The organism is Streptomyces sp. CA189 (assembly GCF_056428985.1).
Window position 1 is genome coordinate 1 of record NZ_JBWJVM010000032.1, and the last position, 55,710, is coordinate 55,710.

At 68.7% G+C, this 55,710-nt stretch carries 61 protein-coding genes (1 of these 61 only partly in view); 5 read left to right on the top strand and 56 right to left on the bottom strand.

Annotation, left to right across the window (positions count from 1 at the left end):
• Nucleotides 1-76: 76 nt before the first annotated feature.
• The 4 genes from AC061S_RS23045 to AC061S_RS23060 all read right to left on the bottom strand — a co-directional run bounded on the left by AC061S_RS23045 (nt 77) and on the right by AC061S_RS23060 (nt 4,594).
• The gene (locus AC061S_RS23045) at nt 77-1,474 is read right to left on the bottom strand and encodes an NAD(P)H-hydrate dehydratase (RefSeq protein ID WP_478687848.1); all 1,398 of its coding nucleotides are present in this window, start codon (nt 1,472-1,474) and stop codon (nt 77-79) included.
• A gap of 35 nt (nt 1,475-1,509) precedes the next feature.
• A complete protein-coding gene (locus tag AC061S_RS23050) occupies nt 1,510-1,878 on the bottom strand; it encodes a holo-ACP synthase (RefSeq protein ID WP_478687849.1) in 369 nt (122 codons plus the stop codon).
• 78 nt (nt 1,879-1,956) lie between these two features.
• Nucleotides 1,957-3,807 carry a glutamine--fructose-6-phosphate transaminase (isomerizing) gene (glmS, locus tag AC061S_RS23055; RefSeq protein ID WP_478687850.1) on the bottom strand — a complete coding sequence of 617 codons (1,851 nt, stop codon included), beginning with the start codon at nt 3,805-3,807 and terminating at the stop codon, nt 1,957-1,959.
• A gap of 109 nt (nt 3,808-3,916) precedes the next feature.
• The gene (locus AC061S_RS23060) at nt 3,917-4,594 is read right to left on the bottom strand and encodes a hypothetical protein (RefSeq protein WP_478687851.1); all 678 of its coding nucleotides are present in this window, start codon (nt 4,592-4,594) and stop codon (nt 3,917-3,919) included.
• A gap of 255 nt (nt 4,595-4,849) precedes the next feature.
• Here AC061S_RS23060 and coaA point away from each other — a divergent pair, with 255 nt between their 5' ends.
• Together coaA and AC061S_RS23070 are read left to right on the top strand one after the other, a co-directional pair.
• Nucleotides 4,850-5,932, top strand: coding sequence for a type I pantothenate kinase (gene coaA, locus AC061S_RS23065; protein WP_478687852.1), 1,083 nt, complete (start codon nt 4,850-4,852; stop codon nt 5,930-5,932).
• A gap of 26 nt (nt 5,933-5,958) precedes the next feature.
• Nucleotides 5,959-6,909, top strand: a complete 951-nt coding sequence (locus AC061S_RS23070) for a DUF389 domain-containing protein (protein WP_478687853.1) — start codon at nt 5,959-5,961, stop codon at nt 6,907-6,909.
• Between the two features lie 93 nt (nt 6,910-7,002).
• Here the strand turns inward: AC061S_RS23070 and glmM are convergent, their stop codons facing one another.
• The 45 genes from glmM to rfbB form a co-directional block, all read right to left on the bottom strand.
• Nucleotides 7,003-8,361, bottom strand: a complete 1,359-nt coding sequence (gene glmM / locus AC061S_RS23075) for a phosphoglucosamine mutase (RefSeq protein ID WP_478687854.1) — start codon at nt 8,359-8,361, stop codon at nt 7,003-7,005.
• Nucleotides 8,362-8,493: 132 nt separating this feature from the next.
• A complete protein-coding gene (gene rpsI, locus AC061S_RS23080) occupies nt 8,494-9,012 on the bottom strand; it encodes a 30S ribosomal protein S9 (RefSeq protein ID WP_250751473.1) in 519 nt (172 codons plus the stop codon).
• A gap of 46 nt (nt 9,013-9,058) precedes the next feature.
• Nucleotides 9,059-9,502 (bottom strand): 50S ribosomal protein L13, encoded by a 444-nt coding sequence (rplM, locus tag AC061S_RS23085; protein ID WP_112447734.1) that lies wholly within the window; start codon nt 9,500-9,502, stop codon nt 9,059-9,061.
• A 234-nt stretch (nt 9,503-9,736) separates the two neighbouring features.
• A complete protein-coding gene (locus AC061S_RS23090; protein ID WP_478687855.1) occupies nt 9,737-10,996 on the bottom strand; it encodes a glycosyltransferase family 87 protein in 1,260 nt (419 codons plus the stop codon).
• 66 nt (nt 10,997-11,062) lie between these two features.
• Nucleotides 11,063-12,682: an ABC-F family ATP-binding cassette domain-containing protein gene (locus AC061S_RS23095; RefSeq protein WP_442813402.1), complete on the bottom strand. Its 1,620-nt coding sequence runs from the start codon at nt 12,680-12,682 to the stop codon at nt 11,063-11,065.
• Between the two features lie 59 nt (nt 12,683-12,741).
• On the bottom strand, nt 12,742-13,593 hold the full coding sequence (gene truA / locus AC061S_RS23100; protein ID WP_243333379.1) for a tRNA pseudouridine(38-40) synthase TruA: 852 nt from the start codon (nt 13,591-13,593) through the stop codon (nt 12,742-12,744).
• A 106-nt stretch (nt 13,594-13,699) separates the two neighbouring features.
• Entirely contained in the window at nt 13,700-14,164 is a 465-nt protein-coding gene (rplQ, locus tag AC061S_RS23105) for a 50S ribosomal protein L17 (protein ID WP_215023458.1), read from the bottom strand.
• 163 nt (nt 14,165-14,327) lie between these two features.
• The gene (locus tag AC061S_RS23110) at nt 14,328-15,350 is read right to left on the bottom strand and encodes a DNA-directed RNA polymerase subunit alpha (RefSeq protein ID WP_008739666.1); all 1,023 of its coding nucleotides are present in this window, start codon (nt 15,348-15,350) and stop codon (nt 14,328-14,330) included.
• Nucleotides 15,351-15,541: 191 nt separating this feature from the next.
• Nucleotides 15,542-15,946, bottom strand: coding sequence for a 30S ribosomal protein S11 (gene rpsK, locus AC061S_RS23115; RefSeq protein ID WP_006376016.1), 405 nt, complete (start codon nt 15,944-15,946; stop codon nt 15,542-15,544).
• A 54-nt stretch (nt 15,947-16,000) separates the two neighbouring features.
• Complete coding sequence (rpsM, locus tag AC061S_RS23120; protein ID WP_053682609.1) at nt 16,001-16,381, bottom strand: 30S ribosomal protein S13; 381 nt, start codon at nt 16,379-16,381, stop codon at nt 16,001-16,003.
• A gap of 200 nt (nt 16,382-16,581) precedes the next feature.
• A complete protein-coding gene (gene rpmJ, locus AC061S_RS23125; RefSeq protein ID WP_003956441.1) occupies nt 16,582-16,695 on the bottom strand; it encodes a 50S ribosomal protein L36 in 114 nt (37 codons plus the stop codon).
• A gap of 74 nt (nt 16,696-16,769) precedes the next feature.
• Complete coding sequence (infA, locus tag AC061S_RS23130) at nt 16,770-16,991, bottom strand: translation initiation factor IF-1 (protein ID WP_003956442.1); 222 nt, start codon at nt 16,989-16,991, stop codon at nt 16,770-16,772.
• A gap of 338 nt (nt 16,992-17,329) precedes the next feature.
• Complete coding sequence (gene map, locus AC061S_RS23135; protein WP_478687856.1) at nt 17,330-18,181, bottom strand: type I methionyl aminopeptidase; 852 nt, start codon at nt 18,179-18,181, stop codon at nt 17,330-17,332.
• Between the two features lie 90 nt (nt 18,182-18,271).
• Complete coding sequence (locus AC061S_RS23140) at nt 18,272-18,919, bottom strand: adenylate kinase (protein ID WP_478687857.1); 648 nt, start codon at nt 18,917-18,919, stop codon at nt 18,272-18,274.
• Nucleotides 18,919-20,235, bottom strand: a complete 1,317-nt coding sequence (gene secY / locus AC061S_RS23145; protein WP_478687858.1) for a preprotein translocase subunit SecY — start codon at nt 20,233-20,235, stop codon at nt 18,919-18,921. Before secY ends, AC061S_RS23140 begins: the two co-directional genes overlap by 1 nt.
• 186 nt (nt 20,236-20,421) lie before the next feature.
• Entirely contained in the window at nt 20,422-20,877 is a 456-nt protein-coding gene (rplO, locus tag AC061S_RS23150; RefSeq protein WP_243333371.1) for a 50S ribosomal protein L15, read from the bottom strand.
• Nucleotide 20,878: 1 nt separating this feature from the next.
• Nucleotides 20,879-21,061, bottom strand: a complete 183-nt coding sequence (gene rpmD, locus AC061S_RS23155) for a 50S ribosomal protein L30 (protein ID WP_112447741.1) — start codon at nt 21,059-21,061, stop codon at nt 20,879-20,881.
• Complete coding sequence (gene rpsE / locus AC061S_RS23160) at nt 21,061-21,663, bottom strand: 30S ribosomal protein S5 (protein WP_008739695.1); 603 nt, start codon at nt 21,661-21,663, stop codon at nt 21,061-21,063. The genes rpmD and rpsE overlap by 1 nt, the downstream gene beginning before the upstream one ends.
• Nucleotides 21,664-21,709: 46 nt before the next feature.
• Nucleotides 21,710-22,093 (bottom strand): 50S ribosomal protein L18, encoded by a 384-nt coding sequence (rplR, locus tag AC061S_RS23165; protein WP_030008471.1) that lies wholly within the window; start codon nt 22,091-22,093, stop codon nt 21,710-21,712.
• A gap of 2 nt (nt 22,094-22,095) precedes the next feature.
• Nucleotides 22,096-22,635, bottom strand: a complete 540-nt coding sequence (gene rplF / locus AC061S_RS23170; protein ID WP_243333369.1) for a 50S ribosomal protein L6 — start codon at nt 22,633-22,635, stop codon at nt 22,096-22,098.
• Between the two features lie 20 nt (nt 22,636-22,655).
• The gene (gene rpsH / locus AC061S_RS23175) at nt 22,656-23,054 is read right to left on the bottom strand and encodes a 30S ribosomal protein S8 (RefSeq protein WP_008739698.1); all 399 of its coding nucleotides are present in this window, start codon (nt 23,052-23,054) and stop codon (nt 22,656-22,658) included.
• A gap of 223 nt (nt 23,055-23,277) precedes the next feature.
• Nucleotides 23,278-23,463 carry a type Z 30S ribosomal protein S14 gene (locus AC061S_RS23180; RefSeq protein WP_003956452.1) on the bottom strand — a complete coding sequence of 62 codons (186 nt, stop codon included), beginning with the start codon at nt 23,461-23,463 and terminating at the stop codon, nt 23,278-23,280.
• A gap of 5 nt (nt 23,464-23,468) precedes the next feature.
• Complete coding sequence (rplE, locus tag AC061S_RS23185) at nt 23,469-24,020, bottom strand: 50S ribosomal protein L5 (protein ID WP_030388859.1); 552 nt, start codon at nt 24,018-24,020, stop codon at nt 23,469-23,471.
• Nucleotides 24,020-24,343 carry a 50S ribosomal protein L24 gene (gene rplX / locus AC061S_RS23190; RefSeq protein ID WP_215023444.1) on the bottom strand — a complete coding sequence of 108 codons (324 nt, stop codon included), beginning with the start codon at nt 24,341-24,343 and terminating at the stop codon, nt 24,020-24,022. Before rplX ends, rplE begins: the two co-directional genes overlap by 1 nt.
• A 2-nt stretch (nt 24,344-24,345) precedes the next feature.
• Nucleotides 24,346-24,714 carry a 50S ribosomal protein L14 gene (rplN, locus tag AC061S_RS23195; protein ID WP_003956455.1) on the bottom strand — a complete coding sequence of 123 codons (369 nt, stop codon included), beginning with the start codon at nt 24,712-24,714 and terminating at the stop codon, nt 24,346-24,348.
• A gap of 124 nt (nt 24,715-24,838) precedes the next feature.
• Nucleotides 24,839-25,120: a 30S ribosomal protein S17 gene (gene rpsQ, locus AC061S_RS23200; RefSeq protein ID WP_243333368.1), complete on the bottom strand. Its 282-nt coding sequence runs from the start codon at nt 25,118-25,120 to the stop codon at nt 24,839-24,841.
• Complete coding sequence (gene rpmC, locus AC061S_RS23205) at nt 25,120-25,344, bottom strand: 50S ribosomal protein L29 (protein ID WP_008739703.1); 225 nt, start codon at nt 25,342-25,344, stop codon at nt 25,120-25,122. Before rpmC ends, rpsQ begins: the two co-directional genes overlap by 1 nt.
• Nucleotides 25,344-25,763, bottom strand: coding sequence for a 50S ribosomal protein L16 (rplP, locus tag AC061S_RS23210; RefSeq protein ID WP_030026326.1), 420 nt, complete (start codon nt 25,761-25,763; stop codon nt 25,344-25,346). Before rplP ends, rpmC begins: the two co-directional genes overlap by 1 nt.
• 5 nt (nt 25,764-25,768) lie before the next feature.
• Nucleotides 25,769-26,611, bottom strand: coding sequence for a 30S ribosomal protein S3 (gene rpsC, locus AC061S_RS23215; protein ID WP_112447746.1), 843 nt, complete (start codon nt 26,609-26,611; stop codon nt 25,769-25,771).
• Nucleotides 26,611-26,958 carry a 50S ribosomal protein L22 gene (gene rplV / locus AC061S_RS23220; RefSeq protein WP_007265904.1) on the bottom strand — a complete coding sequence of 116 codons (348 nt, stop codon included), beginning with the start codon at nt 26,956-26,958 and terminating at the stop codon, nt 26,611-26,613. Before rplV ends, rpsC begins: the two co-directional genes overlap by 1 nt.
• Nucleotides 26,959-27,001: 43 nt before the next feature.
• Nucleotides 27,002-27,283 (bottom strand): 30S ribosomal protein S19, encoded by a 282-nt coding sequence (gene rpsS / locus AC061S_RS23225; protein WP_023539342.1) that lies wholly within the window; start codon nt 27,281-27,283, stop codon nt 27,002-27,004.
• A gap of 12 nt (nt 27,284-27,295) precedes the next feature.
• The gene (gene rplB / locus AC061S_RS23230; RefSeq protein ID WP_112447748.1) at nt 27,296-28,132 is read right to left on the bottom strand and encodes a 50S ribosomal protein L2; all 837 of its coding nucleotides are present in this window, start codon (nt 28,130-28,132) and stop codon (nt 27,296-27,298) included.
• Nucleotides 28,133-28,171: 39 nt separating this feature from the next.
• Nucleotides 28,172-28,495 carry a 50S ribosomal protein L23 gene (gene rplW, locus AC061S_RS23235; RefSeq protein ID WP_030154694.1) on the bottom strand — a complete coding sequence of 108 codons (324 nt, stop codon included), beginning with the start codon at nt 28,493-28,495 and terminating at the stop codon, nt 28,172-28,174.
• The gene (gene rplD, locus AC061S_RS23240) at nt 28,495-29,145 is read right to left on the bottom strand and encodes a 50S ribosomal protein L4 (RefSeq protein WP_030008466.1); all 651 of its coding nucleotides are present in this window, start codon (nt 29,143-29,145) and stop codon (nt 28,495-28,497) included. Before rplD ends, rplW begins: the two co-directional genes overlap by 1 nt.
• A 4-nt stretch (nt 29,146-29,149) precedes the next feature.
• A complete protein-coding gene (gene rplC, locus AC061S_RS23245; protein ID WP_112447750.1) occupies nt 29,150-29,794 on the bottom strand; it encodes a 50S ribosomal protein L3 in 645 nt (214 codons plus the stop codon).
• A gap of 14 nt (nt 29,795-29,808) precedes the next feature.
• Nucleotides 29,809-30,117 (bottom strand): 30S ribosomal protein S10, encoded by a 309-nt coding sequence (gene rpsJ / locus AC061S_RS23250; protein ID WP_003948644.1) that lies wholly within the window; start codon nt 30,115-30,117, stop codon nt 29,809-29,811.
• Nucleotides 30,118-30,583: 466 nt separating this feature from the next.
• Nucleotides 30,584-31,717 carry a hypothetical protein gene (locus AC061S_RS23255; protein WP_478687859.1) on the bottom strand — a complete coding sequence of 378 codons (1,134 nt, stop codon included), beginning with the start codon at nt 31,715-31,717 and terminating at the stop codon, nt 30,584-30,586.
• A gap of 36 nt (nt 31,718-31,753) precedes the next feature.
• Entirely contained in the window at nt 31,754-34,372 is a 2,619-nt protein-coding gene (locus AC061S_RS23260; RefSeq protein ID WP_478687860.1) for an N-acetylmuramoyl-L-alanine amidase, read from the bottom strand.
• Between the two features lie 211 nt (nt 34,373-34,583).
• Complete coding sequence (locus AC061S_RS23265; protein ID WP_478687861.1) at nt 34,584-36,398, bottom strand: hypothetical protein; 1,815 nt, start codon at nt 36,396-36,398, stop codon at nt 34,584-34,586.
• Between the two features lie 39 nt (nt 36,399-36,437).
• Entirely contained in the window at nt 36,438-37,337 is a 900-nt protein-coding gene (locus AC061S_RS23270; protein WP_478687862.1) for a glycosyltransferase family 2 protein, read from the bottom strand.
• 8 nt (nt 37,338-37,345) lie between these two features.
• The gene (locus AC061S_RS23275; protein ID WP_478687863.1) at nt 37,346-37,801 is read right to left on the bottom strand and encodes a DUF2304 family protein; all 456 of its coding nucleotides are present in this window, start codon (nt 37,799-37,801) and stop codon (nt 37,346-37,348) included.
• A complete protein-coding gene (locus tag AC061S_RS23280; protein WP_478687864.1) occupies nt 37,798-38,487 on the bottom strand; it encodes a glycosyltransferase family 2 protein in 690 nt (229 codons plus the stop codon). Before AC061S_RS23280 ends, AC061S_RS23275 begins: the two co-directional genes overlap by 4 nt.
• Before the next feature lie 68 nt (nt 38,488-38,555).
• Nucleotides 38,556-39,887 carry a lipopolysaccharide biosynthesis protein gene (locus AC061S_RS23285; RefSeq protein ID WP_478687865.1) on the bottom strand — a complete coding sequence of 444 codons (1,332 nt, stop codon included), beginning with the start codon at nt 39,885-39,887 and terminating at the stop codon, nt 38,556-38,558.
• Nucleotides 39,884-40,753 carry a dTDP-4-dehydrorhamnose reductase gene (rfbD, locus tag AC061S_RS23290; RefSeq protein ID WP_478687900.1) on the bottom strand — a complete coding sequence of 290 codons (870 nt, stop codon included), beginning with the start codon at nt 40,751-40,753 and terminating at the stop codon, nt 39,884-39,886. Before rfbD ends, AC061S_RS23285 begins: the two co-directional genes overlap by 4 nt.
• Nucleotides 40,754-40,815: 62 nt before the next feature.
• Nucleotides 40,816-41,793: a dTDP-glucose 4,6-dehydratase gene (gene rfbB, locus AC061S_RS23295; protein WP_478687866.1), complete on the bottom strand. Its 978-nt coding sequence runs from the start codon at nt 41,791-41,793 to the stop codon at nt 40,816-40,818.
• Nucleotides 41,794-41,897: 104 nt separating this feature from the next.
• On the opposite strand from rfbB, the gene rfbA reads away from it, so the two are divergent.
• Nucleotides 41,898-42,773: a glucose-1-phosphate thymidylyltransferase RfbA gene (gene rfbA / locus AC061S_RS23300; protein ID WP_478687867.1), complete on the top strand. Its 876-nt coding sequence runs from the start codon at nt 41,898-41,900 to the stop codon at nt 42,771-42,773.
• Entirely contained in the window at nt 42,770-43,369 is a 600-nt protein-coding gene (gene rfbC, locus AC061S_RS23305; RefSeq protein ID WP_478687868.1) for a dTDP-4-dehydrorhamnose 3,5-epimerase, read from the top strand. The genes rfbA and rfbC overlap by 4 nt, the downstream gene beginning before the upstream one ends.
• A 209-nt stretch (nt 43,370-43,578) precedes the next feature.
• Here the strand turns inward: rfbC and tuf are convergent, their stop codons facing one another.
• The 6 genes from tuf to AC061S_RS23335 all read right to left on the bottom strand — a co-directional run bounded on the left by tuf (nt 43,579) and on the right by AC061S_RS23335 (nt 48,880).
• Nucleotides 43,579-44,772, bottom strand: coding sequence for an elongation factor Tu (tuf, locus tag AC061S_RS23310; RefSeq protein WP_478687869.1), 1,194 nt, complete (start codon nt 44,770-44,772; stop codon nt 43,579-43,581).
• A gap of 148 nt (nt 44,773-44,920) precedes the next feature.
• Entirely contained in the window at nt 44,921-47,050 is a 2,130-nt protein-coding gene (gene fusA / locus AC061S_RS23315) for an elongation factor G (protein WP_478687870.1), read from the bottom strand.
• A gap of 39 nt (nt 47,051-47,089) precedes the next feature.
• Complete coding sequence (gene rpsG, locus AC061S_RS23320; RefSeq protein ID WP_267751584.1) at nt 47,090-47,560, bottom strand: 30S ribosomal protein S7; 471 nt, start codon at nt 47,558-47,560, stop codon at nt 47,090-47,092.
• A gap of 3 nt (nt 47,561-47,563) precedes the next feature.
• On the bottom strand, nt 47,564-47,935 hold the full coding sequence (gene rpsL, locus AC061S_RS23325; RefSeq protein ID WP_007265893.1) for a 30S ribosomal protein S12: 372 nt from the start codon (nt 47,933-47,935) through the stop codon (nt 47,564-47,566).
• Nucleotides 47,936-48,260: 325 nt separating this feature from the next.
• On the bottom strand, nt 48,261-48,668 hold the full coding sequence (locus AC061S_RS23330; protein ID WP_478687871.1) for an ankyrin repeat domain-containing protein: 408 nt from the start codon (nt 48,666-48,668) through the stop codon (nt 48,261-48,263).
• Between the two features lie 5 nt (nt 48,669-48,673).
• A complete protein-coding gene (locus tag AC061S_RS23335) occupies nt 48,674-48,880 on the bottom strand; it encodes an ankyrin repeat domain-containing protein (RefSeq protein WP_478687872.1) in 207 nt (68 codons plus the stop codon).
• A 340-nt stretch (nt 48,881-49,220) separates the two neighbouring features.
• Between AC061S_RS23335 and AC061S_RS23340 the strand changes: the two genes are divergently transcribed.
• Complete coding sequence (locus tag AC061S_RS23340) at nt 49,221-51,689, top strand: YfhO family protein (RefSeq protein WP_478687873.1); 2,469 nt, start codon at nt 49,221-49,223, stop codon at nt 51,687-51,689.
• Between the two features lie 144 nt (nt 51,690-51,833).
• On the opposite strand, the gene AC061S_RS23345 is transcribed toward AC061S_RS23340, so the two are convergent.
• Nucleotides 51,834-55,710, bottom strand: the 3' portion of a protein-coding gene (locus tag AC061S_RS23345; RefSeq protein WP_478687874.1) for a DNA-directed RNA polymerase subunit beta'. The gene runs 23 nt beyond the window's last position; only the last 3,877 of its 3,900 coding nucleotides appear in the window; its start codon lies beyond the right edge, outside the window; it ends in the stop codon at nt 51,834-51,836.

Here is a 55,710-nt window from a genome sequence, read left to right on the forward strand (position 1 = left end):
GTCAAAATCCCGTCGTCGCCCGAAGGGCGGCCACGCGGCGTCTGGTGCGTGGCAGACGGGATTTTGACGACAGGCCCTAGCGGCGAGCGACCTCGCGCCAGGCCCGGGGCAGGGCTTCGGCCACCTGGTGGGCCAGGAGGGGGCCGCCGGTCAGACGGGCCGCCAGGCCGTGGAGGTACGCCGCCACGGACGCGGCGTCCACGGCCGGCAGGCCTGCCGCCAGCAGGGACCCGGCCAGCCCGGACAGCACGTCCCCGCTCCCGGCGGTGGCCAGCCACGGAGTCCCGGTCGGGTTGACCCGGACGGGGCCGGGCCCGCCCGGGGCGATCAGGGTCGTCGACCCCTTCAGCAGGGCCACCGCCCCGTACCGCTCCGCGAGCCCCCGCGCGGCCGCCAGCCGCCCCGCCTCGACCGTCTCCCGCGCGACCCCCAGCAGCGCCGCCGCCTCCCCCGCGTGCGGGGTCAGCAGGGTCGGGGCCGCCCGGGCCCGCAGCTCCCCGGGGTCCAGCCCGCGCAGCCCGTCCGCGTCCACGAGCACCGGCACCGGCTGCGACAGCGCCTCCCGCACCTCCGGGCCGCCCTCGTCGCCCAGCCCGGGCCCGACCACCCACGCATGCACCCGGCCGGTCCCGATCAGCGTCTCCGGGTACCGGGCCAGTACGGCGTCCGCGACCGCGGGCGGCCCCACGTAGCGCACCGCGCCCGCGCCGCCCCGCAGCGCCCCCGCCACCGCGAGCACCGCCGCACCCGGGTAGCGCGCGGACCCGGCGACGATCCCGAGCACGCCGCGCCGGTACTTGTCGCTCGACGCCGTCGGCTCCGGCAGCAGCTCCGCCACGTCGGCGTGCTGCAGGGCCTGCATCTCCGGCGTCCCGAAGTCCAGCCCGATGTCCACCAGGTGCAGGACGCCCGCGCGCGAGGCCCCCGGGTCGATCAGCAGCCCCGGCTTGTACGCCCCGAAGGTCACCGTCACGTCCGCCGTCACCGCCGCTCCGGCCACCTCCCCGGTGTCCGCGTCCACCCCGCTCGGGAGGTCCACCGCGACCACCACCGCGCCCGCCGGGATCCGCTCCACCAGCGCGGCCGCGGCCGGCCGCAGCGCACCCCGGCCGCCGATGCCGACCAGCCCGTCGAGCACCAGGTCGGCCCGGGCCGGCGGCTCCGAGGCGAGGCGGCCGCCGGCGGCCCGCAGCGCGGCCAGTCCGCCCGCGTGCACCCGGGCCGGATCCATCGCGACGGCCGTCACCCCGGCCCCGCGCCGGGCCAGCCGGGCGCCCGCGTAGAGGGTGTCGCCGCCGTTGTCCCCCGGGCCGACCATCAGCAGCACGCGGGACCCGTACACGCGGGGCAGCAGCCGGACGCAGACGGCGGCCAGTCCGGCCGCCGCCCGCTGCATCAGGGTGCCTTCGGGCAGCCGGGCCATCAGCTCGCGCTCGGCGGCCCGTACGGTCTCCACGCTGTAAGCAGTACGCATGCCACCAGCCTGCCCGAAGGAGGCCCGGAGACGGCCTATCCCTCGGCGATCACCACGGCGGAGGCGATGCCCGCGTCGTGGCTGAGCGAGATGTGCCAGGACTTCACGCCCAGCGCCAGCGCACGCGCCTCCACCGTGCCCGACACCCGCAGGCGCGGCTGCCCGGTCTCCTCGACGTACACCTCGGCGTCGGTCCACAGCAGCCCGCCGGGCGCACCGAGCGCCTTGGCCAGCGCCTCCTTGGCCGCGAACCGGGCGGCGAGCGAGGCGGTTCCGCGCCGCTCGCCGCTCGGCAGGGTCAGCTCGGAGTCGAGGAACAGCCGCTCCGCCAGGCTCGGCGTGCGCTCCAGCGCCGCGCCGAACCGCTCGATCTCCGCCACGTCGATTCCGACGCCGATAATCACAACAACAGCTCCAACTGGGCCACTACTCCACGGTCACCACTGTGCTCGATGGTCGGCGACCCGCTCCGTTCGCTGCGCTCACTCCACAGTCACCGACTTGGCGAGGTTACGCGGCTGGTCCACCTCGTTGCCGCGCGCCGTCGCCAGCTCGCACGCGAACACCTGGAGCGGCACGGTGGCCACCAGCGGCTGGAGCAGGGTCGGGGTGGCCGGGATGCGGATGAGGTGGTCGGCGTACGGGACCACCGCCTCGTCCCCCTCCTCGGCGATCACGATGGTCCGCGCCCCGCGCGCCCGGATCTCCTGGATGTTGGACACGATCTTGTCGTGCAGCACCGAGCGCCCGCGCGGCGACGGTACGACGACCACGACCGGCAGGTCCTTCTCGATCAGCGCGATCGGCCCGTGCTTGAGCTCGCCCGCCGCGAAGCCCTCGGCGTGCATGTACGCCAGCTCCTTGAGCTTGAGCGCGCCCTCCAGCGCGACCGGGTAGCCGACGTGCCTCCCCAGGAACAGCACGGTGTTCTTGTCGGCGAGCGACCGCGCCAGCTCCCGCACCGGCTCCATGGTCCCCAGTACGGTGTCCACCGCCGCGGCGATGTCCGACAACTCCCGGATCACGGACCGGATCTCGTCGCCCCACTTCGTGCCGCGGACCTGCCCGAGGTAGAGGGCCACGAGGTAGCAGGCCACGAGCTGCGTCAGGAACGCCTTGGTCGAAGCGACGGCCACCTCGGGTCCGGCGTGCGTGTACAGCACGGCGTCCGACTCGCGCGGGATCGTCGAGCCGTTCGTATTGCAGACGGCCAGCACCTTGGCCCCCTGCTCGCGCGCGTGGCGCAGCGCCATGAGGGTGTCCATCGTCTCGCCGGACTGCGAGATCGCGATCACCAGCGTCCGCTGGTCCAGGATCGGGTCGCGGTAGCGGAACTCGCTGGCCAGCTCCGTCTCGCACGGGATGCGGGTCCAGTGCTCGATGGCCAGCTTCGCAATCATGCCCGCGTGGTACGCCGTACCGCACGCCACGATCACGACCTTGTCGACCTCGCGCAGCACCGAGTCGGGGATGCGCACCTCGTCGAGGGTCAGCAGGCCGTTCGCGTCGATCCGGCCCAGGAGGGTGTCGGCGACGGCCTTCGGCTGCTCGGCGATCTCCTTGAGCATGAAGTAGTCGTAGCCCCCCTTCTCGGCCGCCGAGGCGTCCCAGTCCACGTGGTACGCCCGCACGCTCGCGGCCGTACCGTCGAAGTTGGTCACCGTGACTCCGTCGCGGCGGAGCTCTACGACCTGGTCCTGCCCCAGCTCGATCGCGGACCGGGTGTGGGCGATGAAGGCGGCCACGTCGGAGGCGAGGAAGTTCTCGCCCTCTCCGACACCCACCACGAGCGGTGAGTTCCGGCGCGCGCCGACCACCACGTCCGGCTGGTCCGCGTGCACGGCGACCAGCGTGAAGGCCCCGTCCAGCAGCCGGCACACCCTGCGCATCGCCTCCGCCAGGTCCCCGCCCGCGTCCTCGAACCGCTCGGCCAGCAGGTGCGCCACGACCTCGGTGTCCGTCTCGGACTCCAGCCGGTGCCCGCGCTCGGCGAGCTCGGCCCGCAGCGCGGCGAAGTTCTCGATGATCCCGTTGTGCACGACGGCCACGCGCCCCGAATTGTCGAGGTGCGGGTGGGCGTTGACGTCGGTGGGCCCCCCATGGGTGGCCCACCGGGTGTGTCCGAGCCCCGTGGAACCGGCCGGCAGCGGGTGCCCGACCAGCTCCTTCTCCAGATTGACCAGCTTGCCGGCCTTCTTGACGGCGGCGAGTTCCCCGTCGGCGAGCACGGCGACACCCGCCGAGTCGTAGCCGCGGTACTCGAGCCGCTTGAGTCCGGCAATGACCACATCGAGCGCCGACTGCGCTCCCACGTAACCCACGATTCCGCACATAAGCCGCAGGGTACGCCGTAGTTGGCTCCCTGCCCGGTACCTGAACAAGACGAAAACCCCGCCCCGGGCGCATTCGCCGGGGCGGGGTGGACGCACGGTCTGACGGGCTTCAGCCCAGCTTCTCGATCTGCGCGTCGACGACGGGCTTCGCCTGCTCGACGGTGCCGCTGTCGCTCGCCGTCGAAAAGGCGGCCACCGTGTCGCCCTTGCGCACGAACACCAGGGCCGGCAACGTGTCGCCGCCGGTGTCAGCCTCGAAGGTGAGCGCCAGAGCCTCGTCACCGGCCGCGGCATACGCACCGGAGGTGACCTTGGTGATCTGAAGGGTGTCGCCGAAGTGGCCGGCGAGGTAGCCGCCGGCGCACTTCTGACCCGCGGTCCTCACGGCGCCGAAGACCTCCTCCGCCCCCTTGCCCGCGTACGAGGCGAGGGTGACGCCCGTGGCCGCGGAGCGCGTGGGGGCATCCACCGAGGTGCGCGCGGCCCCGGTGGGCGTACCGAGCGGAGCGGAGGTCAGCAGCTGGGCGAGCACCTTGCACTCGGGCTTGTCGCTGGTGCTCGTGTCGCCGCCGCCCGGTCCGGTGAGGCTGTGGTCCGAGAAGGTGTAGTCCGGCAGGTCCCCCTGGTTCACCAGGAGCCCGGCCACCGCCGCGTCCGCCTTCCCCGCGGCCGCCGAAGCGGACGGCTTCGCGTCACCCTTCCCGGAGCCGCCGCAGGCGGTGGCGAGCAGCGCCAGGGACACGGCCGAGGCGGACAGGACGGTACGACGGACGAATGCGTTGCGCATGGTGATGTTTCCCCCCACAGGAAAGGTCTACGAAAACGGCAGCGCGAGCTGCGGTGATCGACACCGTACGGGCCGCCGACCCGACCCCCGGCACCGGCATTATTCGCGCACCACTCATCGTGATACCTACGAGACCGCAAGGCCCTCCAATCGAGACCGCCCGCCGTACAACCCGCCCGGCTCGGGACATAGGACCCCACTCCACGTGACCGACCACACCACCCACGGCGGCCCGTCACCCGTGACAATGGCCGTGTGATCTCTTCGCCGCCACGAAGCACGCCGGACCGCGCAACGGAGCGCCCCGACGGATCGGAGGACCCCACGCAGGCCCAGCAGGCCCAGCACCCCGAGCACGCCGCGCACCCCACGCGCCGCCGGGGCCACGAGGCCTCCCCCTACGTAGACCTCACCCGTGCCGAGTGGAGCGCCCTGCGCGAGCGCACCCCGCTCCCGCTGACCGCCGACGAGGTCGAGCGGCTGCGCGGACTGGGCGATGTCATCGACCTCGACGAGGTCCGCGACGTCTACCTGCCGCTCTCCCGCCTGCTGAACCTGTACGTCGGCGCCACCAGCAACCTGCGCGGCACCCTCAACACCTTCCTCGGCGACGCCGGCAACGGCCACGGCGCCCAGCAGGGCACCCCCTTCGTCATAGGGGTCGCCGGCTCCGTGGCCGTGGGCAAGTCCACCGTGGCCCGCCTCCTCCAGGCCCTCCTGGCCCGCTGGCCGGAGCACCCGCGCGTGGAGCTGGTCACCACCGACGGGTTCCTGTACCCGATGAAGGAGCTCGAACGGCGCGGCCTGACGGCCCGCAAGGGCTTCCCCGAGTCCTACGACCGCCGCGCGCTGACCCGCTTCGTCGCCGACATCAAGGCGGGCAAGGACGAGGTCACGGCCCCGGTCTACTCGCACCTGATCTACGACATCGTCCCCGACGAGCGGCTCGTCGTACGCCGCCCCGACATCCTGATCGTCGAGGGGCTCAACGTCCTGCAGCCCGCCATGCCCGGCAAGGACGGCCGCACCCGGGTCGGCCTCGCCGACTACTTCGACTTCAGCGTGTACGTGGACGCCCGCCCCGAGGACATCGAGCGCTGGTACCTCAACCGGTTCCGCAAGCTGCGCGAGACCGCGTTCCAGAACCCCTTCTCCTACTTCCGCAAGTACACCCAGGTCTCCGAGGAGGAGGCCCTGGAGTACGCGCAGACGATGTGGCGGACCATCAACAAGCCCAACCTCCTGGAGAACGTGGCCCCGACCCGCGGCCGCGCCACCCTCGTCGTCCGCAAGGGACCGGACCACAAGGTGCAGAAGCTGAGTCTGCGCAAGCTCTGAGCGCCGCAGGAAGCTAGGGTGCGGCCATGCTGCATCTACGGATGATCATTCCGTCGGACCGGACCGACGCCGTGGTCAAGATCGTCGAAAGGACGGTCGGCACCACCCATCTGGCCGTGCTGCCCGGCGCCGCCCGCATCCCGGAGGGCGACATCGTGCTGTGCGACGTCGCGCGCGAGGCCGGCGACGAGCTCCTGAACGAGCTCCGGGAGCTCCGCATCGACAAGGACGGCTCGATCGCGGTCGAGAACATCGACCTCTCCCTCTCGGACCGCGCCGACCGGGCCGAGGACGAGGCCCCGGGCGAGGCCGCCGACGCCGTCCTGTGGGAGCAGTTGAGCGAGGCGACCCACGAGGAGTCCACCCTCACCATCACCTACAGCGCCTTCATGATCGTCGCGACGATGATCGCGGCCTGCGGCGTGGTCCTCGACAACGCCATCCTCATCGTGGGCGCGATGGCCGTCGGCCCGGAGTTCGGACCGCTCGCCGGAGTCTGCACCGCCCTGGTGCAGCGCGCCCCCAAGCTGGCCGTCCGCTCGCTGATCGCCCTGCTGGTGGGCTTCGCCGCCGCGATGATCGCGACCACCGTCTTCAGCCTGGTCATGGACGCGCTCGGCCTGTTCCACCACGACATGCTGGACAAGCCCCGCCCCAACACCAGCTTCATCTGGCAGCCGGACCTGTTCTCGTTCGTCGTGGCCGTGCTCGCCGGCATCGCCGGGGTGCTCTCCCTGACCTCGGCGAAGTCCGGCGCGCTGGTCGGCGTCGCGATCTCGGTGACCACGGTCCCGGCGGCCGCCAACGCGGCCGTGGCGCTCAGCTACGGGGAGTTCGGCCAGATGTCGGGCTCCGTCCAGCAGCTCCTGCTGAACCTCTTCGGCATCATGCTGGCCGGCGTCCTGACCCTGCTCGCCCAGAAGCTCCTGTGGCACACCCAGCGCAACCACTGGCGGCGTACGCCGTCCAAGGCCTGAGCCCCGGCAACGCCGGAAACCCCGCCAACGACAGCGGCCCCGCGCTACGAGGCTTCGTAGCGCGGGGCCGCTGTCGTCACGGGAGGGCGGGCTCTAGCCGAGCGCCGACTTCACGACGTCCGCGAGGCGCCCCGCGACCGAGCGGGCCTGCTCGATGTCGGCGGCCTCCACCATCACCCGTACGAGGGGCTCGGTGCCCGACGAACGCAGCAGTACGCGCCCGGTCGTGCCGAGCTCCCGCTCCGCGTCGGCGACGGCCGCGGCCAGCTCGGCCGAGGTGGTGACCCGCGACTTGTCCACGTCCGGGACGTTGACCAGCACCTGCGGCAGCCGCGTCATGACCCCGGTCAGCTCGGCCAGCGTCCTGCCGGTGGCCGCGATGCGGGCCGCCAGCATGAGGCCGGTCAGGGTGCCGTCGCCGGTGGTGGCGTGGTCGAGGATGATCACGTGGCCGGACTGCTCGCCGCCCAGCGCGTACCCGTGCTCCTTCATCGACTCCAGGACGTACCGGTCGCCGACGCCCGTCTGCACGACGTTGATGCCCTCGGACTCCATGGCCAGCTTGAAGCCCAGGTTGGACATCACGGTGGCGACGACGGTGTCCTCGCGCAGGTGCCCGGACTCGCGCATCGCCAGCGCCAGCACCGCGAGGATCTGGTCCCCGTCGACCTCCTCGCCGTTCGCGTCCACGGCGAGGCAGCGGTCGGCGTCCCCGTCGTGCGCGATGCCCAGGTCGGCACCGTGCTCGACGACGGCCTGCTTCAGCAGACCGAGGTGGGTGGAGCCGCAGCCGTCGTTGATGTTCAGGCCGTCGGGCTCGGCACCGATGGTGACGATCTCCGCGCCGGCCCGGGTGAAGGCCTCGGGCGAGACGTAGGCGGCCGCGCCGTGCGCCTCGTCCAGGACGACCTTGAGGCCGTCGAGACGGTTGGGCAGCACGCCCATGAGGTGGGCGACGTACTTGTCGAAGCCCTCGGTGTAGTCGGAGACGCGGCCCACGCCGGCGCCCGTCGGGCGGTCCCAGGGAGCACCCGTGCGGTGGTCCTCGTAGACCGACTCGATCCGGTCCTCCAGCTCGTCGGCGAGCTTGTGACCGCCGCGCGCGAAGAACTTGATGCCGTTGTCGGGCATGGCGTTGTGGCTGGCCGAGAGCATGACGCCGAGGTCGGCGCCCAGCGCACCGGTGAGATACGCCACCGCCGGGGTGGGCAGCACACCGACGCGCAGGACGTCCACGCCCGCGCTCGCGAGGCCCGCGACGACTGCGGCCTCCAGGAACTCGCCCGAGGCCCGGGGGTCCCGGCCCACCACGGCGGTGGCCCGGTGGCCAGCGAAGGTGCCGGCCTCGGCCAGTACGTGCGCGGCCGCCACGGAGAGGCCGAGCGCGAGCTCGGCCGTCAGATCCGCGTTGGCGACGCCCCGTACACCGTCCGTCCCGAAGAGTCGTCCCACTGTTGTCCTCCCGAGTTCACACTTCGCTATGAGCAGTTGTGCCAATTATTTGCCGCTATTGGCGGTAAACGAACCGCCCCGGCAGCACACAGAGTGCTGCCGGGGCGGAATCGTGCTGAACAGCGGGCGAGATTAACGCTTGCTGTACTGCGGAGCCTTACGGGCCTTCTTGAGACCGGCCTTCTTGCGCTCGACCGCACGGTCGTCGCGGGAGAGGAAGCCGGCCTTCTTCAGCGCCGGGCGGTTGTTGTCCACGTCCGCCTCGTTCAGCGCACGGGCCACACCGAGGCGCAGGGCGCCGGCCTGGCCGGACACGCCGCCACCCGAGATGCGGGCGATGACGTCGTAGCGGTTGTCGAGCTCGAGCAGCTTGAACGGCTCGTTGACTTCCTGCTGGTGCACCTTGTTGGGGAAGTAGTCCTCAAGGGTGCGACCGTTGATCTTCCACTTGCCGGTGCCCGGAACGATCCGGACGCGGGCGATGGCGTTCTTGCGACGGCCCAGGCCGGCGGCCGGCTGGGGGTCGCCGAAGCGGCCGGCAAGGGACTCGGACGTGTAGTCACCCTCGACTACGTCCGCGGTCTCGGTGGTGTATTCCTCGACGTTGCCCTCGAACTCTTCGACGACAGTCTCGGCGGTGGTCTCGGCCACGATGCTCCTCAGAAGTTTCTTGTCTTAGGGGGTGTGGTGGCCGGAACTACTGCGCGACCTGGGTGATCTCGAACGGCACCGGCTGCTGAGCAGCGTGGGGGTGCACATCGCCCGAGTAGACCTTCAGCTTCGAGAGCATCTGACGGCCCAGGGTGTTCTTGGGGATCATGCCCTTGATGGCCTTCTCGACGGCCTTCTCCGGGTTGTTCGCCAGGAGGTCGTCGTAGCGGACCGAACGCAGACCGCCCGGGAAACCGGAGTGGCGGTACGCCATCTTCTGGGTCGCCTTGTTGCCGGACAGGTGAACCTTGTCGGCGTTGATGATGATGACAAAGTCGCCCATGTCCATGTGGGGGGCGTAAGTCGGCTTGTGCTTACCCCGCAGGAGGGTAGCGGCCTGGGTCGCCAGACGGCCGAGGACAACGTCCTGGGCGTCGATGACGTGCCACTGGCGCGAGATGTCGCCGGGCTTGGGGCTGAACGTACGCACGCGTATGCCTTCGCTTCTTCAGTGGTGGGTCATCCCCGGGGGGTGAGCCCGAGGGACGGGTCCTGACATGGGTCACCACGGACGATCACGACAGCCCTGGTTCACATCGGAGACGCAACCCGTGTGTACCGCTGGTCATCGGCCCGGTGGACCGGCGTAAGGCGAATTCACGTGAGAATGAGCAAGCCAATACGCATAACGAACCAGCAGGGTACCCCTGAAGACCTGGAAGGGTCAAAACGCGGTCCGCGAACCCGTTTCGACGGGGGTCGCGGCGCACTCCGGTTCGGTCCTGGGTGGGGACCCCGTAGTTCGTACAGGTTCCACAGTAACCCGGATCGGGCGCAGTGCTCGACGCGCCAGCAGTCCGGCGAGTGCGCACAGGGTCACCATGTCCCGGAATGCCCGCCTCTTGGCCTCGAACTCCGAGGGCCACGGAATGCCCGCCGTCTGGGGCACCAGGGCCACCCAGAACCAAGGGGAGCGCGGCATCGAGCCCGCCCGCACCCCCGACGCCAGCAGCAGCGGGAGCACCACGATCAGGTAGTGGTCGAAAGAGGGCCGCGACACCAGGAACGCGGCGAGCATCACCATGCAGGCCGTCTCCACCAGCCTCAGCTCGCCCGCGTCGCCGTCCGCCTCGACCGGCCTGCGCCACCGCCGCCAGGTCGCCCACAGCCCGCACGCGGCCCCCGCGAAGGCCAGCGTCACCGCCAGCGGCGCGGGCACCCCCAGCCGCGGCAGCGCCGCGATCGGCGAGGCGTCCCAGGGCAGCGCGTAGGAATCCTGGCCCTGCAGCAGGAAGGGCAGGGTCTTGGTGAAGAACAGCGTCGGGTGCGGCATCATCAGCGCCCCCGCCAGCGACAGGCCCACCGGCACCCCCACCGCCAGGGCCAGCCCCCGCCACTGCCGTGCGAGCAGGAAGAGGAGCCCGATCGGCACCAGCATCGGCTTGCACGCGATGGCGAGGCCCACCACCAGCCCGGCCGCGGCCCAGTGCTTGCGGTGCGCCAGCAGCAGCGCCACCGGCAGGGCGGCGGCCGAGATGGCCGTCCAGTTCCCGATCAGCACGAGGTTGATGTACGGCTTGTAGGCCAGCGCGAACAGCGCGAAACCGCCGACCGCGAACCGCGAGCGCACCGGTACGGAGAACAGCCGCAGCGAGGCCCACCAGCCGAGGCCGACGAGCCCCGTCATCCCCAGCGGCAGCACGCAGCGCAGCAGCGGCGCCGGCAGCAGGGCCTCGGGAATCGCCATGATCACGGCGCTGGGCAGATAGAGGAACCGCTTGTCCTCGTACGGGGACACCCCCGCGAGCAGGGCGTCGGCGGCCTTGACCACGAAGGCGTTGTCCGAGCCCCAGTTCACCCGCAGGCTCGCCGAGACCGCCACCGACAGCAGGATCACCAGGCCCACGAACCGCCAGGACCGGGGCGCCGGCCGCAGCAGCCAGGCCACCCCCCGGTCCCAGGAGGACGGGCTGTCCCACTTCATGACCCAGACACTCGGCCGCAGCCCCACAACGAAGTCCCCTCGACCCAAGCCGGGGGCGGTCTCCCCCTAGCGCTTCCGCTCGACCCTACGTTCGTCCCAGACGGGCTCCGTAGTCTCCCGTACAACACCGTCTGAACCGAAGACCAGGTAACGGTCAAATGTGCGGGCGAACCACCGGTCGTGCGTGACGCACAACACAGTGCCGTCGTACGCCTCCAGCCCGTCCTGCAGTGCTTCCGCCGATTCCAGGTCCAGGTTGTCCGTCGGCTCGTCCAGGAGCAGCGCCGTCGTACCCGCGAGCTCCAGCAGCAGGATCTGGAAACGCGCCTGCTGGCCGCCCGAGAGCCTCTCGAAGGGCTGCTCGCCCTGGCGCTCCAGCTCGTAGCGGCGCAGGGCGCCCATCGCCTGGCCGAGCGGCTTGGCCGCCTCCGTCCACAGGATGTCGACGAGCGTGCGGCCGAACAGCTCGGGGTGGGCGTGGGTCTGCGCGAAGTGGCCGGGGACCACGCGGGCGCCGAGCTTCCACGTACCCGTGTGCTTGACGTCCTCCCCCGCCATCAGGCGCAGGAAGTGGGACTTCCCGGAGCCGTTCGAGCCCAGGACCGCGACCCGCTCACCGTAGAACACCTCCAGGGAGAAGGGCTTCATCAGCCCGGTGAGCTCCAGGTTCTCGACGGTGAGCGCGCGCACGCCCGTACGGCCGCCCTTGAGCCGCATCTTGATGTCCTGCTCGCGCGGCGGCTCGGGCGGCGGACCGGCCTCCTCGAACTTCTTGAAGCGGGTCTGCATCGCGTGGTACCGCGAGGCCATGTCCGGGCTGATCGCGGCCTGGCCGCGCAGTCGCAGCACCAGGGCCTTCAGCCGGGCGTGCTCCTCGTCCCAGCGCCGCTTGAGCTCCTCGAAGCGCGCGAAGCGCTCCTTGCGGGCGGCGTGGAACGTGCCGAAGCCCTCGCCATGCACCCAGACGTCGGAGCCGTTCGGGCTCGCCTCCAGGCTGATGATCTTCTCGGCGGCCTGGGTCAGCAGCTCCCGGTCATGGCTGACGAAGAGCACCGTCTTGCGGGTGGCCGCCAGCTGCTCCTCTAGCCACCGCTTGCCCGGGACGTCCAGGTAGTTGTCCGGCTCGTCGAGCAGAAGCACCTCGTCCGGCCCGCGCAGCAGCGCCTCCAGGACCAGCCGCTTCTGCTCACCGCCCGAGAGCGTGCGCACCTCGCGGAACTGCGCCGAGTCGTACGGGATCGCCAGCGCGGCCATCGTGCAGACGTCCCACAGCGTCTCCGCCTCGTACCCCTGCACGTCGGCCCAGTCGCTCAACGCCTGCGCGTAGGCCATCTGGGCGGGCTCGTCGTCCACCGTAAGGATCAGCTGCTCGGCCCGGTCCACCGCCTTCGCGGCCTCCCGGATCCGCGGCTGGGCCACCGAGACCAGCAGGTCCCGTACGGTCGTCTCGTCGCGGACCGAGCCCACGAACTGCGACATCACGCCCAGCCCGCCGCTCACGGTGACCGAGCCGCCGTGCGGCTGGAGCTCACCGGAGATCATCTTCAGCAGCGTGGTCTTGCCGGCCCCGTTCGCCCCGACCAGGGCGACGACCGACCCCTCCCCCACCCGGAAGGAGACGTCGGGGAGCAGGACCCGCCCGTCGGGAAGGTAGTACTCCAGGTGGCTGGCTTCGAGATGTCCCATGCCGGGCATTGTCCAGGTCCGGCCCCGATCCGCCCAAACGAGTTAGCGGGACGCGGGAACTAGCAGCAGCCGGCTCCCGGCAGCGTCCGCAGGTTCCGCGCTTCCTTGCTGCGGGCGGCCAGCAGCTCGTCGGCCGGGTAGCCGACCTCCTCCAGGGTCAGCCCGTGCGGCTTGACCACGTGCACCGAGGAATCCCGTACGGCCGCGGCCAGCACCTTCCCGGGCCAGTCGGTCGTCCGGTGGCCGTCGCCGACGTGCAGCAGGGCCCCGACCAGCGAGCGGACCATGTTGTGGCAGAAGGCGTCGGCGCGGACGGTCGCGGTGATGATGCCCTCCGCGTCCCGCTCCCAGCTGAGCTGCTGGAGCGTACGGATCGTCGTGGCCCCCTCGCGCTTCTTGCAGTACGCGGCGAAGTCGTGCTCGCCGACCAGCGCGGCGGCGGCCTCGTTCATGGCGTCCACGTCGAGCGGCCACTGGTACCAGAGCACGTGCCCGCGGCGCAGCGGGTCCACCCCGGCCTGGTGGTCGCCCACGCGGTAGGCGTAGCGGCGCCAGATCGCGGAGAACCGCGCGTTGAAGCCGGCGGGGGCCTCGGCGGCCTTCCACACCCGTACGTCGTGCGGCAGCCGCCCGGCGAGGCGGCGCAGCAGCTTGTCCTGGTGCTCGGCCCACACCTCGTCCCGTACGTCGAACTGCGCGACCTGCCCGCGGGCGTGCACGCCCGCGTCGGTCCGGCCGGCCACGGTCAGCTCCACCGGGTCGGGCAGCCGCATCACGGTCTGCAGGGCCGACTCCAGCTCGCCCTGGACGGTCCGCAGCACGCGCTGCTTCGCCCAGCCGGAGAAGTCCTTGCCGTCGTAGCTCAGGTCCAGCCTGACCCGGACGTGTCCGGGCTCCACCTCGTCACTCACGTGACAGATCCTCTCTCAGCTGCATCTTTTGCACGAAAGCAGAACGGGCCCGCCCCGGTGAGGGGGCGGGCCCGTTCAGAGCCGTTCAGCGTGATCCCGGAAGGGATCAGGCCTCCTTGGTCTCCTCGGCGGCGGGAGCCTCAGCGGCCTCCGCCTCCTTCACGGCGCGCTTGGTGGCAGCCTCGGCCTCACCAGTGGCCTGCTGGGCGACCGTAAGGGCCTCGACCAGCTCGATCACGGCCATCGGGGCGTTGTCGCCACGACGGTTGCCGATCTTGGTGATGCGCGTGTAACCACCGGGGCGGTTCTCGTAGCGCGGGGCGATCTCGGTGAACAGCGTGTGCACGATGCTCTTGTCCGTGATCGTCTGCAGCACCAGGCGACGGTTGTGGATGTCGCCCTTCTTGGCCTTGGTCACCAGACGCTCGGCGTAGGGACGCAGGCGACGGGCCTTGGCCTCGGTGGTGGTGATGCGGCCGTGCTCGAAGAGCGCCTTCGCGAGGTTCGCGAGGAGGTGCTTCTCGTGCGCGGCGCTGCCGCCCAGACGGGCACCCTTTGCGGGACGCGGCATGGTCATACTCCTTCATATCTGCACCGGCCGTGTCAGGTACCGGTGTCAGTTCCCCCGCGGCGGATGCCGCGGGAAAGTGTCACTAGGGCCCTACGGGCCCGGGTCAAATCAAGCCCGGCCGGCGTTTGAGGCCAAAGACCTCAGCCGCCGGCGACGGGAAGAATCAGTACTGCTCGGTCTCGACGAAACCCGCGTCCGCGTCGTCGTCGGCGCCGAACGCGTCGGCGGCGGCGGTCGGGTCGAATCCGGGCGGGCTGTCCTTGAGGGCCAGGCCCATGCCGGCCAGCTTCGCCTTGACCTCGTCGATCGACTTCGCACCGAAGTTGCGGATGTCGAGCAGGTCGGCCTCGGAGCGGGCGACGAGCTCACCCACGGAGTGGATGCCCTCGCGCTTGAGGCAGTTGTACGACCGAACGGTGAGCTCGAGCTCCTCGATCGGCAGGGCGAGATCAGCGGCCAGGGCCGCGTCCGTCGGCGAGGGGCCCATGTCGATGCCCTCGGCGTCGATGTTGAGCTCGCGGGCCAGACCGAACAGCTCGACCAGGGTCTTACCGGCGGACGCCATGGCGTCGCGCGGGCGCATGGCCTGCTTGGTCTCGACGTCGACGATCAGCTTGTCGAAGTCGGTGCGCTGCTCGACTCGGGTCGCCTCGACCTTGTAGGTGACCTTGAGGACCGGGCTGTAGATGGAGTCGATCGGGATGCGACCGATCTCCTGGCCCAGCTGCTTGTTCTGGACGGCGGAGACGTAGCCGCGACCGCGCTCGACGGTCAGCTCCATCTCCAGCTTGCCCTTGCCGTTGAGCGTGGCGAGGACCAGGTCCGGGTTGTGCACCTCGACACCGGCCGGGGGCGCGATGTCGGCAGCGGTGACCAGGCCGGGACCCTGCTTGCGCAGGTACATCACGACCGGCTCGTCGTGCTCCGAGGAGACGACCAGCTGCTTGATGTTGAGGATGATGTCGGTGACGTCTTCCTTGACACCCGGCACGGTGGTGAACTCGTGCAGGACGCCGTCCACGCGGATGCTGGTGACAGCGGCACCCGGGATCGACGACAGAAGCGTGCGACGGAGCGAGTTGCCGAGGGTGTAGCCGAAGCCCGGCTCGAGCGGCTCGATCACGAACCGCGAGCGGTACTCGTCGACGACCTCTTCGGTCAGCGAGGGGCGCTGAGCGATAAGCATGTGGATTCCTTCATTCGTGGACGCCCACTATTTGACGCCCGACGGAACGCAGCACGGGGCTACGAACTACAAGGGTACGGGCGGTACGTCCCCCGCGAGGGGTTCGTACCGCCCGGACACTCAAAGACGCACAGGTGCGAAGCCTGAGCGCGCTTCGTCATACGCGGCGGCGCGGATCGCGCCGCCCCGGATCAGACGCGGCGACGCTTGGGCGGACGGCAGCCGTTGTGCGGGGTGGGGGTGACGTCCTGGATCGAGCCGACCTCCAGGCCAGTGGCCTGCAGGGAGCGGATCGCGGTCTCACGGCCGGAGCCGGGACCCTTGACGAAGACGTCGACCTTGCGCATGCCGTGCTCCTGCGCGCGACGGGCGGCCGACTCGGCGGCCATCTGCGCGGCGAAGGGGGTGGACTTGCGCGAGCCCTTGAAGCCGACGTGGCCGGCGGAGGCCCAGGAGATCACGTTGCCCGCGGGGTCCGTGATCGAAACGATGGTGTTGTTGAACGTGCTCTTGATGTGGGCGTGCCCATGAGCGACGTTCTTCTTTTCCTTGCGGCGCACCTTCTTGGCAGCGCCCTGACGACCCTTGGGGGGCATCTAAATCTCCTACGGGAGGTGGTCGGTCCTACAGCGCAAGACCGCTGAACAGGACTACTTCTTGCCCGGCTTCTTCTTACCGGCGATCGCGCGACGCGGACCCTTGCGGGTACGGGCGTTCGTGCTGGTGCGCTGACCGTGCACGGGCAGGCCACGACGGTGGCGAACACCCTGGTAGCACTGGATCTCGACCTTGCGGCGGATGTCGGCCTGGATCTCGCGGCGGAGGTCACCCTCGGTGCGGAGGTTGGCGTCCACGTACTCGCGGATCTTGACCAGGTCCTCTTCGGCCAGGTCACGAACGCGGGTGTCGGGGTTCACACCGGTGGCCGCAAGGATTTCCTTGGACCGGGTGCGACCGACACCGAAGACGTAGGTAAGTGCGATCTCCACACGCTTTTCGCGCGGGATGTCAACACCGGAAACGCGTGCCATTCAATGGCTCCTGTGTGTTCGGGGGTCTTCCGCAGAACCGAACCCCGACCGCCGACCACACCTGCTGGGTGGTGGTACGCCCGGGTCCCCGGCCCCCGCCGGAGGTGCCGCCGGTCCTGGTCAGGACTGGGCGGGTTCTGCGTATGTACGTTTTCTTACGTCGCGCGAAGAACTGCGTAGTGCAGGTCGGTCGGCGTGCGTCAGCCCTGGCGCTGCTTGTGGCGCAGGTTGTCGCAGATGACCATGACCCGACCGTGACGGCGGATCACCTTGCACTTGTCGCAGATCTTCTTGACGCTCGGCTTGACCTTCATGTTGGTGAGGTTCTCCGGGTCAGTGCCACCACCCGCGTCGGGACAGGACGTCCGGACGGGAGTGAAGACAAGATCTACTTGTATCGGTAGACGATCCGGCCACGCGTCAGGTCGTACGGAGAGAGCTCCACGACGACCCGGTCATCAGGGAGGATGCGGATGTAGTGCATGCGCATCTTGCCGCTGATGTGCGCGAGGACCTTGTGACCGTTCTGGAGTTCCACCTTGAACATCGCGTTCGGGAGGGACTCGATCACGGTGCCCTCGATTTCGATGGCACCTTGCTTCTTGGCCACGCTTCGCCTTTCGAATCGGCTACCTTGATCAGCTCCCCGCCTTCGCATGAGGACATGCGGGTGCAAAGGAGCCGACGAGTCAGTCTACGTCAGGGCCCACTGAAAGACGAATCCGGAAAGTGTGCCCTACAGGATAGATCATCAATCCTGGTCATACCGGTTGACCCAGCTGGGCCGACCCGGCTCAGCCCAGCGGGTCCGGCGCCGTCGTCACGCCGGCCCCTCCTTCTCCCCGCCCCGCTCGCGGGCTCGGCGCTGACGCGCCTCACATGCTTCGCGCGGCTGCGCCGGACTCCGTCCGTCGAGCCCGGTGCCGGAGCCCCCCGGACCCATTCGGCTCAGCCCAGCGGGTCGGGCGCCGTCGTCACGCCGTACTCCGCCAGCTTCGCCTTGCCGCAGTCCGGGGAGGTGAGGACGATCGGTCCCTCCTCGGTCAGGGCGATGGAGTGCTCCCAGTGCGAGGACCAGGTGCCGTCCGTGGTGATGACCGTCCAATCGTCCGCCAGGACCTCCGTCTGGGCGGTGCCCAGGGAGACCATCGGCTCGATCGCCAGGCACAGGCCCGGGACGAGCTTGATGCCCTTGCCCCGCTTGCGCGAGACGTAGTTCAGCAGGTGGGGGTCCATGTGCATCTCGGAACCGATGCCGTGGCCGCCGTAGTCCTCGATGATCCCGAACTTGCCGAGGCTGTGCTCGCCCGTGGTCGGACGCGGCTGCCGCTTGATGTAGGTCTCGATCGCCTTGGAGATGTCCACGAGGCGGTTGCCGAGCTTCATGGCGGCGATCCCGGCCCACATGGACTCCTCGGTCACCCGGGAGAGCTCCACGAGCTCAGGGGCGTGTCCAGAGCCCACGAAGGCGGTGTACGCGGCATCGCCGTGCCAGCCGTCGACGATCGCGCCGGCGTCGATCGAGATGATGTCGCCGTCCTTGAGGACCGTCGTGTCGTCGGGGATGCCGTGGACCACGACCTCGTTCACCGAGGTGCAGATGGTCGCGGGGAACCCGCCGTACCCGAGGAAGTTCGACTTGGCGCCGGCGTCCGCGATGACCTTGCGGGCCACCATGTCCAGATCCCGTGTCGTGGCGCCCGGCACGGCCGCCTCACGGGTCGCCGCGTGGATCGCAGCGACGACCAGCCCCGCCTCACGCATCTTCGCGATCTGCTCGGGGGTCTTGATCTGGACCATGACGTACCTGCCACCTTCGGATTCGGGTGCTTCAACAGTACGGCCGCGGCGTCCTGGGGACACCGCGGCCGTGGCTGCACTACGGGGGAACTACTTCTTCAGGGCGTCCATCGCGCGCTGCGTGACGTCCTGGACCTCGCCCAGAGCGGGGATCGTCGACACGAGGCCCTGGGCCTTGTAGTAGTCGATGATCGGCTCGGTCTGGGTGTGGTAGACCTCCAGCCGGTTGCGCACGGCTTCCTCGGTCTGGTCGTCGCGCACGTACAGCTCGCCGCCGTCGATGTCGCAGACGCCCTCGACCTTCGACGGGCGGTAGGCCACGTGGAAGATGTGCGAGCTGTCCAGGCGGCAGGTGCGCCGGCCGGCGAGACGCTTGACGACCTCGTCCTCCTCGACCTCCAGGTCGAGGACGGCGTCGAGGTTCATGCCCTCGGTCTTCAGCATCTCGTCGAGGGCTTCCGCCTGCGAGACGTTGCGCGGGAAACCGTCGAGCAGGAAGCCGCCCGCGGCGTCCGGCTGCTCCATGCGGTCCTTGGCCATGTCGATGGTGATCTCGTCCGGGACGAGGTCGCCCGCGTCCATGAACGCCTTCGCACGCCGGCCGAGCTCGGTGCCCTGGCTGATGTTGGCCCGGAACAGGTCGCCCGTGGAGATGTGCGGGATCGACAAGGTCTTGGCAAGGACAGTCGCCTGCGTTCCCTTGCCCGCACCGGGCGGGCCGACGAGGACGATTCGCATCAGCGGAGGAACCCTTCGTAATTACGCTGCTGGAGCTGGCTCTCGATCTGCTTCACGGTTTCCAGACCCACACCCACGATGATCAGGATGCTCGTCCCGCCGAACGGGAAGTTCTGGTTCGCTCCGAAGCCGGCCAACGCCATCGTCGGCACAAGAGCGATCAGCCCCAGGTACAGCGACCCCGGCCACGTGATCCGGTTGAGTACGTAGCTCAGGTACTCGGCGGTGGGCCGACCGGCGCGGATGCCCGGAATGAACCCACCATACTTCTTCATGTTGTCTGCAACTTCCTCGGGGTTGAACGAGATCGCCACGTAGAAGAACGCGAAGAAAACGATCAGGAGGAAGTACGTGGCGATGTAGTACGGGTGGTCGCCCTTGACGAAGTGCTTCTGGATCCAGGTGGCCCAGCCGGCGGTGGAACCGCTGAACTGCACGACCAGTGCCGGGATGTAGAGCAGCGACGAGGCGAAGATGACGGGGATGATGCCCGCCTGGTTCACCTTGAGCGGGATGTAGGTCGAGGTACCGCCGTAGGCGCGGCGGCCGATCATGCGCTTCGCGTACTGGACCGGAATCCGCCGCTGCGCCTGCTCGACGAAGACCACCAGGCCCACCATCGCGAGGCCGACCAGCATGACCACGCCGAACTCGACCCAGCCGTCCGCGATCTTGCCCTGCTCCTTGATGGCCCACAGGGAGCCGATGAAGCCAGCGGCGATCGAGATGAACATCAGGATCGACATGCCGTTGCCGATGCCGCGGTCGGTGATGAGCTCACCGAGCCACATGACGACACAGGTACCGGCGGTCATGGTGAGCACCATGACGACGGTGGTGAAGATCGACCGGTTCGGAACGATCTGGCTGGCCACCGAGCAGTTCTGGAAGAGGGCGCCGCTGCGGGCGGTGGCGACGAGGCCGGTGCCCTGCAGGATCGCCAGCGCGACCGTCAGATAGCGCGTGTACTGAGTGATCTTCGACGTGCCGGCCTGGCCCTCTTTCTTGAGGGTCTCCAGCTTCGGGATGACCACGGTCAGCAGCTGCAAGATGATGCTCGCCGTGATGTACGGCATGATGCCGAGCGCGAAGATCGTGATCTGCAGCAGCGCACCGCCACTGAACATGTTGACCAGCCCGAAGAGCCCGCCGTTCTGGCCGGACGCCTGTTCAACACAGATCTGGACGTTCGTATAGCTCACACCGGGCACGGGAACGTGGGACCCGAGCCGGAACAGCACGATGATGCCGAGCGTGAAGAGCAGTTTCTTGCGCAGGTCGGGCGTCTTGAACGCCCGGGCGAACGCGGTTAGCACGGTGCCTCCTGCGACCCCCGCGCTACTGCGTCAGAGGTGACGGTCTGAGGGATCGACGAATGTGTACAAGCAAAGGTGCAGGCCACCTTACCGGCGTCTGCACCTCCCATGGAACGACCAACCGGGGATGCCCCATATGTGAGGCATCCCCGGTCGGGTTTCTAGCTATTTGTCACTGAGGTCGTCTTAGACGAGCTCGGTCACAGAGCCACCAGCGGCGGCAATCTTCTCCTTGGCGGAGCCGGAAACGGCGTCAACCGAAACCTGCAGCGCCACGGAGATCTCGCCCTGGCCCAGGACCTTGACGAGGCTGTTCTTGCGAACCGCGCCCTTGGCGACCAGGTCGGCCACCGTGACTTCTCCACCCTCGGGGTAGAGAGCGCCGAGCTTGTCCAGGTTCACGACCTGGAACTCGGTGCGGAACGGGTTCTTGAAGCCCTTGAGCTTCGGCAGACGCATGTGGAGGGGCATCTGCCCACCCTCGAAGCGCTGCGGGATCTGGTAACGGGCCTTCTGGCCCTTCGTACCACGACCGGCCGTCTTACCCTTCGACGCCTCACCACGACCGACACGGGTCTTCGCGGTCTTGGCGCCGGGGGCGGGACGGAGGTTGTGGGCCTTCAGCGGGCTGCTCTCAGCCATGTTAGTCAACCTCCTCAACCGTCACGAGGTGGCGGACGGTGTGAACCATTCCGCGGAACTCGGGGCGGTCCTCCTTGACGACGACGTCGTTCAGGCGCTTGAGCCCGAGCGAACGCAGCGTGTCGCGGTGGTTCTGCTTGCTGCCGATGTACGACTTGATCTGCGTGACCTTGAGGCGAGCCATTACGCACCCGCCCCAGCACGTGCACGGAGCAGAGCCGCGGGGGCGACGTCCTCGAGGGGCAGACCACGGCGAGCCGCGATCTCCTCGGGACGCTGCAGGCCCTTGAGGGCCGCCACGGTCGCGTGCACGATGTTGATCGCGTTGGAAGAACCAAGCGACTTCGACAGGATGTCGTGAACGCCGGCGCACTCCAGAACGGCGCGCACCGGGCCACCGGCGATAACACCGGTACCGGGGGCGGCCGGCTTCAGCAGCACGACGCCCGCGGCACGCTCACCCGTGATCGGGTGAGGAATGGTGCCCTGGATGCGCGGAACCTTGAAGAAGGACTTCTTGGCTTCCTCGACACCCTTGGCAATGGCCGCGGGAACTTCCTTGGCCTTGCCGTAACCGACACCTACAGTGCCGTCACCGTCGCCCACCACGACCAGCGCGGTGAAGCTGAAGCGGCGACCACCCTTGACAACCTTGGCGACGCGGTTGATCGCGACAACGCGCTCAACGTAAGCGGTCTTCTCGGCGGCAGGGCCACCGTCGCGACCCTTCCGGTCCCGCCGCTCGCCGCCACCGGCACCGCTTCCGCGGCGCTGGGGTCCAGCCATTGGATTACCTCTCTCTGTTACGTCCGTGAGTCCCGGAAAACGGGGCTTAGAACTTCAGCCCGGCTTCGCGGGCGGCGTCAGCCAGAGCGGCAATGCGCCCGGCGTATCGGTTGCCACCGCGGTCGAACACGACGGTCTCGACACCCGCGGCCTTGGCACGCTCGGCGACGAGTGCGCCGACGGCCTGGGCCTGCGAGCTCTTGTCGCCTTCGCCACCACGGATCGAAGCGTCCAGGGTCGACGCCGACGCCAGGGTGTGACCCTGGAGGTCGTCGATGACCTGAGCAACGATGTTGCGGTTGGAACGCGTCACGACGAGGCGCGGACGCTCCGCCGTACCCGAGACGTTCTTGCGGATGCGGATGTGGCGGCGGGCCTTGGCGGCACGCTTGTACGCGTCGCCCTTGGCGATCTTTACACCGTATGCCATGGCTACTTACCAGCCTTTCCGACCTTGCGGCGGATGACTTCGCCGGCGTACTTGACACCCTTGGCCTTGTACGGGTCGGGCTTCCGCAGCTTGCGGATGTTGGCGGCGACCTCGCCGACCTTCTGCTTGTCGATGCCCTCGACCGAGAACTTGGTGGGCGACTCGACCTTGAAGGAGATGCCCTCGGGCGCCTCGATCAGGATCGGGTGGCTGTAGCCAAGCTGGAACTCCAGGTTGGAGCCCTTCGCGGCGACGCGGTAACCGACACCGCTGATCTCAAGAGCCTTGACGTAACCCGTGGTCACGCCGGTGATCATGTTCGCCACCAGCGTGCGGGACAGGCCGTGCAGGGCCTTGTTCTGACGCTCGTCGTTGGGGCGGGTGACGTTCAGAACGCCGTCCTCACCCTTGACGATCTCGATCGGCGCCTTGACGGTGAGCGCGAGGGAACCCTTGGGGCCCTTCACAGCCACAGCCTGGCCGTCGATGGTGACGTCCACACCGGCGGGAACCTGGATGGGGAGCTTGCCGATTCGCGACATTGCTTTTCCTCCGTTCCCGACTACCAGACGTAGGCGAGGACTTCCCCACCTACGCCCTTCTTGCCTGCCTGCTGGCCGGTGAGCAGACCGTGGGACGTGGAGATGATCGCCACGCCCAGGCCGCCGAGCACCTTCGGCAGGTTGGTGGACTTTGCGTACACACGCAGACCGGGCTTCGAGATCCGCTTGATGCCCGCAATGGAGCGCTCGCGGTTCGGGCCGAACTTCAGCTCGAGGACGAGGTTCTTGCCGACCTCGGCGTCCTCGACCTTCCAGCCGGTGATGAAACCCTCCTGCTTGAGGATTTCTGCGATGTGCGACTTGATCTTGCTGTGCGGCATCACGACGGAGTCGTGGTACGCCGAGTTAGCGTTACGCAGACGCGTGAGCATGTCTGCGATCGGGTCAGTCATGGTCATGAAGTGGCCTTCGGCCTCTCTCGCCGGGGTTTCCTGTATGCGCCATCCCTCTCCCCACTCAGTGGCGGGACGGGTGCGGTGCGGGGACCTACGGCGTAGTAAGTCGTTATGGGCGGCGGACGCCCAACCACACAAGCCTAAGGCATGCGCGGCCGGGCATCCGCCGACCAGATGCTTACCGAGAGTGCCTGGTACTCCTCAAGTCCTTGCGGACGAGAGGGAATTACCAGGAGCTCTTGGTCACGCCCGGCAGCTCGCCACGGTGAGCCATCTCACGAAGGCAGACGCGGCACAGGCCGAACTTGCGGTACACGGAGTGGGGGCGACCGCAGCGCTGGCAGCGGGTGTACGCACGCACACCGAACTTGGGCTTGCGGGCAGCCTTCGCGATGAGAGCCTTCTTCGCCATCTCGCTTACGCCTCCTTGAAGGGGAAGCCGAGGTGACGAAGGAGGGCGCGGCCCTCATCGTCGTTGGTCGCCGTGGTGACCACGGTGATGTCCATACCCCGGGTACGGTCGATCTTGTCCTGGTCGATCTCGTGGAACATGACCTGCTCCGTGAGACCGAAGGTGTAGTTGCCACGGCCGTCGAACTGCTTCGGCGACAGACCACGGAAGTCACGGATACGCGGCAGCGCGAGCGACAGCGTACGGTCCAGGAACTCCCACATGCGGTCACCACGGAGGGTGACGTGGCAGCCGATCGGCTGACCCTCGCGCAGCTTGAACTGCGCGATGGACTTGCGGGCCTTCGTGACGGCCGGCTTCTGACCGGTGATCGTCGTCAGGTCCTTGATGGCGCCGTCGATCAGCTTGGAGTCGCGGGCGGCGTCGCCCACACCCATGTTGACCACGATCTTCACGAGGCCGGGAATCTGCATGACGTTCTCGTAGGAGAACTCTTCACGCAGCTTGCCCGCGATGTCCTCGCGGTACTTCGTCTTGAGACGCGGAGTGGTAGCCATCAGATGTCCTCACCCGTCCGCTTGGCAACGCGGATCTTGTTGCCCTCGTCATCGAAGCGGAAACCGACGCGGGTAACGACCTTCTGGCCGTCCTTCTCCACAACCAGCTGAACGTTGCTGACGTGGATCGGCGCCTCGGTGATCACGATGCCACCGGTCTGCGAGCCACCAGCGGTCTGGCCGGCCTTGGTGTGCTTCTTGACCCGGTTGACACCCTCGACGAGGACACGGTTCTCAGTAGGGATGGCCAGAATGACCTTGCCCTGCTTGCCCTTGTCCTTACCGGTGATGACCTGAACCAGGTCGCCCTTCTTGATCTTCATGCTTACAGCACCTCCGGCGCGAGCGAGATGATCTTCATGAACTTCTTCTCGCGCAGCTCACGGCCCACCGGGCCGAAGATACGGGTGCCGCGAGGGTCGCCGTCGTTCTTCAGAATGACGGCGGCGTTCTCGTCGAAGCGGATGTACGAGCCGTCCTGGCGGCGGCGTTCCTTCACGGTGCGAACGATGACCGCCTTGACGACGTCACCCTTCTTCACGTTGCCACCGGGGATCGCGTCCTTGACGGTGGCAACGATGACGTCACCGATGCCCGCGTAGCGGCGACCGGAACCACCGAGAACACGGATGCAAAGGATCTCCTTGGCACCAGTGTTGTCGGCGACACGCAGTCGCGACTCCTGCTGGATCACGTCTATCTCCTGTTTGTCTGCCGGTTCCCGGCGGGGGCATCACTCCGAAGAGCTACCGCCCCCACCGAGCCTGGCGGAACGAACCTGAGGGGCCCCTGGGCTTGATGCCCAGGGCCTCAGATAATTACTTGGCCTTCTCGAGGATCTCGACGATGCGCCAGCGCTTGCTCGCCGACAGCGGACGCGTCTCCATGATGAGGACGCGGTCGCCGACGCCGGCAGCGTTCTGCTCGTCGTGCGCCTTGAGCTTGTTCGTACGGCGGATGACCTTGCCGTACAGAGCGTGCTTCACGCGGTCCTCGACAGCGACGACGACGGTCTTGTCCATCTTGTCGCTGACGACAAGACCCTCACGGGTCTTGCGGAAGCCGCGGTCAGTCGTCTCAGTCACGTTCTTCTCGCTCATCAGGCGCTCTCCACCGTCTCGATACCGAGCTCACGCTCGTGCATCAGGGTGTAGATGCGAGCGATGTCCTTACGGACGGACTTGAGCCGGCCGTTGTTCTCCAGCTGACCCGTGGCCGCCTGGAAGCGCAGCTTGAACAGCTCTTCCTTGGCCTCGCGCAGCTTGCCAACGAGCTCCTCGTTACCGAGCTCACGCAGCTCGGACGCCTTGGTTCCCGTCGCCATCACGACTCACCTGCCTCGCGCCGAACAATCCGGCACTTCATCGGAAGCTTGTGAGCAGCGCGGGTGAGCGCCTCACGAGCAATCTTCTCGTTCGGGTAGGACAGCTCGAACATGACCCGGCCCGGGTGCACGTTCGCGATCCACCACTCGGGAGAACCCTTACCGGAACCCATGCGGGTCTCGGCAGGCTTCTTCGTCAGGGGACGGTCCGGGTAGATGTTGATCCAGACCTTGCCGCCACGCTTGATGTGGCGGGTCATCGCGATACGAGCCGCCTCGATCTGGCGGTTCGTCACGTAGGCGGGGGTAAGCGCCTGGATGCCGTACTCGCCGAACGAGACCTCAGTACCGCCCTTGGCCATACCGCGGCGCTTCGGGTGGTGCTGCTTGCGGTGCTTGACCCTACGAGGGATCAGCATGTCGGTCAGGCCTCCGTTCCGGTGCTCTCAGCCGGAGCGGCGGCGGGAGCGTCGGCCTTGGGGGCCTCGGCACCAGCAGCCTGCTGCGGCTTGCGGCCACCACGGCCGCCGCGCTCGCCACCACGGCCACCACGGCCGGCGGGACGGTCGCCAGCGCCGGCGGCACCACGGGCCGGGCGGTTACCCGCACGGGCCGCAGCGTTCTCGGCGCGAACCTCGGCGATGTTCTTGACGTCGCCCTTGTAGATCCAGACCTTCACACCGATACGGCCGAAGGTGGTCTTGGCCTCGAAGAAGCCGTAGTCCACGTTCGCGCGGAGGGTGTGCAGCGGCACACGGCCTTCGCGGTAGAACTCGGAGCGGGACATCTCGGCGCCGCCGAGGCGACCGCCACACTGGATCTTGATGCCCTTGGCGCCGGCCTTCATCGTGCCCTGCATGCTCTTACGCATGGCGCGACGGAAGGAGACGCGGGAGGAGAGCTGCTCGGCAACGGCCTGCGCGACGAGCTGAGCGTCGACCTCGGGGTTCTTGACCTCGAGGATGTTCAGCTGCACCTGCTTGCCCGTGAGCTTCTCGAGGTCGCCGCGGATGCGGTCGGCCTCGGCGCCACGGCGGCCGATGACGATGCCCGGACGAGCGGTGTGGATGTCCACACGCACGCGGTCACGGGTGCGCTCGATCTCAACCTTCGAGATGCCGGCGCGCTCCATGCCGGACGTCATCATCCTGCGGATGGCGACGTCTTCCTTGACGTAGTCCTTGTACAGCTTGTCGGCGTACCAACGCGACTTGAAGTCGGTGGTGATGCCGAGCCGGAACCCGTGCGGGTTTACCTTCTGGCCCATTACCGGGAACCTTCCTTGCTGCTGACGACCACGGTGATGTGGCTGGTCCGCTTGCGGATCCGGTAGGCACGGCCCTGGGCACGCGGACGGAACCGCTTCAGGGTCGGGCCCTCGTCCACGTACGCCTCGCTGATGACCAGCGTGGAGGCGTCCGGGTGGTTGTAGTTGTGTGCGGCGTTGGCAATGGCGCTGTCGAGCACCTTGCCAACCGGCACGCTCGCGGCCTGCGGGGCGAAACGCAGGACCGCCTGAGCCTCCGTGGCATCCATGCCACGGATAAGGTCCACCACTCGGCGGGCCTTCATGGGCGTGACGCGGATGTACCGCGCCTGGGCCCTGGCTTCCATGGTTGTCCCTTCGGTGTAAGTCATAGTCGTAACCACCCCGCCTTTAGCGGCGCTTCGACTTCCGGTCGTCCTTGACGTGGCCGCGGAAGGTGCGAGTCGGCGAGAACTCGCCGAGCTTGTGGCCGACCATCGACTCGGTGACGAACACCGGGACGTGGATCTTGCCGTTGTGCACCGCGATGGTGTGACCCAGCATGGCCGGGATGATCATCGAGCGACGGGACCAGGTCTTGATGACGTTCTTGGTACCGGCTTCGTTCTGTACGTCCACCTTCTTGATGAGGTGTCCGTCGACGAAGGGTCCCTTCTTGAGACTGCGCGGCATCTAAACCCGCTCCTAGCGCTTCTTGTTCGTCTTGCGGCGGCGGACGATGTACTTGCTCGAAGCCTTCTTCGGCGAGCGAGTACGACCCTCCTTCTGACCCCACGGGGAGACCGGGTGACGACCACCGGAGGTCTTACCCTCACCACCACCGTGCGGGTGGTCGACCGGGTTCATCGCGACACCGCGGACGGAGGGGCGAACGCCCTTCCAGCGCATGCGGCCGGCCTTGCCCCAGTTGATGTTCGACTGCTCGGCGTTGCCGACCTCACCGACGGTCGCGCGGCAGCGCGCGTCGACGAGACGGATTTCACCGGACGGCATACGAAGGTGGGCCATGGTGCCCTCCTTCGCCAGCAGCTGCACGGAGGCACCAGCGGAGCGGGCGAACTTGGCGCCGCCACCGGGACGGAGCTCGATCGCGTGGATCGTGGTACCGACCGGGATGTTGCGGAGTGCCAGGTTGTTGCCGGGCTTGATGTCGGCCGTGGGGCCGTTCTCAATCCGGTCGCCCTGCTTCAGGTTCTTCGGCGCAATGATGTAGCGCTTCTCACCGTCGGCGTAGTGCAGGAGCGCGATGCGCGCAGTGCGGTTGGGGTCGTACTCGATGTGCGCGACCTTGGCCGGCACGCCGTCCTTGTCGTGACGACGGAAGTCGATCACACGGTAGGCGCGCTTGTGGCCGCCACCCTGGTGTCGAACCGTGATCCGACCGGTGTTGTTACGGCCGCCCTTGCTGTGCAGGGGGCGGACCAGCGACTTCTCCGGCGTGGACCGCGTGATCTCGACAAAGTCGGCGACGCTGGAGCCACGACGGCCCGGGGTCGTCGGCTTGTACTTGCGGATACCCATTTCTCAGTCCTCGTCCGATTCCGGACGACTAGACCTCCGTTAGGAGGCCTGGCCGCCGAAGATGTCGATTCGGTCGCCCTCAGCGAGGGTCACGATGGCGCGCTTGGTGTCAGCGCGCTTGCCGAAACCGGTCTTGGTGCGCTTGCGCTTACCCTGACGGTTGATCGTGTTGACCCCGGTGACCTTGACCCCGAAGACCGCCTCGACGGCCTGCTTGATCTGAGTCTTGTTGGAGCCGGGCGCGACGATGAACGTGTACTTGTTCTCGTCCAGCAGCGCGTAGCTCTTCTCCGAGACAACCGGCTTGATCAGCAGGTCGCGCGGGTCAGTGAAGGTCTTGCTGGTAACGGTCGCCTCAGACATCAGGCGTCGCTCCCTTCGGTCTCATCGGCCTTGGGGCCAGACACGAAGGACTCGAAAGCGGCCTGAGTGAAGACCACGTCGTCAGAGACGATCACGTCGTACGTGTTCAGCTGGCCCGGCTCCAGGATGTGCACCTGGGGCAGGTTGCGGGCGGACAGCCACGCAGCCTCGTCGGCGCGCTCGACGACCAGGAGCAGGTTCTTGCGCTCCGAGATCTTGCCGAACAGCGTCTTGGCGGCCTTCGTGGAGGCGGCACCCTCGACCACGCCGGTGACGACGTGGATGCGGGAGTGACGCGCACGGTCCGAGAGGGCACCGCGGAGGGCGGCGGCCTTCATCTTCTTCGGGGTCCGCTGCGAGTAGTCACGCGGCTGAGGGCCGTGGACGACGCCACCGCCGACGAACTGCGGAGCGCGGGTGGAACCCTGGCGAGCGCGGCCGGTGCCCTTCTGGCGGTACGGCTTGCGGCCACCACCACGGACTTCGCCACGACGCTTGGTCTTGTGCGTGCCCTGACGGGCAGCAGCCAGCTGAGCGACAACGACCTGGTGGATCAGCGGAACGCTGGTCTTCGCGTCGAAGATCTCCGCGGGGAGCTCGACGGTACCGGCCTTGTCGCCTGCCGGCGAAAGGATGTCAATGGTGCTCATTACCTCAAGCCCCCTTGGCCGCGGTACGGACCAGGACGAGGCCGCCGTTCGGACCGGGGACCGCGCCCTTGATGAGGAGCAGACCCTTCTCCGCGTCAACCGCGTGGATGGTCAGGTTCTGGGTGGTGACGCGCTCGTTGCCCATACGACCGGCCATGCGCATGCCCTTGAAGACACGCCCAGGGGTGGCGCAGCCACCGATCGAACCGGGGGAGCGGTGCTTGCGCTGGACGCCGTGCCCGGCGCCGAGGCCCTTGAAGTTGTGACGCTTCATGACACCGGCGAAGCCCTTGCCCTTGCTGTTGCCCGTGACGTCAACCTTGACGCCGGACTCGAACACGGCAGCCGTGATCTCCTGGCCGAGCGTGTACTCGCTGGCGTCGGAGGTACGGAGCTCCACCAGGTGGCGGCGGGGGGTGACGTCGGCCTTGGCGAAGTGACCCTTGAGGGGCTTGTTCACCTTGCGCGGGTCGATCTCGCCGAAGGCGATCTGGACCGACTCGTAGCCATCGATCTCGTTCTTACGGACCTGGGTAACAACGCAGGGCCCGGCCTTGACCACGGTCACCGGGACGACACGGTTGTTCTCGTCCCAGACCTGGGTCATGCCGAGCTTCTCGCCCAGGACGCCCTTGATCTGCTTTGCCATCTTCTCCGTGCCTCTCAGAGCTTGATCTCGATGTCAACGCCGGCCGGAAGGTCCAGGCGCATCAGCGAGTCAACGGTCTTGGGCGTCGGGTCGAGGATGTCGATCAGGCGCTTGTGAGTGCGCATCTCGAAGTGCTCGCGCGAGTCCTTGTACTTGTGCGGCGACTTGATGACGCAGTACACGTTCTTCTCAGTGGGCAGCGGCACCGGGCCCGCGACCGACGCACCAGTGCGCGTCACCGTCTCGACGATCTTCTTCGCCGACGAATCGATGACCTCGTGGTCGTAGGCCTTGAGCCGGATGCGGATCTTCTGTCCCGCCATGGCTACTCCGTAGTCCTGTCTGTTGTGGAAACGCTCTGGTCCTCGGCCGGCTGCGGATCACTCCACCGCTCTCCTCCGACCCACGCGGTCGGGCGTGTCGCGCTCCCTCTACAGAAAATTCCCATACGGAAATTCCCTCGTCCAAGGGGGCGCGGTCCCAAGACCGCAGATCGGGGGCAAACACCCACCGAGTACCTGGCAGGCACCGTGCTGACGCTTCCCAGAAGATTCCCGTACGTCCGCCCCATTGCTGCCCCGAGAGGCAGGTAAGGCGACGAGTACTGTGGGACTTGCTTCCGGTCCTCCCGGCGGGAGGCGCGCAGCATCGGCACACGGCCGAGCAACTTGAGTAGTCTGCCATACGAGACGCGTATGGCGCCAATCGGGCCGAAGAGAATACCCCGCCACGCTGAGTGGTCAAACTGCACCGCGCTGCGGGGGTCCAGGTCTCTTCGCCGCCGTCCGCTCAGGAACGCGAAATCGTGCCGCAGCCCTGCCGGCGCTCGGGTTCCAGGCCGTTGCTGCGGTCGTACGGGTCCACCGGAGTGCCGGAGGGCGTGGGCCCGCTGGGGGCGTCCTCGTCGAAGACGGGGTGCAGGAATCCGTCGTGGACGTCACATGCGCTGTTGGCCAGGTCGACGTCGACGCTTTCGAGCCAGAGCTTGCCCTCGGTCGCCTGCCACCTGCGCGGGTCGGTGATGGAGAAGGTGATCTCGCGCCGCACGATGGAGCGCTCGACCTGGTCCGCGCCCGGCTTCGCCTTCACGAACGGGTACACGAACGTGTAGTCGATCAGCACCTTGGCCTTGCCGGCCTCCTCGGCGGGCTCCACCCACATCCGGCCGCGGACCTTGACCACGTCGCCCGCGGGTTTCAGCTCGGCCGGGCTGGTCCGGGTGAAGACGTTCAGCGGGTCGTTCTCCTCGCTCGGCGAGGCCAGGGCCTGCTCCAGGCGGCTGGGGCCCTCCTTCAGCTTGGGATCGAGCAGGGCCAGCGCCGCCGCGGGGCGCTCCCCGCGCAGGGTCGCCGGGTCCAGGTTGGCCGTGATCAGGAACTGCTTGACCTTCTCCAGCGCGTCGGCGACCTGCTCCTTGCTCATGCCGCCGACGGCCCGGGCCTCCGGGACCTCGATGCCGGCCGCCCCGTCGGCCCACTGGAGGGCCGGGGAGCCCCGGAAGGGGTCCGCGAGCGTCGGCCGGTCCGGATCCACCGAGGTGGGCGGGGCGCTCGGGCGCGCCGTCTCGGCCGACAGCTGCTGCCGGGCCTTCGCGTCCTGCGCGTCCTTCCCGGTGACCTTGTCGATGACCAGCTCCGGCCGGACGGCGATCAGCGCGAGGGCGGCGACGAAGGCGACGGCCAGCGCGGCCTTGAGCCGGCGCCCGCCCCTCCCCCGCTCCCGCGCGGCGACACCGGCCCGCCAGGCGGGCGGCCCGCCGGGTCCGCGCCGGGCCTCCTCCTCACGCAGCCGCGCGGTCACCATGCGCGCCCGCGCGGACGGCTCCTTCGGCGCCTCCCCCGTCCCCGCCTCGGCCTGCGCGAGGAACCGCGCCCACTCCTCGTCGGAGACGGCCGGGCCGCCCTCGTCGTCCTTCTTCCCCATGTCCCCGCCCCCCGCCCCCGTCGGTGAACCCACGGATCACTTCGTGAAGTAGCCGGTGATGTCCGCGATCAGGTCGACCGCGCCGTCGTTGTTGTAGAAGCTGACCTTGCCGTCCACGACCGGGACGACCACCAGGTTCGGGATCGTCTGGCCCCGGGTGAAGTTCAGGTTCGACGCACTGGAGCGGATCGTGCCGCTCGGGTACACGGAGACGTAGCTCGCCGCCGTCGGGTTCGTCGCGGTCACGTTCAGGACGACCGCGGTGACGCCCGTCGCCGGGATCCCCGCCGTACCCGCCACCGGCAGGGTCACCACACCCTGCGCGCCCACCTTCGCCTTCGCCACGCCCAGACCGTCGCGCGTGTCCATCAGCCGCTTCGGGCCGATGTTGACGTGCGTCGAGCCCTCGCCGGCCGAGGTGAAGTAGCCGGTGATGTCCGCGATCAGGTCGACCGTGCCGTCGTTGTTGTAGAAGCTGACCTTGCCGTCCACGACCGGGACGACCACCAGGTTCGGGATCGTCTGACCGCGGGTGAAGTTCAGGTTCGAGGCAGTGGAGCGGGTCGTGCCGCTCGGGTACACGGAGACATAGCTCGCCGCCGTCGGGTTCGTCGCGGTCACGTTCAGGACCACGGCGGTGACGCCTGCGGCCGGGATCCCCTCCGTACCCGCCACCGGGAGCGTCACCACGCCCTGCGCGCCCACCTTCGCCTTCGCCACACCGATGCCGGCGCGCGTGTCCATCAGCCGCTTCGGGCCGATGTTCACCTGGGCCGAGCCCCCGTCCGCCCTCGCGAAGTAGCCGGTGACGTCCGCGATCAGGTCGACCGCGCCGTCGTTGTTGTAGAAGCTGACCTTCCCGTCCACCACCGGGACGACCACCAGGTTCGGGATCGTCTGGCCGGGCGTGACGTTCAGGTTCGAGGCGCTGGAGCGGGTCGTGCCGCTCGGGTACACGGAGACGTAGCTCGCCGCCGTGGGGTTGGTCGCCGTCACGTTCAGGACGACCGCGGTGACGCCTTCGGCCGGGATGCCCGCCTTACCCGCCACCGGCAGGGTCACCACACCCTGCGCGCCCACCTTCGCCTTCGCCACGCCCAGCCCCTCGCGCGTGTCCATCAGCCGCGTCGGCGGGACCGGCACGAACGTGGCGGACTTCGGTACGGGGACCTCCGCGACGACGGTGACCGGCAGGCTCGTGGAGACCTTGCCGTTCAGTGCGGTCGCCTTGACCTGGACCGTGTGGGTGCCGGTGGTCAGCACCGTGTTCGCCGTACGGGCCGTGCCCTCGGTGGTCACGGCCGGCGCTCCGTCCACCAGGAGCTCGAAGGAGCGCAGCAGGCCGTTCGCCGTACTGGTGCTCCAGTCGACCTTCAGGGGTCCGGCGGACTTGAGGCTCACGCCCGGCCCGGGGACCGTGCCGTTCACCGTGGCGATCTTCAGCTGCGCCGCCGGACCGCCGGTCCGGATCGCGGCGAGCTGGTCGTAGAGTCCGCCGCCCGGGCAGATGGTGTTGAAGCCGTCCCGGTGGCCCGAGAGGGTCTTGAACGGGTACGCCTGGCCCCCGGTGAACGAAGTGCCGCTGTAGTTCTTCGAATTGGTGCCGGCCACCAGCGTGGTCGTACCGTTCAGGTCGCCGTCGTACTGGCCGAGCTTGTAGGCCGCGATCTGGGAGATCGAGTCCAGAGCGGCCGCCGAGGCCCCGGCGGTCTGGTGGTCGCCGAGGACGGCGATGCCCATCGACTCGGTGTTCCAGCCGTAGGTGTGCGCGCCCTGGACCGGCTGGTCGATGCCGCCCAGGCGGCCCTCGAAGAGGGTGCCGCACTTGTCGACCAGGAAGTTGTAGCCGATGTCGCGCCACTTCTCGACGGACACGTGGTACTCGTGGATGCCCCGCACGATGGCCGCGGACTGCGAGCAGTCGTACGGTTGCGCGCTCGCCGTGTGGTGGACGAAGGCGGCCTTGATCCTGCCGCCGGGGAGGTAGCCGGGGCCCTCGTCGTTCAGGCCCTCGTTGGCCTCCCACTCGGCCCGGGTGAGCACCTTGGGCAGCGGGGCGGTGGAGACCGGTCCGGGCGGCAGCGCCTCGGTGGCGAAGGCGACCGGTTCGGCGGGCAGCTCGCCCTTCTTCGTGGAAGCGCCGGCGGTGCCGGGGTCCACCAGGTTGAGGGTCAGGCCGGCGGGCAGGGCCGCGCCGCCCTTCACGCGCACCTCGGCGCCGTTCGAGGGGCCGACCCACACCGGCTCGGTGGCGCCGGGCGCGCCGGGGCGCTTGCCGTCGAGGCCGGGCTGCACCGGGTCCAGGGCGATCCACTGGGACCACTTCCCGGTCTCCGAGCTGCGGGAACGGGCCTCGATGGCGCCGTTGACCTTGGCCTCGGGGTCCGTCCAGGTCACGCCGAGGAGACCGAAGAGGTCCGTCTCCTGCTGGGCGAGTACGGCCTCGCCGGTGCCCTTGGTCTTCAGCCCCAGCCGGTCGACCCCGGCCTTCGCCTTACCCGGCTGCCCGGCCGCGGCGCTGTAGGGCTTCGCCTTGCCCGGCGCCTCCCCCGCCGCCTTGGCGTCGGGGGCATCCGGTCCGGATCCGCCCGCCACCCCCTGGAAGCCGAGCACCGCCGCCACACCGAATGCGGTGGCCAGCGCGGTACCGCGCACGCGACCCAGTCTCACGTTGTCCCCAACCCCTGTTCCGAGCACCTCAGGCAACCCACCTGACCGCCCGGATGCTACTGGCAGGCGGATGGAGGGAGTCCGGCGGGGGCCGGTCCGGTGAAACACGGACCCCGGCCCGCCGTGAGGGGCGGACCGGGGTCGGGGTCTCCGTGCCGAAGGGCTGCGGGCGGCCTGCGGGCGGCCTGCGGGGGCCTCAGCGGTGGCGCCAGAGCACCCAATCGTGCGTCTCGTTCACCTTGGCCACGTACCAGCCCTGGGGAGCGTTCGGCCAGGAGTCCTGCGGCTTGGCGTCCTTCGAGGTCAGCGGCAGTACGGCGGCGTCCGCCAGGGCCGGCGGCCGGTCGCCCTGCTCCAGGTCCCTCGTCCAGACCCGGCCCTCGTAGACCTCGTACGCCTGGGCCATGCGCAGGCCCCAGTCGACGCCCTCGTCCATCACCAGGTTCTCGCCCGGCTTGAGCTCCGCGGACTGGGTGAAGCCGGTGGCCAGGTACTTGCGGGTCTTGCGGTGCGGCTCGGCCACGTTCGAGGTGACCGTGGTGGTCGCGTACGTGGCGAACAGGGCCAGCGACACCGCGACGGCCCACACCACCCGGCGTCCGCCGGCCAGCCGGAACATCACGCAGGCGGCGAGCACCAGCAGGGCTCCGGCGAGGGTCCGCCACATGTGCAGCTTCGTCCACTCCGAGGCCAGGAACAGGGCGTCGGGCATGGCCCACGGGATGATCCAGCGCGCGTAGAGGCCCTTGCCGACCACCATGATCACGAACTCGGCGGTGACCACGGTGAACACCACCGCGCTCAGCACCAGCCGCAGCAGGGCTCCGGTCCGCGCGCGCCACAGCGCGGCGACGCCGACCACGAAGAACGCCGGCACGAGGACGGCCAGGTACCGGGCGTAGACCCAGTTGTCGATCCGCTTGTCACCGGGCAGTCCGGCCGCCGCCGCGAGCGCGATCCCGCACAGCAGGGCGACCATGGCGAAGGAGACCACCCGCGAGGCCCGGGTGAAGCGGGGGCTGAACACCGCGAACACGCACAGGGCGAGGGCGATCGCGCCGAAGCCCCAGGAGGAGACCGAGAAGTACCAGAGCTGGCCGATCGAACGGGTCACCGTGCGGCGCAGCAGCTCGGGCTCCACGAGGTTGTCCAGGACCTGCGTGCCGACCGAGCTCGGCGGGGTGTCCTTGAACTGCGCCTCCAGCCAGGTGGCGAGGAGCTTGGCGCCCAGGACGGAGATGGCCAGGCCGCCCCAGGCGGCGAGCGTGGAGCGCAGCGGCGCCCACCTGAAGACCAGGGCGCCCAGGAACACCGCCGCCGTGATGGCCACGACCACGCCGCCGCGGTCGTGCACGGCCATGGAGTAGCCGGCCAGCAGCCCGGCCCCCGCCCCGTACCAGGTGCGGCGGCGCGGGTCGCCCTCGCTCAGCCAGCCGTGCAGGGTGATCAGCCAGCCGAGGAGGACCACCGGGAGCACGGTGTCGGACATCGCGAACTCGGAGTAGAAAACCACGGGCGGCATCAGCGCGGCCGCCGTGGCGATCAGGAACGAGAGCCCCCTGGGCAGGTCGAGCCTGCGCAGGGCCACGTAGGCCAGGGGGAAGACGAGCGCGTTGAGCAGCGTGTTGATGCCCATGACGAGCTGGTACGCGGTGACCGGGTCGTTCGCGATCCGCAGGGCCGGGGAGAGCAGCAGTGGATAGCCGCCGGGGATGACCGAGCCGACCGGCATCTCGGTCGTCGGGCGCCCCGCGAGCACCCGGGCCAGGACGAGGTACGAGGGCTCGTCCGCGTGGACCGAGGGGTAGCTGTTGCCCCACACCAGGGAGAGCCGGAACAGGACCTGCGTCAGGTATCCGGCGACCAGCGCCGCGGGCCAGAACCACCGCCGGCGGAGGGCGGAGTCCCGCAGGGCGAGCAGCCGCTCGGTCCCGGCGGGCTTGCCGCTCCGTTCAGGGGCGGACGCGTCCCTCGCTCCGGCCGCGTCCATCGTTTCGGTTCCCGACTGCACCCCTGGCACTTCCTGTTCTGGTTGGACTGCCGGTCAGGCTCAGCTCTGCCCGGAGGTGAAGGCGTGCCGGGCCAGGTTCTTCGCACCCTCACGGTTCCCGCGGCGCAGCGCCCCGGGGAGCATCGTGATGGCGTGGAAGCGGGAGGCACTGTGGATGCGGGCGGCGCGGGCGGCCTTGGGCCAGCCGCGGGCCTCCATCCGGTCGGCGACCGCCTCGAAGTAGCGGGCCTGCTCGGTGAAGCGGGTGCCGGTGAAGGCCTGGACCGAGGACTCGCTGACGGCGTGCCGGCGGTACTGGAAGACGGTGGCCGAGGCGTCGATCACCATCGCCTCACCCAGTTCGAGCAGGTCGACGACGAGCGCGAGGTCCTGGACCACCGAGTACTCGGACTGGAAGTTCACCTTGCGCAGGGCTTCACCGCGCCAGGCGATGGACGGGAAGTACAGCCAGTTCCCGCGCAGCACGCTGACGGCCAGTTCCTCGCCCGCCATCGTGCGGTGGCCCTTGACCTGCGGGGCGTAGAGCCTGCGCTTGACGTTGTCGGCGAGACCGGCGGTGACCGTGCCCTCGCCGTCGATGACCTCGACGCCGGGCTGGATCATGCCGATGCCCGGCTGGGCCTCGGCCAGGCCCCGTACGGTCTTCAGGTAGTGCGGGTGGAGCACGTCGTCACAGCCCATGATGACGACGTAGTCGGCCTCGGAGAGGCGCACGCACTTCTTGAAGTTCTCGTTGATGCCGAGGTTCTGCTCGTTGCGGGTGTAGTGGACCCGCTCGTCGCCGAGCTCCGCGAACCAGCCCGGTACGTCCGGCTCCTTGCCGTCGTCGATGACGACGAGCCGGAAGTCCGGGTCGGTCTGCGCCAGGATGCTGCGGACCGCGTCCTGCATCAGCTTGACGTCCCCGTAGTAGGGGAGCATGAAGTCGAAGGTCGCCACGATGGTCCTCAGGCCTTTACGGAGTCTGCGGGCTCGGTCTGCACGACGGGCTCTGCCGGGGCGGCCGGCGCCGCGGGCTCGACCGGGGCGGGCGGGCGGACGGCGTCCGGGCCGAGGCGCTCGTCGTTGTGGCGCGCGCCCTCGCTGAGGGCCACCGTCCGGGCCAGGTCGGTGATCTTCTTCTCGAGCGAGCGGAAGCGCAGGAAGGTGTTGAGCGTGAGGAAGCCCATGGCCAGGACCATCACGTACAGCACCAGGTCGGTGCCGCGGCCGACGCCCAGCTGGTGGGCCAGCCAGGTCACGTCGGTGGGCCGCAGGACGGCGTACACGTTGACGAGGACGAACACCGAGAAGGCGATGCGCTTCCAGGCACGGGTCTTCGCCTGGTCCCAGTTGCGTATGAACATGAGGGCCAGCGACACGGAGCCCAGGATGAGCACCAGCTGGATCCAGAAGTACTTCATCGGCGGCCACGCTCCCGCAGGGTGATGTCGAAGAGGATGTTGACGCCGTTGATCAGGGACTGACCCTTGGCGCGCGAATACTCGGTGTACAGGATGTCCACGGGGACCTCGACGACGCGCAGTCCGGAGCCGGCCAGGTAGCCGACGATCTCGGAGGCGTGGGCCATGCCGTTGTGGGTGATCTGCAGCTTCTCCGCCGCCGCGCGGCCCAGGACGCGCAGGCCGTTGTGCGCGTCGGTGAGGTTGAGCTTGCGGGCGGTCGGGCTGACGGCCGCGGCCGTGCGCAGCACGACCCGCTTGATCCACGGCACCTGGCCGTTCTGCTCGATGAAGCGGGAGCCGAGCACCACGTCGGCCTCGCCGGAGCGCAGGACGGCGACCATCTTCTCGACGTCGTGGGTCTGGTGCTGGCCGTCGGCGTCGAAGGTGGCGAAGTAGCGGGCTCCCGGCTGGGAGAGGGCGTACTTCAGACCGGTCTGCAGGGCTGCGCCCTGGCCGAGGTTGACCGGGTGCTGCACCAGGTGGGCGCCGGTGGAGGCGATGTGCTGCGCGGAGTCGTCCGAGCTGCCGTCGTCGACGACGACTATGTTCGGAAAGGTCTTGCGCGCTCCCTCGACGACATCGGCGATCACCTGGCCCTCGTTATAGGCCGGTATGACCAGCCAGACATCGTCGTATTGGGACACGGTAGCTCCAGCGGAATGTGGCACATGCGAGTGCTCGGGGATCTGTGGGACTTCGGAGGCGGGCACGGTCACTTCCCGGCTGCGCCGGCGCCCAGCGGGCTCGCGACGTCCGTATGCCCGGGGCCGTCGCCCGCTCCCGGAACGGCTTCCGGGAACTTCAGTCTCAGCGCCGCCAGCATAGCGAGGACGGTGGCGACGGAGCCGAGGGCATAGGCCAGGATCACACGGAGAGCCACGTCACCGGGGGCGAAGGTAACGCCCACGAGCACGGCGGTACCGATGGCCCAGCAGAGCAGCTGCAGGTTGTGCCGCTTGAATACCATCAGCGCCTGACCGAGCACCATCGCGAACATGTACGCCACGGTGCCCGCGGACAACAGGAAGAAGTCGAAGCAGCCCAGGGCGGGCTCGGCTCCGAAGAGGACGCCGATCAGCCAGGGGCCCAGCACCGTGGCGGGGACGCCGCCGAGCAGGCCGAGCGCTCCGACGACCATGCCGATCCGGCGCAGCATCGCCGAGAAGGCGGCCCGGTCGCCGGCCTGGAAGGCGGCGCTGAGGCCGTTGAGCAGCGAGGCCTGCAGCGATCCGAAGACGAAGAGCGGTACCCGGGCCAGGACCAGGGCGTTCAGCAGGGCCGCGATCAGCACGCTGTCCGTGGGCGCGAGCAGCTTGGTGCTCATCACGGAGGCGTTGACCACGACCTGGGACAGCAGGGTCGAGCAGATCAGCAGGCCCAGCCCGGAGGTCAGTTCGCGCCAGGCGATCTCCTCGCCGGGTTCGACGACGCGCAGCAGCGCGGGCAGCGTGACCAGGGCTGCGATGACCGGCGCCAGCGCCAGTACGAGGCTGAAGGCGAGCGCGGAGTCCGGTACGGCCACGGCGCAGCCGAAGGCGAGCACGATCCGCAGCCCGCCGTCGACGGCGAGCTGGGTGCCGTACGCGCCGAACCGGCCGAGGCCGGCCAGCACCCCGCGGGTGAGGTAGCAGACGGCCATGCCGGTGAAGGCGCCGCCGAGGGCCGCCACCAGGGAGCGGTCCCCGTGGAAGAGCAGGTCCGCGATGGGGCCCGCGGCGGCCGCGAGCACGAGCAGGGTCGCGCCGAGGATCGCCGCGGTGAGCAGGGTGGCCCGGCGCAGGACGGGGGCCGCTCCGTGGCCGTCGACCGCGCGGGCGGCGACGATCCGGGTGAGCTCCTGCTCGATGGGGAAGAAGAGGCCGAGCCCGAGCGCCATCACGATCGTCCACAGCACCGAGACGTTCGCCATGGCTTCCGTGGACAGGCTGTGGCCGGCCACGCCGAGGTGGACGTACGAGGCCGCCCCGAGCACGACGGTGCCGCCGGCCACCGCGACGGTGCCCGGCGGCAGGGCCGCGCTGATCTTGCTCAGCAGGGGACTCATCCCGCGTGGCCGTTCCTGTCCGCGCCCTCTGGCGCCGCGAAGGCGGGCAGGGCCAGCGCCGCTGCCAGCTGCTCGCTCCAGTCGGCGAGCGGGGACAGGCCGGCCTCGGCCCAGCGGTCGTGCGCGAGCACGCTGAACGCCGGGCGGACGGCGGGGCGTACGAACGCGGAGGAGTCGGTGGGCCGGATCCGCTCGGGGTCCAGTCCGCTCAGCCGGTAGGTCTCGCGGGCCAGCCCGAACCAGGTGGTCCGGCCGCTCGCGGTGCCGTGGTAGACCCCGCCGGGGGCGCGGCCCGCGAGGGCGGCCTGCCCGAGCTCGACGAGGCGGCGGGCCAGCGCGTAGGACCAGGTGGGCTGGCCGTGCTGGTCGTCGACCACGTCGAGGGTGTCCCGCTGGGCGGCCAGCTTGAGCATGGTGGCGACGAAGTTCGGGCCGTGCTCGCCGTACAGCCAGGCGGTGCGGACCACGTAGCCGTGCTGCGGCAGCAGTTCGGCCACGGCCTGCTCGCCGACCAGCTTGGAGCGGCCGTACGCGTTGACCGGGCCGGTCGCGGAGTCCTCGGCGTACGGCTGCTCGGCGTCGCCGGGCAGCACGTAGTCGGTGGACACGTGCAGCAGGCGGGCGCCGGCCGCGGCGCAGGCCTCGGCCAGGACGCGCACGCCGGTGCCGTTGACGGCGGTGGCGGCCTCTTCGGAGGTCTCGGCACCGTCGACGTCGGTCCAGGCCGCGCAGTTCACGACCACGGCCGCGCCTTCGACGGCGGCCCGGACGGCGGCCGGGTCGGTGATGTCGAGGTCGGCGCGGCGCAGGCCGGCGGCCTCGATGCCGGCGTCCTTGAGGACGGCCAGGACGTCCTGGCCGAGCATGCCGGCGGCGCCGGTGACGAGCCAGCGGGCGCCGGCGGTGCTGTCGGTTGCTTCCGCGGCGGTCACTTCTGCAGCGCTGCCTTGGCCTTCAGGGGCTCCCACCAGGCGCGGTTCTCGCGGTACCAGTCGATGGTGGACGCGATGCCCTCCTCGAAGGTGACCTGCGGGGCGTAGCCGAGCTCCGAGCCGATCTTGCTGATGTCGATGGAGTAGCGCAGGTCGTGGCCCTTGCGGTCCTCGACGCGCTCGACCATCTCCCAGCCCAGGCCGGCGGCCTCCAGCAGGACGCCGGTGAGCTCCTTGTTGGTGAGCTCGACGCCGCCGCCGATGTTGTAGACCTCGCCGCCGCGGCCCTTGCGCATGGCCAGGTCGATGCCGCGGCAGTGGTCGGAGACGTGCAGCCAGTCGCGCACGTTGCCGCCGTTGCCGTACAGCGGGACCTTCTTGCCGTCCATCAGGTTCGAGACGAACAGCGGGATGACCTTCTCCGGGAACTGGTAGTGCCCGTAGTTGTTGGAGCAGCGCGTGACCACGACGTCCATGCCGTGCGTGCGGGCGTAGGCCAGCGCGAGCAGGTCGGAGGAGGCCTTGGAGGCGGAGTACGGGGAGTTGGGCACCAGCGGCCACTCCTCAGTCCAGGAGCCCTCGCTGATCGAGCCGTAGACCTCGTCGGTGGAGATGTGGACGAAGCGGCCGACGCCGTGCTTGCGGGCGGCGTCCAGGAGGACCTGGGTACCCACCACGTTGGTCATCACGAAGGGGCCCGCGCCGGCGATCGAGCGGTCCACGTGGGACTCGGCCGCGAAGTGCACGACGACGTCGTGGCCGGGCATCACCTGGTCGACGGCCTCCGCGTCGCAGATGTCGCCCTTGACGAAGGAGTAGCCGGCGTGGCCGGCGACCGGGGCGAGGTTGGCTTCGACGCCGGAATACGTCAGCTTGTCGAAGACGGTGATCTGGGCCGTGGGGTCCGAACCGAGCTGCTGGCGGACGAATTCTGAACCGATGAAGCCGGCGCCGCCGGTCACAAGGATGCGCATAATACAAACAGTCTAGCCGCTCGCCTACTCCACCAAGGCCGTCCGCCCGCTTCCCGCCGGGCCCGGACGGCGCGCCTCCACCGGTCTCGCATAGGGTTGTGCCCATGCGTGGAATTCTCTTGGCCGGCGGCACCGGATCCCGACTCTGGCCGCTGACGCGGGCAGTGTCGAAGCAGCTGCTGCCCGTCTTCGACAAGCCGATGATCTACTACCCGCTCTCGACGCTGGTCATGGCCGGGATCAGCGAGATCCTCGTCATCACCACCCCGGACGACCGCGACCAGTTCGAGCGCCTGCTCGGCGACGGCTCGCAGTTCGGCATCCGGCTGGAGTACGCCGTCCAGGAGCGCCCCGAGGGCATCGCCCAGGCCTTCGTGCTCGGCGCCGACTTCATCGGCGACGACTCCGTCGCCCTGATCCTCGGCGACAACATCTTCCACGGCAGCGGCCTCGGCACCCGCCTGGCGCAGCACACCGACGCCAAGGGCGGCCGGGTCTTCGCGTACCCGGTGGCGGACCCGACGGCGTACGGCGTGGTCGAGTTCGACGGGAACGGCCAGGCCATCTCCATCGAGGAGAAGCCGACCCACCCCAAGTCCCGTTACGCCGTGCCCGGCCTGTACTTCTACGACAACCAGGTCGTGGAGATCGCCCGCGGCCTGAAGCCCAGCGCCCGCGGGGAGCTGGAGATCACGGCCGTCAACGACGCGTACCTCCAGGCCGGTGAGCTGAATGTCACCATCCTCGACCGCGGTACCGCCTGGCTGGACACCGGCACCTTCGTCTCGATGGTGCAGGCCTCGGAGTTCGTGCGCGTGATCGAGGAGCGCCAGGGCTTCAAGATCGGCTGCATCGAGGAAGCCGCCTGGCGGGCGGGTCTCATCGACTCCGCGCAGCTGCGCGCGCTGGCCGAGCCGCTCGTCAAGAGCGGTTACGGCGACTACCTGATCGGTCTGCTGGAAGAGGAGGCCGCGCGATGAAGTTCCGCGAACTCTCCATCGAGGGCGTGTTCGAGGTAACCCCTCAGCAGCACGGTGACCCGCGCGGCATGTTCATGGAGTGGTACCGCTTCGACCACCTCACCGAGGTCGTCGGGCACCCGCTGAACCTGGCGCAGGCCAACCTCTCGGTCTCCCAGCGCGGTGTGGTGCGCGGCATCCACTTCGCCGACGTCCCGCGCGGCCAGGCCAAGTACGTCACCTGCGTGCGCGGCGCCGTGCTCGACATCGTCGTGGACATCCGGGTCGGCTCCCCGACCTTCGGCCGCTGGGAGGGCGTCCGGCTGGACGACGTCGACCGCCGCGCCGTCTACCTCCCCGAGGGCATGGGCCACGGCTTCTGCGCGCTGACGGACGACGCCACCCTGTCCTACCTCTGCTCGGAGACGTACAACCCGACGGGTGAGCACTCGGTCCACCCGCTCGACCCCGACCTGGGCATCGACTGGCCGGCCGACGTCCCGCTTCTGTCGGCCCGCGACGACGCGGCCCCCTCGCTGGCCGACGCCGTCGCGTCCGGCCTCCTGCCGGACTACGCCGCCTGCATCGAGTTCACGGAGTCCCTGCGGGTGAAGTGACCGCCGTGCGCGGAGCGACATGAGGAAGAGGGCCGCACCCCCCGGGGGTGCGGCCCTCTTCCGCGTACCCGCCCGCGGCACCGGCACACGGCACCGGCACACGGGCCCGTACGACGAAGGGCCCCTTCCCCGTCGCGTGAACGACGGGGAAGGGGCCCTCCTGCCAAACATGGTGCCCGCTCGCACGGGCTACCAGGTCAGAACACGAATTACTTCGTGATCTTGGTGACCTGGCCGGCGCCCACGGTACGACCACCCTCACGGATGGCGAACTTGAGGCCTTCCTCCATGGCGACCGGCTGGATCAGCGTGACCGTCATGTCGGTGTTGTCGCCCGGCATGACCATCTCCGTGCCGGCCGGCAGGGTGACGACACCCGTGACGTCCGTGGTACGGAAGTAGAACTGGGGACGGTAGTTGTTGAAGAAGGGGGTGTGACGGCCACCCTCGTCCTTCGACAGGATGTACGCGGCGGCCTCGAACTCGGTGTGCGGCGTGACCGAACCGGGCTTGATGATGACCTGGCCGCGCTCGACGTCCTCGCGCTTGATGCCACGGAGGAGCAGACCGACGTTCTCGCCCGCCCGGCCCTCGTCGAGCAGCTTGCGGAACATCTCGATACCGGTGACCGTGGTGGTGGTCTTGGTCTCCTTGATACCGATGATGTCGACGGTCTCGTTGACCTTCAGGACACCACGCTCGATACGGCCGGTGACGACGGTACCGCGACCGGTGATCGTGAAGACGTCCTCGACGGGCATGAGGAACGGCAGCTCGGTGTCACGCGGCGGGGTCGGGATCGCCTCGTCGACGGCAGCCATGAGGCCGAGAAGCTTCTCGCCCCACTCCTTGTCGCCCTCGAGCGCCTTCAGCGCGGAGACGCGGACGACCGGAAGGTCGTCGCCCGGGAAGTCGTAGTCGGAGAGGAGCTCACGAACCTCGAGCTCGACGAGCTCCATGATCTCCTCGTCGTCCACCATGTCGGCCTTGTTCAGGGCGACGACGATGTACGGAACGCCGACCTGGCGGGCCAGGAGCACGTGCTCCTTGGTCTGCGGCATCGGGCCGTCGGTGGCGGCGACCACGAGGATCGCGCCGTCCATCTGCGCGGCACCGGTGATCATGTTCTTGATGTAGTCCGCGTGACCCGGGCAGTCGACGTGGGCGTAGTGACGCGCCTCGGTCTGGTACTCGACGTGCGCGATGGAGATGGTGATACCGCGCTGGCGCTCTTCGGGAGCCTTGTCGATCTGGTCGAAGGCCGAGGCCTCGTTCAGGTCCGGGTACGCGTCATGCAGCACCTTGGTAATGGCGGCCGTAAGGGTCGTCTTACCGTGGTCAATGTGACCGATGGTGCCGATGTTGACGTGCGGCTTAGTCCGCTCGAACTTCGCCTTCGCCACGGGGTCCTCCTGGAGAGTGGTTCTGTACGCCTTACAGATCGGCGCCAGGTGATCTTTGCTGGATAGCCGGTACCCCGGGGCAACGGGAGGGTTACTCCTGTTGCCCCTGAGGCTCCGGTGACAAGCCTAAAGCGTGTACTCGGAAGAGTTACTCGCCCTTGGCCTTCGCGATGATCTCCTCGGCGACGTTCCGGGGAACCTCGGCGTAGGAGTCGAACTGCATCGAGTAGCTGGCGCGACCCGAGGTCTTGCTGCGGAGGTCTCCGACGTAGCCGAACATCTCCGAGAGGGGCACGAGGCCCTTCACGAGGCGAGCGCCGTGACGCTCCTCCATGGCCTGGATCTGGCCACGGCGGGAGTTGATGTCACCGATGACGTCACCCATGGACTCCTCCGGCGTGGTGACCTCGACGGCCATCATCGGCTCGAGGAGCACGGGAGAAGCCTTGCGTGCGGCCTCCTTGAAGGCCTGCGAACCGGCGATCTTGAAGGCGAGCTCGGAGGAGTCGACCTCGTGGTAGCCACCGTCGAGAAGAATGACGCGGACGCCGGTCATCTCGTAGCCGGCGAGGATGCCGAACTTCATGGCTTCCTGCGCACCCGCGTCGACCGAGGGGATGTACTCCCTCGGGATGCGGCCACCGGTGACCTTGTTCACGAACTCGTACGCCGGACCGTCGGCCTCGAGGATCGGCTCGATCGCGATCTGCACCTTGGCGAACTGACCGGTACCACCGGTCTGCTTCTTGTGGGTGTAGTCGTGACGCGCCACCGTCTGGCGGATCGTCTCGCGGTAAGCGACCTGCGGCTTGCCGACGTTGGCCTCGACCTTGAACTCGCGCTTCATACGGTCGACCAGCACCTCGAGGTGCAGCTCGCCCATACCACCGAGGATGGTCTGGCCGGTCTCTTCGTCCGAGTGAACGTGGAAGGAGGGGTCCTCCTCCGCGAGAGACTGGATGGCGACACCCAGCTTCTCCTGGTCACCCTTGGACTTGGGCTCGATGGCGACCTGAATGACCGGGGCCGGGAAGTCCATGGACTCCAGGATGACCGGGTTCTTGTCGTCACACAGCGTCTCACCGGTGGTGGTCTGCTTCAGGCCCATGACGGCGACGATGTCACCGGCGCCCACCGCTTCGATCTCTTCACGCTTGTTCGCGTGCATGCGGTAGATCTTGCCGATGCGCTCCTTCTTGCCCTTGACGGAGTTCAGCACCGCAGTGCCGGCCTCCAGGCGGCCCGAGTAAACCCGGACGAAGGTGAGCTTGCCGAGGTGCGGGTCACGCATGATCTTGAACGCGAGCGCCGAGAGGGGCTCCTCGTCCGAAGGCTTGCGCTTCACGACGACCTCGGCGTCCCGGACGTCGTGGCCTTCGATGGCCTCGATGTCCAGGGGCGACGGGAGGTAGCGGACGACGGCGTCGAGCAGGGGCTGAACGCCCTTGTTCTTGAACGCCGTGCCACAGAACACCGCGGTGACGGTGGCACCCTTGTCACCCTTGGAGCCGATGATGATGCGACGCACAGCGGCGTGCAGCTGCTCGACGGTGGGCTCGACGCCCTCCAGGAACAGCTCCATGATCTGGTCGTCGTTCTCGGCGACCGTCTCGACCAGCTTGGCGTGCCACTCTTCAGCGGCTTCCTTGTGGGTGTCCGGGATGTCGACGATGTCGTACATCTCGCCCTTGGTCGCCTCGGCGGACCAGACGAACGCCTTCATGGTGACCAGGTCGACAACGCCCTGGAAGTCCATCTCGGCACCGATGGGGAGCTGCATCACGATCGGAACCGCACCGAGGCGGTCCTTGATCATGTCGACGCAGCGGTGGAACTCGGCGCCGGTGCGGTCCAGCTTGTTGACGAAGCAGATGCGCGGGACGCCGTAGCGGTCCGCCTGACGCCAAACGGTCTCGGACTGCGGCTCCACACCGGCGACACCGTCGAACACGGTGACGGCACCATCGAGGACGCGGAGCGAACGCTCCACCTCGACCGTGAAGTCAACGTGACCCGGGGTGTCGATGATGTTGATGGTGTGGTCGACGTCCTCGAGCGGCCAGTGGCAGGTCGTCGCGGCGGACGTGATCGTGATGCCGCGCTCCTGCTCCTGCTCCATCCAGTCCATCGTGGCAGCGCCGTCGTGGACTTCACCGATCTTGTAAGACACACCGGTGTAGAACAGGATGCGCTCGGTGGTGGTCGTCTTGCCCGCGTCGATGTGAGCCATGATGCCGATGTTGCGCACCTTGGCCAGGTCAAGCGAAGTGGTAGCCATATCGGCTCAGTCTTCTCTCGGTCTCGATGTGGGTTGGGACTACCAGCGGTAGTGCGCGAAGGCCTTGTTGGACTCGGCCATCTTGTGCGTGTCCTCACGCTTCTTGACGGCAGCGCCAAGACCGTTCGAGGCGTCGAGCAGCTCGTTCATGAGGCGCTCGGTCATCGTCTTCTCGCGGCGGGCGCGGGAGTAACCCACGAGCCAGCGCAGCGCGAGGGTCGACTGACGGCCCGGCTTGACCTCGATCGGCACCTGGTAGGTGGCGCCACCGACACGGCGGGACTTGACCTCGAGCGACGGCTTGACGTTCTCCAGCGCGCGCTTCAGCGTGATGACCGGGTCGTTGCCGGTCTTCTCGCGGAGGCCTTCCATGGCGCCGTAAACGATGCGCTCGGCGGTGGAGCGCTTGCCGTTCATGAGGATCTTGTTGATGAGCGACGTCACCAGAGGAGATGCATAGACCGGGTCGATGATGACCGGGCGCTTCGGGGCGGGGCCCTTACGAGGCATTTTTTACTTCTCCTTCTTGGCGCCGTAGCGGCTGCGGGCCTGCTTGCGGTTCTTGACAGCCTGGGTGTCAAGCGCACCGCGGATGATCTTGTAACGAACACCCGGCAGGTCCTTCACACGGCCACCACGCACGAGCACGATGGAGTGCTCCTGCAGGTTGTGTCCCTCACCCGGAATGTAAGCGGTGACCTCGATGCCAGAGGTCAGACGCACGCGCGCGACCTTACGCAGCGCCGAGTTCGGCTTCTTCGGGGTGGTCGTGAACACTCGCGTGCAGACGCCGCGACGCTGGGGCGAAGCCTCAAGCGCGGGGGTCTTTGTCTTCTCGACCTTGTCCTGCCGGCCCTTACGGACCAGCTGCTGGATCGTAGGCACTACTTCTCCGGTTTCTGTGTGCCGTGTAGTGAAGCTAACCTGGAACATTTGCCGACCCACGCGGTCGGGTGTGTCGGATCCGGCGGACCTCCACGCAAGCGTGGAAACGCATGAATCGCGGTGGCTGATACGGCTCAAGTGCGGTTGATGGACACGCACAGGAGCCCAGGCACACCCCAGGCACAAGGTCTGAGCGTACCCACCGCATCCACTCCGGTCAAAACAAAAGCCCCGGGCCAGGAAGCCCGAAGGGCCCTTTGGCCAGTCGCCACAAGGCCGAAGCCCGGATGCGGGCCCTGCGACGTGCGGACGTGGTGCACATGTGCTACGCGCCGGCCCCTTCCTTGCCCTCCTCCCCGGGCCGCGCGGCATACAGAGCCAGGAAGAGCGGCTTGTACAGCTCCTCCTCCTCGGGCGAGCTCCGTGCGCGGCGGTAGGCCACGCTCAGGGCGTGCTCCGTCGGCTTCGCGCCGCGGCCGAGCAGCCAGCGCGCCATCCGCGGCCTCCCCTGGTCGACCGCGAGTTCCAGAGCCGTGTGGTCCTTCATCACCACGTCGATGTCCTGGCCGCGGTCGAGGAACAGCGCCACGATGTGCGGGTAGCCCTCGTCCCCGCTGGTGGCCGCCACCGGCAGCGGGACCAGCTCCATCCTGCCCTGGGGGCCCACGGGAGCTCCGGCGTCGAGCAGGGCCCTGACCACCTCCAGGTCGGGGCGCATCGCCGCCAGGAGCATGGGCGTCAGCTCGCCGTACTCGGCGGCCCGCCCCGGTCCGCCCCCGCGGCGAGCAGCAGCCGGACGGTCTCCAGCTGCCCCGCGCACACCGCCAGGTCCAGCGGGGTGCGCCGGTGCGCGTTCGGGGCGTCAGCCTCGGCCCCCTCCGCGAGGGCCACTGTGTGCGCGTCGCCGTCTTCCGCGGCCCTGGCCAGCCGGTTCGGTATGTCCATGGGCGCATGATCCCCGGCGGCCCGACCGCCCCGCCACAGAGATTTCCCGGCCGGCCGGGCCCGCACGACGCGGAACCACGCCCCGGCCGGCAACCGCGGCCCCCGCGCTCCACCGAACGGGGGAACCCCCGTGTCCGGAGCCGGGGAGCGCACCCTGCGCACACCCGTCCGGACCGCCCCGCCGACAGCCGCCCCACCGCCCGCCCAGGTCCGGGCGTGCGGCATCCCCCGCCCCGCCCCACCGTCCTCCGCCCCGGAGCGGAGCCGCCGCGCGACACCATGGTCGCCGGATCAGACGTACCACCACCAGTCGGACAGTCGACCAGCAGGGAGCACACCCTTGGGGACCTTGGCCGTCGAGCCCGCGACGCAGAGCAGTCCACCCCCGGATCAGGACCGGCCCGCCCCGCGCCGCGCCACCCGCTTCCACGGCCCGCTCCTCGCGTTCCTCATCGCCTCGGGCGCCTTCTGCGCATCCTGGGCCGCCCGGGGCACCTTCCCCTTAGGCCCCACCGGCCGGGCCGTCAACGACCAGGCCAACCAGTACGTCCCGTTCCACCGCGCCCTGTGGGACCTGGTCCACGGCCAGGCCGCCGGCGACCTCCTCTTCAGCTGGCGCGGCGGCTTCGGACAGCAGTTCCTGTCCGATTACCACACCTACCTCGGCAACCCCTTCTCCTGGCTGGCCGTCCTCGTCCCCCGCGCACACGTGGACCTCGCCGTCTTCGTGATCACCCCGCTCACCATGGGCACCGCCGCCGCCCTGATGGCCGTCTACCTCGGCAAGATCCACCCCGGCCCGTGGTGGCAGCGGGGCGTGCTCGGCGCCGTGTACGGGCTGTGCGGCTGGGCGCTCAGCGACGCCTCGTACATCCCGATGTGGATGTGGGGCCTGGTCGCGCTCCCGCTCCTGGGCATCGCCGTCGAGTGGTGCCTGGAGGGACACCGCTGGCCGGGCGTGGCACTGCTGGTCGCACTCGCCTGGTTCGGGAACTTCTACACCGCGATGATGGCGACGATGGCCGCCTGCGTGCTGCTCGCCGTCCGCCTGGCCGTCCTCGACCTCACCGGAGCCCAGCGGCTGCGCGCCGTGTGGCGGGCCGGGACGGCCGCCGCGACGGGCATCCTGCTCACGCTGCCCCTCCTCCTGCCGGCGTTCCTCTCCAGCGGGGCCGCCCAGCCCACCGAGGCGGCCGCCTTCGACCCCGTCCGGATCGAGGTCTTCCTGACGGGCATGCTCCCCGGCACCCACCTGTGGGGCGGCCGGCCCCGGCTGTACGTGGCCTCGCTCGGCCTGATCCTCGCCGGGTCCTTCCTCCTCAACTCGGCCGTCGCGCGCAGGACCCGCCTGGTGTGGGCGGCGGCGGCCCTGCTCGTCGTCCTCTCCTTCCAGTTCCCGCCCACCCAGTACGTGTGGCACGGGCTGGCGGTGCCGAACGGCAACCCGTACCGCGAGACCTTCGTCTTCAGCGGCATGCTGGTGGTCATCGCCTGGCTCTCCCTGGCCAACCGGCCGCGCCCGCCGCACCTGGCGCTGGCCGCCGCCCTGCTGGTCGGCGCCGCCTTCGTGCTGCGCCAGACGGACGACTTCGGCGGCGCCACCTGGCCGGCCGTCCTGGGCGGCGGCGCGGTGTCCCTCCTCGCCCTCGTCCTGCTGGCACTGGGCGAGAAGCACCGGGTACTGGTCCCCGTGGCCGCGCTCCTCATGATCGGCGTCGTCTTCGCCGAATCCACCGCCGCCGCGGTCAACGCGGACGAGCGCCGCGCCCGCGAACGCTGGGCGAAGCCGATCGCCACCTCCGGCCGGTCGATCACGAACCACTTCGACGCCGTCCGCTCGGTCGAAGGCTGGCCCGCGTACCGCACCGACTCGGGCACCCCGCAGACCTCGTACAACGACGCCCTCGCCCTCCACGCGGAAGGCCCGCAGTACTACAGCAGCTACCTGCCCGAGACCACGTACCAGGCCCTCGAACCCCTCGGCTACGGCTACAAGAACGACGGCCGGACCTTCTTCAGCGCCGACAACCCCGTCCTGGACGCGATCTTCTCCATCGGCGCCCGGGCCGAACCGGGCCCCGAGAAGAACAGCTGGACGGCCCGCACCTTCCCCACCCCGCCCCTGGTCACCGTCCGCAGCACCCCGTACGCCTCCCCCAACCCACCGGCCAGCGTCTACGCCCACCAGGAACAGGTCCTCGGCGCCACCGTCTACGAGGTCCCGCCCGTCGCCCGTGGCGGCACCGCCGCGAAACAGCGGTACACCGCCGAGTGCGCCCCCGGCTCCGAAGCCTTCTGGTACTCGCCCCAGCTGTACGGCACCTTCTCCTTCGGAGGCACCGAGAAGCCCCTGGAGGACCGGATGGCCGGGGTCGTCCGCCTCGGCGAGGTCCCCGCCTCCGGCCGGGTCGACGTCACCGTGCGGACCCGTACCCGGGGCGGCACCGCCGGCGCGCACCCCGTCGGCTGCCTGGACCGGGCCGCGCTCGCCACGACGGTCGGCCGCCTCACCGTCACGGGCGCCACCCGGGTCACCGCGGGCGGCCACACCATCGAGGCCACCCTCCCGAAAGGGACCTCCGGCACCGCCGTCTTCGCGATGACCGCCGTCCCCGGCTGGCAGTGCTCGGCCCCGGTGAAGAGCTTCCACGGCCTGGTCTCCCTGGCCATCCCACAGGGCACGGACAAGGTCTCCTGCACCTTCACCCCCAAGGGCCTCACCCCCGGCCTGGCCGGCGCCACCCTCGCCCTCCTGGCCCTGACCTCGGCCACCGTGGCCGGCCTTCGCCGCCGCCGCACCGGGGCCTGACCCCGGCCGGGCCCGGTCCACACTGTGCCCGATCCACGGCATGAAGAAGCCCCCCGCCTCTCCTCTCGGAGCGGCGGGGGGCTTCTTCGTACTACCTACTGTCCAGCGACTCAGCCGTGCTGTGCCCTATGACGACTGACTTCGTCAGCCGTTGTAGGGGCCGTAGTCGTAGTCCTCCAGCGGGACAGCCTGGCCGGAGCCGGTGCCGAAGGGCGAGTAGTCGATGTCGTCGTAGCCGACGGCCGAGTACATCGCGGCCTTGGCTTCCTCGGTCGGCTCGACCCGGATGTTGCGGTAGCGGGCGAGGCCCGTACCGGCCGGGATGAGCTTACCGATGATGACGTTCTCCTTGAGGCCGATCAGGGAGTCGGACTTGGCGTTGATCGCCGCGTCCGTCAGAACCCTGGTCGTCTCCTGGAAGGACGCCGCCGACAGCCAGGACTCGGTCGCGAGCGAGGCCTTGGTGATACCCATCAGCTGCGGACGGCCGGAGGCGGGGTGACCGCCCTCGGTGACCACACGACGGTTCTCGGTCTCGAACTTCGACCGCTCGACGAGCTCGCCCGGCAGGAGCTCCGCGTCGCCGGACTCGATGATCGTCACGCGGCGCAGCATCTGCCGGATGATGATCTCGATGTGCTTGTCGTGGATCGACACGCCCTGCGAGTTGTAGACCTTCTGGACTTCGCCGACCAGGTGGACCTGGACCGCACGCTGGCCGAGGATGCGCAGCACGTCGTGCGGATTGGTGGCACCCATGGTCAGCTTCTGGCCGACCTCGACGTGGTCGCCCTCGCCGACGATGACCTTGGCGCGCTTGGAGATCGGGAAGGCCGTCTCCTCGCTGCCGTCGTCGGGCGTGATGACGATCTTCTTCGTCTTCTCGGTCTCCTCGATCCGCACGCGGCCGGCGGCCTCGGAGATCGGGGCGACACCCTTCGGGGTACGGGCCTCGAAGAGCTCGACGACACGCGGCAGACCCTGCGTGATGTCGTCACCGGCCACACCACCGGTGTGGAAGGTACGCATCGTCAGCTGGGTACCGGGCTCACCGATGGACTGGGCGGCGATGATGCCGACCGCCTCACCGATGTCGACCAGCTTGCCGGTGGCGAGCGAGCGTCCGTAGCAGAAGGCACAGGTGCCGACCGCGGACTCACAGGTCAGGACCGAGCGGGTCTTGACCTCCTCGACGCCGTTGGCGACCAGGGCGTCGATGAGCACGTCACCGAGGTCGACGTTGGCCGGCGCGATGACCTTGCCGTCGATGACGACGTCTTCGGCCAGCATGCGGGCGTAGATCGAGGTCTCGACGTCGTCGGCCTTGCGCAGCGCGCCGTCCTCGCCGCGAACGGCGATCTTCAGCTTCAGGCCGCGCTCGGTGCCGCAGTCCTCCTCGCGGATGATGACGTCCTGCGAGACGTCCACCAGACGACGGGTGAGGTAACCCGAGTCGGCGGTACGCAGGGCGGTGTCCGCCAGACCCTTACGGGCACCGTGCGTGGAGATGAAGTACTCCAGAACGGTGAGGCCCTCACGGAAGGACGCCTTGATCGGACGCGGGATGGTCTCGTTCTTCGCGTTCGACACCAGACCACGCATACCGGCGATCTGTCGCATCTGCATCATGTTTCCTCGGGCACCCGAGTCAACCATCATGAAGATGGGGTTCGTCTTGGGGAAGTTCGCGTTCATCGCCTCGGCAACCTCGTTGGTCGCCTTGGTCCAGATCGCGATGAGCTCCTGCGTGCGCTCGTCCTTGGTGATCAGACCGCGCTCGTACTGCTTCTGGACCTTCTCGTCCAGCTCCTCGTAGCCCTTGACGATGGCCTTCTTGGCCTCGGGCACGACGACGTCGGAGATGGCCACGGTGACGCCCGAACGGGTCGCCCAGTGGAAGCCGGCCGCCTTCAGGTTGTCGAGCGTCGCCGCCACGATCACCTTGGGGTAGCGCTCCGCCAGGTCGTTGACGATCTCGGAGAGCTGCTTCTTGCCCACCGAGTAGTCGACGAACGGGTAGTCCTCGGGCAGCAGCTCGTTGAAGAGCGCGCGGCCCAGGGTCGTACGCAGACGGAAGCTGTCGCCCGCCTGGAACTCCTGCTCGCCTTCATCGGCGACCGGGTGCACCCAGCCACGCGGCGGGATGGTGCCCACCGGGAAGCGGATGTCCACGGCCGACTGGAGAGCAAGCTCGCCGTTGTCGAACGCCATGGTCGCCTCGGCGGTCGAGCCGAACGCACGGCCCTCGCCCTTGACGTCACGGAGCTCGCCGTCGGTGGTGAGGAAGAACAGACCCAGCACCATGTCCTGGGTCGGCATGGTGACGGGACGACCGTCTGCCGGCTTCAGGATGTTGTTCGAGGACAGCATCAGGATGCGGGCCTCGGCCTGCGCCTCTGCCGAAAGCGGCAGGTGCACGGCCATCTGGTCACCGTCGAAGTCCGCGTTGAACGCGGTGCAGACGAGCGGGTGGATCTGGATGGCCTTGCCTTCGACCAGCTGGGGCTCGAAGGCCTGGATGCCGAGGCGGTGCAGCGTGGGCGCACGGTTCAGCAGAACCGGGTGCTCGGCGATGACCTCTTCGAGCACGTCGTAGACGACCGTGCGGCCGCGCTCGACCATGCGCTTCGCCGACTTGATGTTCTGCGCGTGGTTCAGGTCGACCAGGCGCTTCATCACGAACGGCTTGAAGAGCTCCAGCGCCATGGCCTTGGGCAGACCACACTGGTGCAGCTTCAGCTGCGGACCGACGACGATCACGGAACGCGCGGAGTAGTCCACGCGCTTGCCGAGGAGGTTCTGACGGAATCGACCCTGCTTGCCCTTGAGCATGTCGCTCAGGGACTTCAGCGGGCGGTTACCGGGACCGGTGACCGGGCGACCACGACGACCGTTGTCGAAGAGGGCGTCGACGGCCTCCTGAAGCATGCGCTTCTCGTTGTTCACGATGATCTCGGGGGCACCGAGGTCGAGAAGGCGCTTCAGACGGTTGTTGCGGTTGATCACGCGGCGGTACAGGTCGTTCAGGTCGGAGGTCGCGAAGCGGCCACCGTCCAGCTGCACCATCGGACGCAGGTCCGGCGGGATCACCGGCACGCAGTCCAGAACCATGCCCTTGGGCTTGTTGCTGGTCTGCAGGAACGCGGAGACGACCTTGAGGCGCTTGAGCGCACGGGTCTTCTTCTGGCCCTTGCCGGTACGGATGATCTCGCGGAGGCGCTCGGCCTCTTCGTCGAGGTCGAAGGACTCCAGACGCTTCTGGAGCGCCGCGGCGCCCATGCAGCCGTCGAAGTACGTACCGAAGCGGTCGCGCAGCTCGCGGTAGAGCAGCTCGTCGCCCTCGAGGTCCTGGACCTTGAGGTTCTTGAAGCGGGCCCACACCTCGTCGAGGCGGTCGATCTCGCGCTGGGCGCGGTCACGGAGCTGCTTCATCTCGCGCTCGGCACCTTCGCGCACCTTGCGGCGTACGTCGGCCTTGGCGCCCTCGGCCTCGAGCTCGGCCAGGTCGGTCTCGAGCTTCTTGGCACGGCCTTCGAGGTCCGAGTCGCGTCGGTTCTCGATCTGCTGGCGCTCGACGGAGACGTGCGCCTCCAGGGACGGGAGGTCGCGGGTGCGGCGCTCGTCGTCCACGAACGTGATCATGTACGCGGCGAAGTAGATGACCTTTTCGAGGTCCTTCGGCGCGAGGTCCAGCAGGTATCCGAGGCGCGACGGGACGCCCTTGAAGTACCAGATGTGGGTGACGGGAGCGGCAAGCTCGATGTGGCCCATCCGCTCGCGACGCACCTTGGCGCGCGTGACTTCGACGCCACAACGCTCACAGATGATGCCCTTGAAGCGGACACGCTTGTACTTACCGCAGTAGCACTCCCAGTCCCGGGTCGGACCGAAGATCTTCTCGCAGAAGAGTCCGTCCTTCTCGGGCTTGAGGGTGCGGTAGTTGATGGTCTCCGGCTTCTTGACCTCGCCGTGGGACCAGGTTCGGATGTCGTCCGCGGTGGCAAGGCCGATCCGCAGCTCG

Bases quoted from the DNA above. Each gene is read 5' to 3' on its own strand.
- AC061S_RS23090 (WP_478687855.1), bottom strand. From the start codon at position 10,996: ATGAAGTGGGACAGCCCGTCCTCCTGGGACCGGGGGGTGGCCTGGCTG.
- map (WP_478687856.1), bottom strand. From the start codon at position 18,181: ATGGTCCAGATCAAGACCCCCGAGCAGATCGCGAAGATGCGTGAGGCG.
- AC061S_RS23045 (WP_478687848.1), bottom strand. From the start codon at position 1,474: ATGCGTACTGCTTACAGCGTGGAGACCGTACGGGCCGCCGAGCGCGAG.
- rplE (WP_030388859.1), bottom strand. From the start codon at position 24,020: ATGGCTACCACTCCGCGTCTCAAGACGAAGTACCGCGAGGACATCGCG.
- AC061S_RS23180 (WP_003956452.1), bottom strand. From the start codon at position 23,463: ATGGCGAAGAAGGCTCTCATCGCGAAGGCTGCCCGCAAGCCCAAGTTC.
- AC061S_RS23285 (WP_478687865.1), bottom strand. From the start codon at position 39,887: ATGAGTCCCCTGCTGAGCAAGATCAGCGCGGCCCTGCCGCCGGGCACC.
- AC061S_RS23110 (WP_008739666.1), bottom strand. From the start codon at position 15,350: ATGCTTATCGCTCAGCGCCCCTCGCTGACCGAAGAGGTCGTCGACGAG.
- rpmC (WP_008739703.1), bottom strand. From the start codon at position 25,344: ATGGCGACGGGAACCAAGGCGTCCGAGCTGCGTGAGCTCGGTAACGAG.
- rplX (WP_215023444.1), bottom strand. From the start codon at position 24,343: ATGAAGATCAAGAAGGGCGACCTGGTTCAGGTCATCACCGGTAAGGAC.
- rplP (WP_030026326.1), bottom strand. From the start codon at position 25,763: ATGCTGATCCCTCGTAGGGTCAAGCACCGCAAGCAGCACCACCCGAAG.
- fusA (WP_478687870.1), bottom strand. From the start codon at position 47,050: ATGGCTACCACTTCGCTTGACCTGGCCAAGGTGCGCAACATCGGCATC.
- rpsJ (WP_003948644.1), bottom strand. From the start codon at position 30,117: ATGGCGGGACAGAAGATCCGCATCCGGCTCAAGGCCTACGACCACGAG.
- rplB (WP_112447748.1), bottom strand. From the start codon at position 28,132: ATGGGTATCCGCAAGTACAAGCCGACGACCCCGGGCCGTCGTGGCTCC.
- rplD (WP_030008466.1), bottom strand. From the start codon at position 29,145: ATGAGCACCATTGACATCCTTTCGCCGGCAGGCGACAAGGCCGGTACC.
- rplC (WP_112447750.1), bottom strand. From the start codon at position 29,794: ATGGCAAAGCAGATCAAGGGCGTCCTGGGCGAGAAGCTCGGCATGACC.
- rpsC (WP_112447746.1), bottom strand. From the start codon at position 26,611: ATGGGCCAGAAGGTAAACCCGCACGGGTTCCGGCTCGGCATCACCACC.
- rpsE (WP_008739695.1), bottom strand. From the start codon at position 21,663: ATGGCTGGACCCCAGCGCCGCGGAAGCGGTGCCGGTGGCGGCGAGCGG.
- rfbB (WP_478687866.1), bottom strand. From the start codon at position 41,793: ATGCGCATCCTTGTGACCGGCGGCGCCGGCTTCATCGGTTCAGAATTC.
- rpsS (WP_023539342.1), bottom strand. From the start codon at position 27,283: ATGCCGCGCAGTCTCAAGAAGGGACCCTTCGTCGACGGACACCTCATC.
- rpmD (WP_112447741.1), bottom strand. From the start codon at position 21,061: ATGGCTCGCCTCAAGGTCACGCAGATCAAGTCGTACATCGGCAGCAAG.
- AC061S_RS23095 (WP_442813402.1), bottom strand. From the start codon at position 12,682: ATGGGACATCTCGAAGCCAGCCACCTGGAGTACTACCTTCCCGACGGG.
- rplV (WP_007265904.1), bottom strand. From the start codon at position 26,958: ATGGAAGCCAGGGCCCAGGCGCGGTACATCCGCGTCACGCCCATGAAG.
- rplQ (WP_215023458.1), bottom strand. From the start codon at position 14,164: ATGCCGCGTCCCGCAAAGGGTGCCCGTCTGGGCGGCAGCGCCGCGCAC.
- AC061S_RS23140 (WP_478687857.1), bottom strand. From the start codon at position 18,919: ATGCGAATCGTCCTCGTCGGCCCGCCCGGTGCGGGCAAGGGAACGCAG.
- rpsH (WP_008739698.1), bottom strand. From the start codon at position 23,054: ATGACCATGACTGACCCGATCGCAGACATGCTCACGCGTCTGCGTAAC.
- glmS (WP_478687850.1), bottom strand. From the start codon at position 3,807: ATGTGCGGAATCGTGGGTTACGTGGGAGCGCAGTCGGCGCTCGATGTG.
- AC061S_RS23330 (WP_478687871.1), bottom strand. From the start codon at position 48,668: ATGCTCCTGGCGGCGATGCGCCCCGACCTGGAGGTGGTCAGGGCCCTG.
- AC061S_RS23070 (WP_478687853.1), top strand. From the start codon at position 5,959: ATGCTGCATCTACGGATGATCATTCCGTCGGACCGGACCGACGCCGTG.
- rplO (WP_243333371.1), bottom strand. From the start codon at position 20,877: ATGGCTGAGAGCAGCCCGCTGAAGGCCCACAACCTCCGTCCCGCCCCC.
- rfbD (WP_478687900.1), bottom strand. From the start codon at position 40,753: ATGCTCGGCCAGGACGTCCTGGCCGTCCTCAAGGACGCCGGCATCGAG.
- AC061S_RS23335 (WP_478687872.1), bottom strand. From the start codon at position 48,880: ATGGACATACCGAACCGGCTGGCCAGGGCCGCGGAAGACGGCGACGCG.
- AC061S_RS23275 (WP_478687863.1), bottom strand. From the start codon at position 37,801: ATGAAGTACTTCTGGATCCAGCTGGTGCTCATCCTGGGCTCCGTGTCG.
- rfbA (WP_478687867.1), top strand. From the start codon at position 41,898: ATGCGTGGAATTCTCTTGGCCGGCGGCACCGGATCCCGACTCTGGCCG.
- AC061S_RS23255 (WP_478687859.1), bottom strand. From the start codon at position 31,717: ATGGGGAAGAAGGACGACGAGGGCGGCCCGGCCGTCTCCGACGAGGAG.
- rpsM (WP_053682609.1), bottom strand. From the start codon at position 16,381: ATGGCACGCGTTTCCGGTGTTGACATCCCGCGCGAAAAGCGTGTGGAG.
- rplR (WP_030008471.1), bottom strand. From the start codon at position 22,093: ATGGCATACGGTGTAAAGATCGCCAAGGGCGACGCGTACAAGCGTGCC.
- rplW (WP_030154694.1), bottom strand. From the start codon at position 28,495: ATGTCTGAGGCGACCGTTACCAGCAAGACCTTCACTGACCCGCGCGAC.
- rfbC (WP_478687868.1), top strand. From the start codon at position 42,770: ATGAAGTTCCGCGAACTCTCCATCGAGGGCGTGTTCGAGGTAACCCCT.
- rpsQ (WP_243333368.1), bottom strand. From the start codon at position 25,120: ATGAGCGAGAAGAACGTGACTGAGACGACTGACCGCGGCTTCCGCAAG.
- AC061S_RS23060 (WP_478687851.1), bottom strand. From the start codon at position 4,594: ATGCGCAACGCATTCGTCCGTCGTACCGTCCTGTCCGCCTCGGCCGTG.
- rpmJ (WP_003956441.1), bottom strand. From the start codon at position 16,695: ATGAAGGTCAAGCCGAGCGTCAAGAAGATCTGCGACAAGTGCAAGGTG.
- rpsK (WP_006376016.1), bottom strand. From the start codon at position 15,946: ATGCCCCCCAAGGGTCGTCAGGGCGCTGCCAAGAAGGTGCGCCGCAAG.
- rpsG (WP_267751584.1), bottom strand. From the start codon at position 47,560: ATGCCTCGTAAGGGCCCCGCCCCGAAGCGCCCGGTCATCATCGACCCG.
- rplF (WP_243333369.1), bottom strand. From the start codon at position 22,635: ATGTCGCGAATCGGCAAGCTCCCCATCCAGGTTCCCGCCGGTGTGGAC.